Origin of the sequence: Hymenobacter daecheongensis DSM 21074 (assembly GCF_900141805.1) — a bacterium.
GTDB lineage: Bacteria > Bacteroidota > Bacteroidia > Cytophagales > Hymenobacteraceae > Hymenobacter > Hymenobacter daecheongensis.
Window position 1 is genome coordinate 115,343 of sequence record NZ_FQYN01000006.1, and the last position, 56,015, is coordinate 171,357.

A 56,015-nucleotide genomic window follows, 5' to 3' on the forward strand; every position below is an offset into this window, starting at 1 on the left:
AAGCGCCAGGCGGCCGGCCACCGCGCCCGAACCTGCCCGTTGCCCCGTTTCTCACCCGAATTTCATAGCCCAAGAGCCTCCAGTATGAGCGACCAGACGATTATCTTTTCCATGGCCGGCGTGACGAAAGTCTATCCGCCGCAGAAAACCGTGCTTAAAAACATTTACCTCTCGTTTTTCTACGGGGCCAAAATCGGGGTGCTTGGTCTGAACGGCTCGGGCAAGTCCTCGCTGCTGAAGGTCATTGCCGGCGTGGATAAGCAGATTCAGGGCGACGTGGTGTGGTCGCCGGGCTATTCGGTGGGCTACCTGGAGCAGGAACCCCAGCTCGACCCCACCAAAACAGTACTCGAGATAGTACAGGAAGGCGTAGCCGAAACGGTGGCTTTGCTGAAGGAATTTGACGAGATAAACGAAGCCTTCGGGGCCGAAGATGCCGACTTCGACAAGCTGCTGGAGCGCCAGGGCACCGTGCAGGAGCGCCTCGACCAGCTCGATGCCTGGAACCTGGACAGCAAGCTGGAGCGGGCCATGGATGCGCTGCGCACCCCCGATGCCGATGCCATTGTGGGCAACCTCTCCGGCGGTGAAAAGCGCCGCGTGGCGCTCTGCCGCCTGCTTTTGCAGGAGCCCGACGTGCTGCTGCTCGACGAGCCTACCAACCACCTCGACGCGGAAAGCGTGCTGTGGCTGGAGCAGCATTTGCAGCAGTACAAAGGCACCGTGATAGCCGTAACCCACGACCGCTACTTCCTCGACAACGTGGCGGGCTGGATCCTGGAGCTGGACCGCGGCGAGGGCATTCCATGGAAGGGCAACTATTCGTCGTGGCTGGAGCAGAAGTCGAACCGACTGGCGCAGGAGGAGAAAACCGAGAGCAAGCGTCAGAAAACGCTGGCCCGCGAGCTGGAATGGGTGCGTATGTCGCCCAAGGCCCGGCAGGCCAAGAGCAAGGCCCGCGTGGCCGGCTACGACAAGCTGGTGAGCGAGGAAGCCAAGGAGAAGGAGCAGCGCCTGGAACTGTTTATCCCGGATGGCCCCCGCCTAGGCGGCCAGGTTATCGAGGCCCACGGCATCACCAAGGCCTTCGGCGACAAGCTCCTGTTCCAGGATCTGAGCTTCGCGCTGCCGCAGGGCGGTATCGTGGGCATCATCGGGCCCAACGGCGCGGGTAAATCCACGCTGTTTCGCCTCATCACGGAGCAGCTGCAGCCCGACGCGGGCACGTTTGAAGTAGGGCCCACGGTGCAGTACGCCTACGTCGATCAGCAGCACGACACGCTGGACCCCAATAAGTCAGTGTTTGAAACCATTTCGGGCGGCACCGAAACCATGCTGCTGGCCGGCCGCCCGGTAAATGCGCGCTCCTACGTGGGCAACTTCAACTTCCGCGGTGGCGACCAGGAAAAGAAGGTGGGCAGCCTCTCAGGTGGCGAGCGAAACCGGGTGCACCTGGCTACCACGCTCAAGCAGGGAGCCAACCTGCTGCTGCTCGATGAGCCCACCAACGACCTGGACATCAACGCCATCCGGGCGCTAGAAGATGCGCTGGAGAACTTCGCCGGCTGCGCCGTCATCATCAGCCACGACCGCTGGTTCCTGGACCGACTGGCCACTCACATTCTGGCCTTCGAGGGCAACTCGGAAGTGGTATGGTTTGAGGGCAACTTCTCCGACTATGAGGAGGCCAAGAAGAAGCGCCTCGGCGACGTGGAGCCCAAGCGCGTGCGGTATCGGAAGCTGGGGTAGGGAGAGAATCAAGGCTGGCAATGATTGGCGTTGGAATATTTTTCTACCTTTGACTTAACTTTTAAGTGAAGATTACGGTTGAAGTCGTATGGTTTGCCGAGGGGCTGAAAGCTCGTTTATACTCTGTTCGGTTGCCTGGGCAGACTGCTCCGGAGACAGTACGGTTCTTCAACCGCATGTCTGCTCACCCGAGCTATGAGTCTGATACCCGATTCGCCAGTGCTTTGCGAACCTTGCTCGATTGGCTGGATCGAATTATCCGGCTGGAAGGGGCGTTGCTGCGCTTCTTTCGGCCGGGCGAAGGCCAGGGCCATGCGCTGCCTATAGATAAAGGTCCGCTGCGCCTGTACTGCTACCGGCTCGATGATCGAAACTTATTGGTTTGTGGCGGTGGAATCAAAGCAAGTCAGACGGTGCAGGAAAGTCCGGATTGTCTGCCTCACTTCAACTTGATGAATTGCGTAGTAAAGGCGTTGCGCCGACGGCATATCGGCCCGGAACGGCTGCCACAAGATGCTTCTCAGGCTTACTTACTTGAAATTGAAATTCCTGACGATGAACACCCTGGCTGATTTACTCGCCCAAACTGCTCCCCGCGAAGAGGAAAAGCGTTTCGTGGACAAATCCATGCAACTATCCGGTCTTATCTCGGCGGCTATGCAGCGGCAAAGGCTAACGCAGAAAGCATTGGCTGATTTGTTGGGTAAGAAAGAGTCGGAGGTGAGTCGTTGGCTGAGCGGGCTGCACAACTTTACCCTCAAGACATTGACCCGCCTAGAGGCCGTGTTAGGTGAGGATCTGGTGCTGGCCTTCCGCGACCAGGCGGCCGCTCCAGCCGTTATCGCCCCGGCCAAAGCCCAGTGGGCCGAATCGGGCAACGACTGGCAAGCAGCGCAACAAGGCAAAAGCCGGAGCCAGGCCAGCGGGCCCGAGGAACTCTATTCACTTACCCAGGCGGCATAATGGCGAATTCCTCTGAAGCGGCAACCGCTCCAAAATTTGTGGCCGATGCGCTGACAGTATGCAAAGTGCAGGTGCTCCATCTGTCGCTAGATGATACGCTACCGCCCCTGGCCGGCAGCAGTCAGTACGCCTTTAAGTCAGAAGCGGATATTCTGTTTAATGCGCTGGAAGCCGACCAGCTACGGGTAGATGTGCATACAACCATTATGGTACGCGCGAAAACCCGGCCAGCCGGAGCCGGTAAGATGCGCGTACGGGCGCAACTAGCGGTGGTGTTCCGCTACCAGGGGTTGGATAATTTGCGCCAAACGGGCAAGCTGCCGCTGCCGCTGGCCTGGACGGCGGTCAGCTTGGCCTATTCTACCATGCGGGGGCAGTTGCAGGCCCGACTGGCCGGTACATCTTTCGGAGAAGCCTGCTTGCCCGTCGTAAGCCCGCAACAACTGTGGCAGCCCCCCGCGCTTGCGGCGGAGTAGTCCGTCTTTTTTCCAGCACAAGCGCCACCGGAAAGCATTCTGGTGGCGCTTGTGCTTCGTGGCATCAGGGCAATGGATTAGAAAGCAGTTGCCGGCGCGGCCGGCTACACGTCATCGGGCAATACTTCGGCCTCGAAGCCAGCGGCACGCACCAGCGCAATCAGGCCGGCGGGCGGAATGAAGCCGCTGGGGTGTTCTACCCGCAGAATCCGGTCGCAGTCGTCCAGGTCGAACGTAGCGCGGTAGTCGCTGAACGTGTGGTGAATGCGGGCCAGCAGCAGCCGGGCATGGTGCCGGGCGCTGACGTTGGTTTTGAATACTTCTATCATAGCGGGGCAAGCCGGTATCCCGGCGCTCAGGCGAGGCTTGCGGTGGGGCCGGCAAGCGCGCCGGCTTCCGCTTTGCGGCGGTTCAAATGATAAGAGGCCGCAATCAGCAGAAAGCCGATGAAGATGGGCAGCCAGGCGCTGGGTGGGTCGCCCACGGCGATGCCCGAGTACAGGGCTCCGCTCAGATCGAACACGAAGCCGGCGTAGGCCCACTCGCGCAGGCGCGGAAAGCCGGGCACCAGCAGGGCCGCCACGCCCAGCAGCTTGGCTACGCCCAGAAACGGCAGCAGGTAGGCCGGGTAGCCCAGATGCTGAAAATATGCTACCGCCTCGGGCACGCTCAGCACATCGGGCACGGCGGAGGCGGTCATCAGGGCGGCCAGCAGGCCGGTGGAAATCCAGTAGAGCAGGTTGGTCTTTTTCATGGCGGAAGAAGGGCTGCGTTTGGAGGTAGCGGTAGCAGAAGTGACTACTGCGCGGGCTTGTCGTAGTTGAGCAGCCAGTCGATGCCAAACCGGTCGGTGCACATGCCGAAGGTGGCGTTCCAGAAGGTGTCTTCCAGCGGCATGGTCACGGTGCCGCCGGCCGAGAGCTGGGCGAACAGGCGCTGGATTTCGGCCGGGCTGCCGCAGTCCAGCGAGAGCGAAACCATGTTGCCCTTCACTATTTTCTGCATCCCGGCATCGGAGGCCATCAGCGTGAAGCTGTCGGTGGTGAGGGTGGAGTGCAGCACGCCCTGTTGGGCTTCGGCGGGCATCCCTTCCGCGGCCGGTGAGTCAGCAAACGGCTGAATCATCAGCTCGCCGCCCAGGCACTGCTGGTAGAAGGTCATGGCCTCGCGGCAGGTGCCGTCGAAAGCGAGGTAGGGGTAGATGGAGGGTGTTTTCATGGCGTGGGGGATGGGGGTTATGGGGTTGATTTATGCTAATAAAGATAGTAATATTTTCCAAATGGTATATCGTATAGCCAAAATAATTAGTAATAATATGCTTCGTCAAGGGCAGCAGAGCTTGTATCACCTGCCAACCCGCTTCCCGTTTTTAGGGGCTGCCTGTCGCTGTCATGCGGGAGTAGCAAGGAAGGGTATCTGTCGAGAGCCTACTCTTTGCGAGGTGATAAATTGATTCAACAAAAAAGCAGCCCCGCCCACACTACTGCGGACGGGGCTGCTGCTTATTGCGTCAGCGTCAACCAAAACCTACCCTACCGACGGCGCGGTTTCGCTGTCGGCGGCCGCTTTCGCCGCTTTGCGGGCTTTGGCGGCGGCGCTACGGCCGTAGCTGGCATCGTCTACGCGCATGGCTTCGCGCAGGCGGGCATAGAGCAGCGGGTGCGTGTCGGTGAGCAGCTCCGTGGCCGAGCGGAAGTCGTCTTTGAGGTAGCGGTTCAGGTCCTGAATCAGCTGGGCGGTGGCGGCGGTGGTTACCTTGCCGGCCTCGGTAGCGGTTTTGGGCTTGTCGATGCTGTCGTTGTAGGTCTGGGCGGCGGTGGCCAGCTGCTGCACCGCGTCGGGGCTCAGGTTGTAGCTTTTCAGGCTGGCCACGCGCTGGGTGGCGGCCTTGCTGACGGCTGCGGCCTGCTCATTAAACAGCAGCGCGCTCAGGTTGCGGTAGTCGCTGCGGGTGCGGGGCAGCGTGCGGGCTGCCTCCAGGTTCTTTTCCTTTTTGTACAGCAGATACAGCGCATTGGCCGCCTTCACCAGGCCCGCCGTCAGCGCGTCGCGGTGCAGGCCCTTCTGCTCCGTGGCCCCCTCCGATTTGCGCCGGGGCGACAGGCCCGCCACTAGCGCCAGCTTCTGCCGAAACTCCTCGGCCACCTCGGCAAAAGCGGCCACCGCTTCTGTTTCCTGCGGATACAAATCTAATACTTCGGCCACTTTGCGGTGGCGCAATACCTGGGCTGCTTGCTTGCGGTCCATAATAAGGAATGATGAAAAGGTGGGAATTGGATTACACTGGGAAGATGCGCAGCCGATGCGTCATTTCATAGCTCCGGCGGCTTCCCGCCCTGCCCGCCGGCCTTCCCGGCACCGCCGGCCCGATTTCCGCACCCACCGCCGCCATTTTTACTTCCGACGTTAGGATAAAATAGGCCGTCAATAGGACTTCCCGGTCCGCCGCCGGCCTTCCCGCCGCCGCCGATCCGGTTCCCGCGCCTGCCACGGCCATTCCCGGCGTCGCCGATAGGATTTCTTCAGGCACCGTCGCCCTTCCCGCAGTGGCGGAAGGGCATTCCGCCGTTGCCGCGCTCATTCCATGCGTCTGCGCTGCTCCCTTGCCCGCGCGCCCGGTTGCCTGACGCGGTGGTCAGATGGCGGCGGGCAGCAGCGCATCGTGGCAAAGCTGGAGCAGCTGCTCGGGCAGTGCGCGGCGCTGGAAACCCGCATCCGGGAAAGCCGCCGACTGGTTCAGCCGCTGCCGCAAACTGCCCTGCGCGAGGCCCTGGCCCCGCCGGCGGGGGCGGTGGCGGCGGCCGAACACGCACCCGAGGCCGCCGCCGCCCGCCGCGGCCGCCCGCGCAAGCCGGTGTTTCAGGAAGGCCAGCAGATGGATTTCGACGGCCTGCTGTTCGAGTAGGTGGCCAGCCGCGTAGCGAAGTTGTGGCAGGTATGTGGGCGGTGCCCTAGTTGCTGAGTCGCGTAGCGGCGACAGGTGAATATTGAACCGTGCAACCGGCACTCACTTGGCCTTGCCAGTTGGGCAGACGTGCGCAATGCAACTGCTGGCGCTTAGTGCTTACTTGGAAGAACTGAGCGAGATGGGGTAGTACAGTTAAAATTTGAGAGTCTACTTGTCATCTCCTTACGATAGGGAAGAGGCGTTATGCAGTTTATGCAGGAGGCATCCAGAAGTATTGCTGCTGATCGGATGTCGTTGTTCGTATCAGTCTTAAGGATAAAGCAGTGCGGATACTTCCGCAATGCCCTCACAATCAGATTTTGATTGGTAGCGGGCTGTAAATGGTGGTCTATGTCATTGAAGGTAAGATTAAGCGCTAGCGTGCGGTTGCCTTCTGTGGCACGTTTAAGCGTGTCGTTGGGTACTACGGCCTGCGCTCTGGCGATAATGTCCAAGGCGGCAGCCTTTACCAAGTCATCAATTTCCTGTTTAAGAGCAGAGTTGGCCATTTCTATTCCAAAGCCGTGGCTCATAATGCTTCGTTTAAGCGTTGACGAGTCATGCTGTGCCACCGCCAGTAAAAAATTGTCGTCGGCTTCTGGGGCAACATTGTAGCGTATTTGCGAATCAGTGATTTGATACCAGCCCGATTGCCGCATCAAGGTTACTACCGCTTCATGAGTGGTTTTTACTCGTTGCTTTTTATCAATTAGGATAACACCGTACACCAACAGCGGCAACAAACCAACTATGACTAGGCTAGGGAGGCGCCACCGGGGCCAAGCCTCGGATTCATGCAAACCATATGCTTCGATCACCTTGTAAAATGCCAGCGCTAGAGTGGGAGCGAGCAACAAATACAGCAATAGCAAAGTCCCTCCCGGCGCATACCATAGAAACTTCACGTACTCACTAACCTGGCCTGCTTCGAGCATCGTAGTGCGAGTTAGAGTAAGAGAAAGGAAGTATCACTGCAGCAAATCCACCTCCCGCAGTTCCTCCCGTATCTCATGCATTGCCTTTGCGTGCAGTGTGTCCAGCACCCGGCCTTTGGCAACCCAATAGTTGAGCCGGAGCCACCATTTGGCCGCGCCCTGTTTCGGGAATTGGCTGGGCAGCAGCCGCAGCAGCCGGTCGATACGGGCGCGAAGCAGGCGGCTTATCTCCCCGTCTAGCACGCTCGCAGCCATGCGCGCTGACGACCACGCAGGCGCCGGCACCTCTACGGCCGAGGAGCCGAGCAGCGGCAGAATCGGCAGGCGGGGGCCGCCGATACCGTCCGGACGGTTGGCGTGCCACTTGGCTATCTGCTCCGTGCTCAGATGCTGGTGCCAGTTGGCGAATAGCGCATTGTTCTCGCCGCCAGGCGCGGGGTCGGCGGGCAGCGTGAACCACTGCCGCAGAAAACGCTGGCAGTTGCGGCGGCCCAGCTGGTAGTCGTGCTCCCGAAACGCCTGGTGCAAAAATCCGCCGAAGGCCCCCACGGTGGCACCCGCCAGGTGTGGCTGTTTGCCTTGGCGCCCTTCCCGAATGGGTGCCACCACAAAGCGGTTATGCACATCCAGGTCCAGGGCCCGTAGCAAATCTTCGGTTCGGAAACGGGCCTGATTCTGTAAGGCTGTGTATAGGGCCGGTATTACCTCGCGCATCTTCCGTCCCAGCGGTGCGTACAGGCCATCCTCCATATTGCTCGGGAAAGGGTCAATGAGCAACACTGCTCGGTCGGCCTTTTTGCCCTCCGGTTTGTTTTTGCCGTCCGCAATAAGGGTGCGACGCACCAGGTTCAGGGGCTCGTTGTCGGTCATTCCTCCATCCACAAACAAGTACGGTGCCCCGTTGGTATAGGGAGAGTCTTGGCTGGGGGCCCCGTGCCGCCGTACGTGCGCTGGCCGGGTGGGTTCTTTCTGCCACCAGGGTTGGTAGTGGTCGTAGTGCTGGTTAGTGAAACTAAGCTGCCGGTTGAGCAGCGCTATCGGAAAGGCTCCTGTGGCCAAGGCTGCTGTTTTCAGCAACTCCCAATTTGCGGTTTCGTTGGGCGTAAGCGGGGCAGTTGGAACTGACACGGGTAGTACCTTCAGGGAAACATTGGGGGCAATAGGGGTACTTGTCGTAGCAGCAATATCGTTCGGGGTGGGCTGGCTGGCAGAAGCTGGCTGCCGCAGCCGGAATTGGATGTGCTCGGCGTGGTCGGTGAAGCGCTGGGTAGCCCCGCCCGTCTGCGTCACCTCATAGGTGAGACCATTGAGATTGGTCAGGGTAAGGTAAAAATCAAGCTGCTTTCCCAGCCAATCGGGCCAGCGAGGCGAAGCGGGCAGCGTCAGAGCCTCGTCGGCAATAGTCTGTAATACAGTGCAATTCAAGAGGCTTTCTAACTCTTCTAGGTTGCCGTAGCGGTTCAGGTCGCTGGTATCAAGCAGGGCCCGTATGTCAATCTTATGTACCCAGGCATCATAGAAGCGGCTGGTGTTGCCGTCGAGAACGGCAACGGCGGTAAGGGCAGCACACATTCCCCCGGCCGAGGCCCCACCCATTGTTTTGAGCCTTACTTGGTGAATAGGCTTGGCTTCCGGCCAGCCAAATGCCTCCTGCTGCAAGGCCGGATTATACCAGTTGTCAAGGGCCTCAAACAGAAAATTGATGACACCGGCTGTGTAAGCGCCCGCCGAGATGGCCCCGGCCATCACCAGCCCGATTTCAAATATGGGGGGCACTGGCTGCGAAGTTCCGCCGCTGTCGGGCTGCGTGGCCGCATCGGTAGCCGCTGAAGTAGCGGTGGTGGGGAGGGACATGGTTTCCATCAGTAAGGAACTGTTGCAAATAGTGAGGAGCAACTAGCAGGTGCCTGAAGGTGCATCGTATCTGCGTTTCCTGCATCCGTGCGACCACTGAATTTTGCCCTGTCTGCCAGCCACTCAGGTGTCCAATAGCAGCCACCTAGCCTTCACTATGCGGTTGTGGCGCTATGAACTCCACAAAACAGCCCCGCTCACGGGGCTGCTCCTTTCCGGCACCAACAGAAACTTACTCCATCGGCGGCGCGTCCCCATTGCCGGAGTTAGCGGCAACTCTTGTGGCCTGCCCGGCCACTTTGCGGGCCTTAGCTTCGGCGCTGCGGCCATAGCCTTGTGTGGGTAGACAACATCGGATGCGTGGCGATGAGCAGTTCCGTGGCAGGCCGGAAGTCGTCCTGCCGGTAGCGGCTCAGGTCCTGAATCTGCTGGGCGGTGGCGGCGGTAGTGGTTTTGGGCTTGTCGATGCCGTCGTTATAGGTCTGGGCAGCCAACTGTTGCAAGGCATCGGGGCCCAGGTTATAGCTCTTCAGGCAGGCCACGCGCTGAGTGCTGGCCTTGCTGATGGACGCGGCCTGCTCATTAAACGGCAGTTCACCCAAATTCAGGTTGGGTACCTCGTCGCGGAAGGCATTGGCCAACTGCTGGCGCAGGTAGCATCCGCGCGTGGCGCGTGCCGCCAGAAGCGCCTCGTTAACCCAGAAAGCGGCTTGGCTGCTAGGCCAAACAAACTCGATGACGGATGGCAGACTCATGGGGCGGGGTCGTTGAAATGACGTTCCAGAAAGCGCCAGGCATTGCGCCAGAGCAGGTCGCGCACCCGCTCCCGCACGTTGTTAGGGTTAAGGGCATCGGCAGGATCCCACTTTCCATCGGCCAGCCCTGCCAGGCGCTGTACCAGGGCATCTTCCACATCGTCGAAGTCCAGCGCGGAGCGGCTGCACCTGAGTGGCGCAATCAGGCCGTCAAAATCGGAGCCGATGCACAGACAGCGCCAAGTGGCCGGCCCGCCCACGCGCACCATGTACAGAATCTGGTAGGCCAGGAATTTGAGATGTCGTCGGCGGGTGCGCTCAAGCCAGGAAATGCCGGCATCATCATCGGGGGTGGCGCGACCCATTTCCTGGTCCTCAGCCCACGCATCATCGGCCATCAGGTCTTCTTCATCTGCTACGTCGGCATCTTCGGCCGCATGTCGGCGCGGGTTTTCCAGCAGGGGGCGTTCTGGAATCAGCTCGTACTCAGCCCGGCTGAAAATTTCCTTGGCTGTTTTATTAACCCCGGCAATGCGCTTATCAAGCGATAAGCCAATCAGCCCCCTGGAACGGACGATTTCCTGAATGTCTTCGTCGTACAGATTAATGGACCAGCAGTTGAAATCCTCAGGGGTAACGCCCGGATTAAGCCCGCCCTGATGGTAGTGCACCACCACCAGATCAGGATCGGTGCGGTGGGGTAGGGCCTTGCGGATGCGCGGCGCGCGGGCACTGCAGCCGGTGGCAGCCCCGTGGCTAAAGATGATGGGCGCGGTCGTAAATTCCTGCGTCCGCAGGGCATAGTATTGAAGGCGGCTTTCCCGACTCATGTGCTTCACATCAATAAGCACCCCGGCACGCAGGGCTACCCGGATCAGATCGGCTCCTACCGTTGTCAGCCCCGCCCTACGCGGATAAAAGCCCGGGTGGCGGGTGATAGGCATGGGCCCGACTTTCATGCGCATCCCAAAGGCGTGGGTGCAGATATAGTTGTCGGTGAGGTGGGCCAGGGTGAGATACAGGAAGCGGTGGCCCTCCGTCAGCAGGCGCAGCAGGTTGTCGGCGGCCGTCAGGCCCGCTGGGTCACTGAAAAGACAGTGCGCACCTTCAATGGCACGGATGATATTCAGATCTTCGGGCTTGTAATCAGACAGGCGGCGCAACACCCGCACGTACTGCCCCTGCGGGCCGCGCAGGTTGTCGGGCAGCAGGTCCAGGGAATCACGCAGGTGGTCGAAGTAAGTGCGCTGTCCCGGCTCGCCCACGCGCGCCACTTCACGTAGCAGATCCGGGTTCACAAAGGCGGGAATATGTCTGGCCACAGTATGAAATAAATCACTCTGTACCATGCCCACTTCGGGCGAGTGATGTACAGATACGCTCAGGTTCACCTCACCCTGCTGCAGTTGGTAGAGGTTAGCCTGGTGGCGCAGAATATCGCGCATAAACAGTACCTGCACCGAGGCTTTGGGTATCTCATCCTGCTCGTTGGCCCACACGGGCCGGCGGTTGGCCGTATGCGTTCCACTCAAATGGGCTTTGAGCACGGGGTGGGCATGCAGGTCGAAGTAGGCCATAGTCGGCTGGTTGAGGGGTAAGGGGCTATTGTAGGCTAGAGGCCATATCACATGGCAGATTCCTGCTGCCACTAGCTAGGCTGTCTGGGCTTGCGTATAGACCATATAATCAGATGACCGCTCCGGCCCAGACATATTCGGCGTTGGCCAGCTCATACCATTGATTGTTGCCGTTTATTTGCTCACCAGCTACCAGTTGCCTGGGATTCAGTCTGGTGCCACCGGTTACCTGCCGTGCCAGAGCCCGGCGGAAAGGCTCGCCCTGCCGAATGTTGGTGACGGTACGCGTCGTAATGAAACTAATTGCGCCGGGCATGGCCGGCCCCGGCACAGCAGGCAGGGCAGGGTTGGTGTAGTCATCATACACTTTTGCTACGTCCAGCAACAGCTGTTCATAGGAGCGGCGGCTGGCTGCCAGCCCTGTAACTGGGTCGGTTTTGCGGCTTGGATCCAGAAAGCAGTGCCCTACGATGCTGTGAGCAGGGTCGAGACCGAAACGGTAGCAGACGTAAGCCAACACCCACAGGTAGCGGCGGTATGCTTCATCCGCGTTGATATTGGGGCCGTAGCAGTACTCCACGCCAATGGCCGCGTCGTTGGCGTGGTAGCCATATAGCTCATTGTCCTGAGCGCATACATAGCGCACATGCCAGGCTTTCTCCGGAAGGTTTGTGGTCAGCGCGGGGACACATTCAATAATGCGCTGATCATCTACGAATAAGTGGGCGGAGGCTGAAATTTCGTCGCGCGTGTTTTGATAGTATTGCACGTTGTTGGCAGCTGTCGAGCCTGGGTTGCCGGTATCATGCGCTACAATAAACTTCACGCCGGGGCTCAGCGCTGCCCCTGAGCGGCGCTTGCTGCCTTTCGTCAGATACATAGCCTCAATGCGGTACTCCTGATCGGGGAATAGTTTCATGGCAGATGCGCGTTAGCCGACGCCGTTATTAGGGTTAGAAGCCGCATTGGGGTCCAGGTCCACATTGGCTGGCAGGTCCGCGGTAGGGCCATTGTCATCTTCAGCAGGGCGCTGGGAAATAGTTGTCGCCCCGGCACCCGCGGCATTCATATTGGCCGTCGGCTGCTGGGCATGGAGAGGCGCGGCGGGCACTTCGGTGGCAGGCTGGGCATTTTCGGGGATTTTTAGCAGCAGGTAGGTTCCGTTGCTGATTCCCATGAGCAGCAGGAGGTTATCGTCGAATTTAGGCATGTCCAGATTGCGTAGCGTGTAGCGCAAAAACAATATGGTTAGCACCAGCGTCCAGATGAGCAGTTGGAACCTATGGACGCTAATGCCGTTGCGGCCACTGTTATAGCGGTCAGAGCCATCGGACATCAGGTCGTAAAAAAAGCCTCGACTACCTACTGTGGACTGATGCCGTTGCGCCTCGGCCTGCGACTGATCGACGAGGCGGGCCCCGGCGAAGGTACCGGCGCTGATACCCAGCAGTACCAGAGTCGCATCAGTGAGGGTCGGCATCTCATTGGTATACACGTAGAGATGCAGGAACGCGGCCAGTACCACCAGCGTCCACCACGCTATTTGGGTGCGGGCCAGGCTATACGGGCGTTTTTCGTGCGTACTCTGGTCCTTAATAATATCTGTGCGGATAGCCAGCCATATCAGCCCGATAAAGACCAGCGCAGTGACCAGCCAGATGAATGTTATTCGCCGCTGGCGCACTAGCTCCAATGTTGTGCCCTTAGTGCGCTGGGTAAGCTCCTGGTCCGGCAAGCCCAGACTGTATTGGATATTGTACTCGTTGAACCGAGGATGACGGTAAAACCGCTCCCATGCCTTGAGCGTGGCTCCCTCCCGGACCAGCACGAATTGAAAGGTGCTCGTATCGGTGGGAAGGACTCTGGATTTTGCGACTTCTCCGGGTTTGCCGTCAACAACTTTGGCAGCACCCTGGGCGGGCATAGGTGCTGCTGGCTTGGGAATATTAGCGTTGCTGGGGTGTAGCCCCGCCATTGGCAGCCCGTTGATAAACAACACCAGGTCGGCGGCCGATTTGTTAGGGGGCAGCCGGAAGCCAGGCACTCGCAATTCAATGGTGTGCCCTATTTCAGCCCGTTCTAATAACTTGGCTGACCTTGTGCTGACATCGGCGGTATAGGCACGGGCTACCGGCAAAGTGGCCGACGGAGCGGGAGCGGGCGATTGACCAACGGCTGGTATACCGCAAATCAAAGCGGCTAATAGCCCCCAGCGAATGCGGCGCAACGGGTTTAGGAATAGGAGCAACATGGGCAGAGCGTAGTTAGCGTGTAGCGTACTATTATGATGATTCCCAACCAGCCAGCCTGGTTTTTCTCAGGCCGCAAAGGCGTTATGGGGCAACCCCCTCATTGGGGTAGCACGCCGTACTTCGACTGGCCTATATCCCAGCGTAAGTTGCCTATCACAATAGAGCGTCCGCCGCCGCTGGGGGTGGCGGCCCGACCTAAGGCAGTAGAAGCCCATAGCTTGTCCGATAGGCGGAACTCCACTCCCCCGGTCCACTGGTTGGTGGAGGAGTCCAGTTGCGGCGCGGCATCGTAATTTCTGCTGAACTGCCATTCCAGAAACAGGTTCAAATTAGCGGAGCCTGCCAAAGCCCGCAGGCCGCCGGTCAATTGATTCAGGGCCGGTACGTCCGGCTGTTGTTTCCGCCGGTCGTAGCGCACCAGCCCGACGAGCTGTCCGTTTTTTGTTAGTGGCGTGGCACCGGTGAGCCATACTGAGCCGCCCAGAAACCGGTTGTTCTCAAACACGGCGTCTGGATACCGCCAACCGAACGCCCCGGCCAGCGCCAGGGCCTTGGCATTCCAGCTCGGGTTATTTTTCTCCCAGGTTTCCTTATAGGTCTTTTTCGCCTTTTCAGCACACCTAATATCCTTGTCGTTGTCAGTCACATCCTCTGGCTTTGGAAAACAGCCCTTCTTAGCTTGCTGCAGACCATTGGTAAATTCAGGATTGCGCAGCAGGTCGCCGTCGTCGAAAAAGACGGTTTTAAACCCCAGCGCCAGATCAGTAGCGCCGGTGCTGCCGGCGCTCCGCGCCGTACCACCTGAAAACTGCGTGTTGGCCCAGGCATAGGCCAGCCATTTTTTTGGATCTTGGTAGTCTTTCAGATTAATACGGGAGAGTTGCAGCGGTACAGTTGAAGCTTCCAACGCAAAACCCTGCTTCACCCGGCCGGTAGTGTCAATGGCATTCACGAGCTGCACCACGAGGTCTTTGGGCGAAGAAGGGCGGATTACCGCCGCGCTGGTGCCCAAAAAAGCGTGCGCTGGCGACTCCGGCGTGGCATAGCGGGGTTCCGTCGGGGACTGGGCTTGGGTGTTTCGGACAATGAGTAAGACGCCCAACAAAACCAGCCACCTTTCCTTTAGACAAATCTGGCTCATGGTGCTCACACTAAAGTGACATCAGCGGTTTGCTTGCTGATTTGGTCCGGCTGGTTACTGCCCTGCACCATGAAACGGTGCACCTCATTCCCCGCCTGATTAAGCGTAACGACAGTATCATAAGGCACTGAGATATTGCGCAGATTATCAAAGAGCAGCCAATAGCGCAGCGTAGTGTTTGGAGGAAGTAAAGGATCGATATTATAAGTGTGGCGCGACCCACTGGTATTCGCCCCATCGCGACTAGAGCCAAACTCTATCCAGGTATTTTCGCCTGGGAGTCTATACCAGAACTGGTGTGATACTAGATTGGTGGACTGTACATCAATCGTCAGCGAAACGGGCTGATGAGAGTTGAAATTTGCGGTGAATATCTGATGTGGCATATGCGCTTTCCTGAAGTTGAATTCAAAAACCAAGTTTTGACAAAGACTGGAACATAATTGCCTCACCACGGGGGTTGTCGCGCACTCACCAGCTGCGTCGCGCCTCCGGACAGTACCCGTAGCACCTGCCCACGGTTAGGCCGGTGGGTTACATAGCTCGCATGAACCCAGGCCGGACTGCGGGCGGTGCCGTATTCCCAGATGAGCTGGTCGAAGGGCAGATGCCGCCGCACGTAATCGAACAGTTCAGCGTTGTCGAGTCCTGCTGGATCACCGTCAATATCGATGGCCTCACCGCGCACGTGTTGGCTGGTAGGTGAACCGTTCACGGCCTTATTCAGTATTGGCGAGCGGTAAAAGCTGGTCACACGCAACGGCCGGCCAAAAGCCTCGCGTAGTGGATCGAATACCTCATGAGCCACAATTTCCATGCGACGCAGGGTAGCATCACCGGGCATATTGTAGATGCCCAAACGAATGGCAGTAGGGCTTTTATAGCCCTCCGCTTCGGAGACGTAGCGAGAAATCATACACGATGTGGTTGTGACAGGTGATATGCTGCCTGGCGTGGCTCTAGCCAGGGAGAGCTGTCTGTGGAGAAACTCCTTATAAAACTACCCGACCTGATTAGTACCTAAATCAGTGTCAGCACGGATTTTTCGTCTTTTTTCGCGTCTGCCCCCGACGCCATTTTTGGGTTTCTGAGGTGGATTTTCTTCCTCTGAAATACTTGGGTCGCGCTAGTAGCAATGGCGCTGCCACGTAGGCCAATTCGGTAACTATTGTAGCAATTGCTTAACTGCCTGATGGGTATGTTCTTGTAGCCTGTTCACAGAAACCTTACACCCCCACCCAGCCCTGCCGCACGGCCTGCACCACCAGCCCTACCAGGGTTTTGGCCCCGGCTTTTTGCAGCAGCGTGCGGCGGTGGCTTTCCACGGTGCGCACGCTCAGAAACAGCTGGTCGGCTATTTCCTGGTTGCAGCAGTCGTTCACTACCAGGCGCAGCACTTCCAGCTCGCGGCGACTGAAAGGTGTAGGCGGCCCAACCGCGCGGGGCACGCGGGCCGCCGCCGCCGCCGGCATACCGCCCTCGGATTCGCCGCCCAGCAGGGGCTCAATGGTGAGCAGCACGGCTTCCGGGGCTGCGTGCCGGGGCAGCAGCGCCAGCCCACGCACTGCCTCCAACGCCTGCCGTAGCGAAGTCGAAATCCGCTGGCTCGTGAGCAGGAGCAGCTGCTGGTTGGCGCGGGCTAGGTGTAGCAGCTCCAGCAGCCTGGACAGCGGCGGGTCGGGCAGTAGGCCATCTACCACTACCAGCCGGTAGGGCTGGCGGCGCAGCAGTCCGGGAGCCTGGCCGGCATCGGCCGTCAGAATGAAATCCAGGGCGGGCCACGCCTGCTGGAGCGTGAGCAGCAGGCCGTGCCGGAGCAGCGTGGGAGGAGCCACAATCAAAACGGCCCCGGTGAGTGCAGGCATAGTGATTCGCGTAGGGTTTACGGCATAGAAATCACGAAAAGCAATGGTGCAATAGGTAGGGTAGGGCAAGCGGGGCGCACCCTCGGGAAGCCAGCGAAGCGGCAGAAGCCGGGGCAGATGAATTACTCTACAATGATAATAAAAATAAGTATATAATTTATTGACATAATTACAATATATATTCAATCCGTATCAGATGGTAATCACAAGGTAGAAGACTATGAGGGCAACGCTTTTCCCGCTGCCTCCGAGTCGGCTTGTATGAATCTGCACCCGCTGGTGAATACCGAAAGCCTTTTCATTGCTTACGATCAGGACAACGACTGGCTTTACGCTGACTGGAAAGGCATTCACACCCAGGCTTCGGCCCAGGCCGGCTGCGAGCAGATTCTACAGTGCCTCAAACTTCGGCCTTGTCGCAAAATCCTCAACGACAACTCCAACGTCTTCCGTGCCGAGTTTCGCCTTACTGGTTGGGGCCTAAGCTGGCTGCACGAACTAGGTAGCCTCGGCCTGGAGTGCCTGGCATGGGTATACGCCCCCGATTTCAAAGCCCGACAAGATGCGGAAGCCCTGCTGCCGCTCATCACGCAACCCGTGCTGGCCACCTTCGATGATCTGGCTTCGGCCTGTTGGTGGCTCCAGCATTATCAGTCGCCCGGTACAATCATGCAGGAAGGCTGAACAACGCGGGGTAGCTATTCTGCTGGCAATGCTTGAGTGCTTGAGCAGTCAAGCACCCAGATTCGAATATTTGTACTAATCTACGGTTGGGCTTCAATGGGGATGTTGAAGTAAAGGCAATGAATATGATAGGCGTTATTTTGAATATTTCCTGAACGTCGGAACTGCTCATAGTAAGGCCGAATACAGATGTTATTAATTATTTAATGCAATAAAGTTTAATAAAAGTAAATAATTTTATAATATAATAAAGAATATCGTCTTATAATTTAAGAATATCAAGATAGTGATAGGATGCGCTATTGACTGCGTAAGTTGGACTGAGTTCATTGCTGAAGCATTGCATGCCTGGTCTTTTCTTCCTCATCCCAACTTCTCTGTTATGAAAGAAACTTGTACTATTTGGTTTGGCGGCGGAGTGCTGCGCCGGCTGCGGACGGCTTTGCTCACTTTGTGCGGCGGCCTGCTGCTTACGCCCGCGGTGGCCCAGTTTCCCCGCAACGAAACCTTCAAAGGCAACTCGGCTCCCAATTTTTCCTTCGGCGGGGCAGCCCGCCTCACGGGCACCGGCGGCGCCAATGATGCCGTGGGCGCGGGCTACCTGCGCCTCACCGATGCCACCAACAACCAGGCCGGCTACGTAATCGACAACGTGGGCTTTCCTTCGTCGGCGGGCTTCACCATCTCGTTCGAGTTCTTCTCCTACGGCGGCACTACGCCCGGCGCCGATGGCTTCAGCGTGTTCCTGGTTGATGCCAACCAGCCGGCCGGCGGCTTCCGCATCGGGGCCACCGGCGGCTCGCTGGGCTACGCGCAAAAGACCGTTTCGCCGGTGGCCGATGGCGTTTCCAAGGGCTATATCGGCATCGGCATCGATGAGTTCGGCAACTACTCCAACGCGCAGGAAGGCCGCTCCGGCGGCAGCGCGGTGCTCGATGCCAATGGGCGCGTGCCCAACGGCGTAGCCATCCGCGGGGCCGGCAACGGCTCGGCCGCTACCGACTACCCATACCTGACCGGCACCGCCCTCGGCGGCCTTGGTTTTGCGCTCGATGTGAATTCGACCCGCGCGCAGCCCGGCAACGCTGACTACCGCCGCGCCTTCATCGACGTGGTGCCGACCACCGTGGGCAGCGTAACGACCTACCGTATCTCGGTGCGAATCCAGTATGGCACTGCCCTGCGCACCGCCATCGACAACTTCGTGGTCGATACCCCGCCGGCCAACCTGCGCCTCGGCCTCTCGGGCTCCACGGGCGGCAGCACTAACATTCACGAAATCCGCAACCTGAATATCGTGCAGGTGCCGTTTGCCAATACCGACCGTGTCAGCACCAACTACAATCAGTCGGTAACGGTGCCTGTGCTCGCCAACGACGTGGCTCCCGGCAGCAGCATCGAGCCCGCTTCCGTCGATCTGGATCCTTCCACCGCCGGCCGCCAGACCACCATGAGCGTGCCGGGCAAAGGCACTTTCACGGTCGATGATCTGGGCATCGTCACCTTCGTGCCCAGCGGCACGTTTGCCGGCACCGTGGCCGTGCCCTACACCATGCAGTCTATTCTGGGCGCTGATTACACGTCGAGCCCGGCCAACATTCGCATCACGGTGAACGGGGCCGATGTGGCCGCCACCATCAGCGGCCCCGGCTCTGCCATGCCCGGCACCCAGGTGACTTACGCCATGACTACTGTGAACGAAGGCTCCGTAACGGCGCTGAACGTGGTGCCCAAGCTGCACCTGCCCGCCAGCCTGCCCACCGGCACCGTGGTGCCCACCAGCGGCGGCACCTACGACGACCTCACCGGCTGGGTAACATTCGCACCAGTAGCCACGCTGGCCAGCGGTGCGCCGGCCGTGACCAACGGTGTCACGTTCACGGTGCCGGCCGGTGCCGCGCCTTCGCTCACGGGCCTGGCCTTCGCCGAATCGTCGGTGCCCGACCCGCAAGCCAGCAACAACACGGCCTCGCTCACCACCAATGTGGGCACGCCGCTGCCCGTAGAGCTATCGGCGTTCAGTGCCCAGGCCGTGCACAGCGCCACGCACCTGCTCTGGACCACCGCCTCGGAGAAAAACAACGACCGGTTTGAGGTGCAGCGCTCCCTTGATGCCGTTCGGTTCGAGGTCATCGGCACCGTGCGGGGCCAGGGCACCACTACCAGCACCAGCACCTACACTTTCCGCGATGCGCAGGCCGGGCAGCTCTCGGGCCAGCCCATCTACTACCGCCTGCGGCAAGTGGATACCAATGGCAAAGCCACGCTCAGCCCCACCCGTGCCGTGCAGTTTGCGGCCGGCCCGGCCCGGCTGAGCGTAAGTCTCTATCCTAACCCAAACCCCCGCCTGAGCCAGATTACGCTGGAGCTGACGGCGCTGGCGGCCGGCCCGTACGAGGTCGAGATACGGGACGTGCGCGGCCGGGTGCTGCGGCAGCAGCGCCTGGATGGGGCGCGGCCGCATCAGCTGGAGGTGCAGATGCTGCCCCCCGGCCTGTACCTGGTGCGGGTGCAGGGCGCGGAAGGCATAGTCACGCTGCCTTTCGTGCAGCAGTAAGCGTCACTTTCGGGAATAGCAAAAAGGCGGCTGAAGCAATTCAGCCGCCTTTTTGTTGCCCGAAAACTTAACATCGGGCCCTGATTGGGCGTAACGAAACGTACCTCCCACCAACTTCTTCAGCCATGTGCGGCCGCTATACCTTTATCAGCCCGGCTCCGGCCGTCGAAAAGCGCTTCGACGCTACTTTCACCCAGCCCATGCCGCCCAACTACAACGCGGCTCCTTCGCAACAGCTGCCCATCATCACCAATGCGGAGCCCGGCCGGATTCAATTGGTGCGGTGGGGCCTGCTGCCGGGCTGGGTGCGCGACGTGAAAACCGCGCCTAAACCCATTAATGCCCGGGCCGAGACGCTGACCGAAAAGCCCTCGTTCCGGCAGCTGCTACAGCGCCGCCGCTGCCTGGTGCTGGCCGATAGCTTCTACGAATGGCAGCAGACCGCCGGCCCCAAAGGTCCCAAAACGCCCCACCGCATTCTGCTGCGCAATGAGCAGCCCTTTGCCTTCGCTGGCCTCTGGGACGAGTGGGCCGACCGCGAAACCGGCGAAGTGCTGCCCACTTTCACCATCATCACTACCGAGCCCAACGAGTTGATGGTCCAGCTGCACAACCGGATGCCGGTGCTGCTGCCCGACCGTGCCGCCGAGCTGGCCTGGCTCGACGACGGCGTGTCGGTGGCCGCGCACCAGGCGCTTCTGCGCCCCTACGCGGCTGCGCTCATGCAGGAATACGCCGTGAGTACGCAAGTGAATTCGCCTGCCCACAACGACCCAACGGTGCTGGCGCCGGCCGCCTGAGCGGGCCGCTTAGCGGTGCCGCCGGTAGGCCGGGCGGTATTTGCGGCCCTTCTTGGCTTTGAATAGCCCCCAGATGCCGCTGGGCTGCGGTGGGGCAATGGTGGTGCTGGTGGCGGCCGTGCTGGCTGGCTGAGCGGCAACTGGTTCGGCTGCAATCATATTGCTACCCATGATGAGGGCGGCGAGGGCAAGCATTTTCATTGCTTTGGTATTATGAAAAGAAGAAATATTTTTATTTCGACACAATGATACGGCTATGTAATGATCAAATCCAAATGTATCGGCAATACGCAATAAAATAAAAAGCAAAAACCCGTGCGGCAGACAGAGTCTGCCGCACGGGTCGCGGAACTGAAATCGGGCACGGAACCTAGTGGCCCTGATGCTCCTGGGCGCTTTTCGGCTGATCTTTCTTGTGCGCGTCGGCGGCCTTTTTGGCCCGGTCTTCCTTGAGCGCCTCAGCCGAGGTTTTGTCGTCTTCCTCCTCCTGATCGGGCTGCGAAGCCTGGTTTACTACCACTACGGCCACGGCCGCAATGGCCGCAATGCCCAGAATAAGCTGAGTGGGCGTGAGGCGCTGGGCGGCTTTTTTCAGCAGCGTGCCGCCGTGCTTCAGCAGGTCGTCCATGTGGTCGTGGTTGCCTTGCACCAGCACGTGGTAGGCGCTTTCAAAGGTGCGGGCCAGATCTTCGGGCAGAATCTTCTCTAGTTGTTGTTCGAGCTGCTGTTCCATAGCGGAGCTTTGGTGTAAGTGGAAAAAGTCGGTTCAGATAACGTAGCAGAGCCACTGTGAGGCCTGTACGCAAAAAACCGGTGGCGGGCTGCGCCTTTTTTCAATTAGCCCCGAAGAAAAGCAGCCATGCCAAATCAGAAGCGAAGAATCCGCAGGAATGCATGGCGGGCGGCGCTACTCCAGTACGGTGAGCAGGCGGCTGCTGACGCGGCTGCCCTGGCGCACGTGGCAGTAGTAGGCCCCCGCGGCCAGCCCGCTCACGGCCAGCGGCAGGCGCTGCGGGCCGCGCGGCAGCTCGCGGTCCAGCAGGCGCTGCACCTCGCGGCCCATCGTATCAAACAGCAGCACCTGCGCGTGCCCGCCCGCCGACTCGAAGGCCACCGTGGCCTGTTCGCGCACCGGGTTGGGATACACGCTGAAGCCCTGCACGCTGGTATCGGCGGCAGCGGCCGTGCCGGTGGCCACGCCGGGCCGCAGCACCGGCACGTAGGGAAAGGCCGGGCCCGTGTGGGGCAGCAGCGCATTGAGCGTAGCCTGCGGCACCCGGAACCAGTCTTTCAGCAGGCTGGCATAAATGGCGCGGAAATCGAACTGCATGGCTATCTGGTCGTTCACGCCGGCATTGGCCGGCAGCACGGGGTTGGTGCCATGAATAATGGGGTTTACGCTGGTGCCGAACACGAACAGCGGCGCGGCCGCGCCGTGGTCGGTGCCGCGGCCCGAGTTAGCCCGGATGCGCCGCCCGAACTCCGAAAATGTCATGCCCACTACGCGGTCCTGCACGCCCAGCCGCTGCAAATCGTCCTGAAACGCTTCCACAGCCTGCGAAATCTTACCCAGCAGCGTGGCATGGGTGCCAGTGGCGGTGCTGCCCGTGGCGGGCACCTGTAGCACGTGCGTATCGAAGCCGCCCAGATTGCAGACGTAGATGCGCGTCTGCAGGCCGCCAGCTACTAGCTGGGCCACTATTTTGAGCTGATCGGAAAGCGAGTTGACGCCCGCCGCGGGGTAGAGCGGCGACAGATTCCGGGCCCGCCCAGCCGCCGCCTGAATAGCCGTGGTATATACCTGCGTTTGCGAAACCACTTGCCGGATAAACGTCAGCTCATGGCCGGCGGGTGTGTTGGGCGCGGTATCCACGCCGCCCGTGAGCAGCTGATAGAACGAGGCCGTGCTGGCAATGGCCATGCCCATGTTTACAGAGGGCCCCTGCACGCAGTTGCTCACCACCGAGCCGATGCTGATGGCCAGCGGATCGGGGTTTTGGGTGCTGGGGTAGCCGGTTGGGAAGCTGGGATACTCGCCGTCGAGGTAGCGGCCGGCCCAGCCCGAGGTGATGGTCACGTTGGAGTCGGAGGCCGAGGTCCAGATATCGGTGGCGCGGAAGTGGCTGTAGTTAGGGTTGGGGTAGCCCACACTCTGCACCACGCCCAGCTTGGCGTTGTCGTAGAGGCTTTTCAGACCTGTCATGGCCGGATGCAGGCCGGTGGCAGTTGAGAGGGGCAGCACCTGGTTCTGCGCAATGGCAATATCGGGCCGGGCGTTCATCAGGGCCGAATACTGGTCGAGCGGAATGACCGTGTTCAGGCCGTCGTTGCCGCCGTTGAGCTGAATGAGCACCAGCACCCGGTCGGTTTGGGAGGTGGCATTGGTAAGCGCGGCCAGCTCGGGCGAGTAGCCATACGCGCCAATCGGCAGGCCGCCGAGCAGCACCGGCAGCACCGAAGCCGCCGCCGTAGTCTGGAGAAAGTCTCTGCGTTTCATCAGGAGTAGTGAAATAGTGAGATGGTGAAATGGTGAGTTTGATGTGTTAATGGCGTGTTTCGCGCAGCTTGCGCCAGCGGAACGACAACTCACTATTTCACCATCTCACCATCTCACTGTCAGCTGAGGTGGTATTCGGCCAGGCCCATCATGCTGCGCAGCAGGGCCTGCAGCTTCGTGGTCACGGCGGTTTTTTTAGCCACGTTGGTCGGATTTGCCAAGTACTGCGTCCACTCATCGGTCCATTCAAAATCGGGAAGGCCCGGCAGCAGCACGTCGTTCAGATATGCCAGTTGGTTGGCGGTGAGCGGAATCGGGAACAGCAGCCGGGTCAGCTCCGCAATCAGCAGGTTGGCATCGGAGGCCGTGGCGGCGGGCAGGGCCAGCACCAGGGCCAGTGCGTCGATGTTGATTTTGGCCCCGTTGCGGGTGTAGCCGTTGGTGCTGATCATCTGGTCGGTGAACTGGTTGCGGCGGGGCAGCGTCACGGCATTGATCCAGATTTCGTAGTACTGCGGTGTTTGCCAGTAAGCCGCCCAGCCGGCCACGTTCGGCGGGTCGCCCACCACCTGCTGCTGCAGGTTGGTGATGCCGTTCAGATAGTCCCACATGCCGTATTGGGCCACCACCGAGGAAGCCGGCGGAAACGTAATCTGGAGCTGGCGGGCCACGGTCAGCGTGAAGTCGATGGGGCTCTTAATCACGCAGCCCATGTTCACGCTGTCGAAGAAATGCTCGCTCGAAAGCAGCGTGCGCAACACTGGCCCCACATTATAGCCGTTCTGAATCAGCAGCTGGGCCAGCGGCTCAATTACGTTCTGCTCCGTGGTAGCATCTATCACATAATACACAAACCAGCGGTAGAGCTTGCGGCACAGAAAGCGGGCCGTTTCGGGCTGGGCAAAAATCAGGTCAATCAGCGCTTTGTACTCCTGGTCGCCGCCGTTGGCGATGCTAGCGCTGCCGAAAGCGGCCGAAAACTGCTTGGTAGTAGTATCGTGGCGGGAGGCGGTGTAGTAGCTGTTGAGGTTGGCCGCGCTGTCGCGCCAGCCCGTAAGCACGCGGGCGGCGGCCTGCACATCGGCCTCGGTGTAGGTGGTGTAGTTGCCGGCCCCGATGAGCGGCCCTTTGCCCACCGTAAACAGCTCCAGCAGCTCGCGGCCGTAGTTTTCATTGGGGGCCCCGGCCGTGCTCTGGTTGCCGTTCAGGTAGCGCAGCATGGCCGGGTTCACCGTCACATCCTTGGCCAGTTGCTTGATGTTGCCCAGCGCGTGCTGCCGCAGCAGCGCCGCATACTGGTAGCCAAACCGCGCATCGTTAATGTCGCCCAGCTCCACCACGAAGTGATTGTGCCAGAATAAAGTCATCTTCTCCGCCAGCGACATCGTCTGGCCCAGCATCTGGCCCAGCCACCAGGCCCGCAGCGAGGAGCGCCGCACGCCCTCAAAATTCTGGTCGAACGCCTGCGTCACCCAGGTCTGGCCTACGGCCACGCTGGTATCGGTCGCCGACACGTTCAGCGGCGGCGCGGGCGCGGCCGGGGCCGTCAGCAGATCGTTGAGCACCTGCGTGAGCGTGCGGCCCGCCGCGGCTACTATCTCGGTCCGGGTGGGGCCAAACAGGCTGCGCCGCAGCAGGTGCGCGGCCTGCGTATAGCCCCAGGTGCCGGTATAGGGGGCCAGTCCGGCCGTGGAGCGAGCCGTAGTGGGCAGCTGCTTGTTGGCGAACTTACTGATGGGCTCGTCGTCGTCAGCGGCAGTGGGGCGGGCCGGAAGCGGAGCCGCCGCCAGAGCCGGAGCTGTGAGCACGTCGGTATTTTTGCGAAGAAAAGATCTGCGGTCCATAGGCGGGGCGAAAAGCTGGCGACGATGCTAAGGCTTTGTAAAGTATGCAATTAGCCGCGCTTCTGCTAACGCATGGCGTTGAGACTCCGAAAGTATAGCAAAAGTTTAATGCCCTCCGGAATTAGTGCCACGGCCCGCCACGCGCCTGAGCCGCATCGATACAAAAAAAGCTCCACCGGATGGGCAGAGCTTTCTGGAATAGGGAAAAGCGGGCGGGCTTTACTCGTACACCTTCACCACAAACACGTAGTCCTGGAGCTTGCGAATCTGCTTGGGGCGCGAGGTGCCGGTCAGCAGGTTGGTGCGGGGTACGTTGTAGGGCTGCCCGGAGCCGGCCGCCGCCAAAGAGTCCACCAGCCGCATCAGATACGATGACTTGGTGGCGAAGGCCGCGCTCTGCATGTCCATCTGCCGGCCGCTGATGATGCCGATCAGGTTGCCGCGGTCATCCAGCAGCGGGCCGCCCGAGTTGCCGGGGTTCACCGGAATCGAAATCTGGTAGAAAGCCGTGTCGCCCTCGAAGCCCGAGCGGGCACTCAGCGAGCCATCGTTGAATACGAGGTCTTCGCGCGGGTAGCCCAGCGTGTACACTTTCTCGCCCAGGTCGGCCGCGCCGCGCTTGAAGGAGTAGGGCAGCCGGCCGAAGCCCGCAAACTTACGGTCGTTGATGCGCAGAATGGCCAGGTCGCGGGCCACGTCAGTAAATACGGTTTCGGCGCGGTAGCGCTGCCGGTCGTGGCTTTCAATCAGCAGCGAGTCAGCGCCCTGAATAACGTGGTAGCTCGTCACCAGGTAGCCATCGGCGGTGAGGGCAAAGCCGGTGCCGCTGAACTTGCCGGGGTTCAGGTCGATGACCGGCTTGCTGCCATCAACCTGCTGAATGGCCTTGTTCATGGCCCGCTGGTTGCGCTTGATGCGCTCTACCTCGCGCCGCAGCACGGTGTAGCCATACAGCGACGGCCGCTGCGCGGCCCGCCACCACTCCAGGCCCAGCAGCGTGGTGAATACGGCCATCACGGCTACCGAAGCCGCTACCATCATGGTGGCGCGGTGGGCACCCCAGAACTGGCGCAGCTTGCGCTCCACGGGCGAGATGTACACCGTCGGCATAGTTGGGATGCTGGTTTGCAGTGTTTCGCCCGTCTGCCGCACGGCCGCTTCGGCATCCATGTCGGCCTGAATGGCGTGGAGCTTGCGGCGGGTGCTCAGCCGCTCGCCGTAGGCGTGCAGCGTGGTGGTGAGGGCCGCAAAGTCGGCGTACTGCCGCGCGAAGGCGGGGTCGGCGGCCAGGCGGCGCTCCAGGTCGGCGCGTTCCGTCGCCGGCAGCCCACCCTGCTGGTAGGCATCGAATAAGGCGTAGTAGTCGGCTTCCGTTTTCATAGGCAGACAGCGACCGGGCTAGCTCAAAACGATTCTTCCTCCTTGTAGTGAGTGAAGAAAAGCTTTTTCAGGCGCACCAGGCACTTATATTTCTGATTCTTGGCATTGTCAGGGTTGGTATAGCCAAACTCCGCCGTGAGCTGCTGCATCGATTTATCCAGCAGATAAAAACCTTCCAAAAGCGAGCGGCACGGCTCCCCGATGCGGTCCAGCGCCTCGCCCATAAGGGCAAACTGCTGGTCGCGCTCCTCGGCCGCCGCCAGGTCGGCTTCGGCTCCGGTTTCGAGGAAGGGCTCGTGGTCATCGAGGCGGCCGCTGAAGCGGGTTTTCTCGCTGAGCCGCTTCAGCCACAGGCGGCGGCACACGGCGTAGAGGTAGGTTTTGATCTGGCAGCTTAGCTCCAGGGAGCCGTCGCGCACTTTCTCATAAAACACCATCACGCCCTCCTGATACACATCCTTGGCTTCGTCTTCGGTGCCGCTGTTCTGCAGCACGTAGTGCGAAACCATGGGGTAGTGCAGGCGGTAAAGCTGTGCCAGCGCCCGGTCGTCGCCGTGACGGATGGCCGCCACAAACTCTTCATCGGTGTAGGAAGGAACGCCCTTGCCCATTCGCTTTGGTGGTTAATACAATCGGGTTGCCGGGGTAACCCAGGGAAAATATTTTTTCTGCCGCCGGGTTACCTTCCGCGAAAGGCAGTATGAAGGGCGTTTTTCAGACAAACTTTTTCAAACGTACCACCAAAAATGAAGAATCTCCTGAAGGTTTCCGCTCTTGCTTTCGTATTCGCCGCTGCTCTGACCTCGTGCGAGTCGAAGACTGCTACCACGGAAACCACCATCACCGAGCCTACCACGGTTGAAACCACGGCTCCTGCAATGGACACCACCAGCACCACGACCACGGTAACGACCGACACGACGGCTGCTGCTGCTCCGGCTCCGGCTGCTTCGTCGACCACCACGACGACCACCGAAACCAAGTAATTATTTGCCAGCGTAGGCTGGCTGATGAATGCTGAAGACGGCCCGATATCCAGTATGGATGTCGGGCCGTTTGCTTTCGGGCGAGGCCAGTCAAAAACTTATACATAATTTATTAAATATATAATTTAATAAGTGCAATCTTTGCCGCCCCTAGCGCATCAGGGTACTATCCTGAACCATCCCAGTTCTTTCTTACTATCAACTCCCGCCCGTGCATCCATCCAACTCTTCGTTAGCCGGTGCTGCTGAGCAACCCAGCCCGGAGCAGCCAGCAACTGCCAACGACCAAGCTACTACTGCCCCGGCCGGGACTGGGCCCGTGTTCGTTGTGGGGGGCTATATGGTTGGCGATGTAGAAAATGAATGGCTCAGCGGCCACCCAGATATTCGGTATTAAGTATTGATTTATAAGGCTTTATTCTGGCGGTTGGCTTGATAAAGCCAGGAGCGGTGCATTGCTGGCTAGCTGCTTAATCGACTACCACTTTTCTTCCAGCCACAAAAAGCCGGCCGCCAGCACAAACAAGCCAAAAAACCACGCCGTTGGCCAGGGTTCCCGGCGCGGGGCGGGCGCAGACTCTGGGGTGGGCGCTGCCAAACGCTGCCAGGGCTGCGCCGCCAGTTGGCGCACCGTGTTTTCAGGTCCCGCCCAGTCAGCCGCGGCGTACACGTAAAACCAGAACGGGGGCAGGCTTGCCAGCTTTGCCTGATGCCAGCCAGCTGCTTCGGGCCAGTAAAAGCCTGTTTTCCACTCGGACAGGGCGGCATCCTGCGCCAGCGCCAGCCGCGCCGCGCCCCGCGGCCCCACTACCGTCGGCCGCACCGACGGAAACCCGGCCGAAACCAGGCGGAGTGGCAGGGGCTCGTGGGGGCGGGGCCACGCCGCCAATACCTGCCACTGCGCCTGGGCCGGCAGCGGCCGGGCCGCGTGCAGAAGCAGATTCCAGTACGATTGATAGATGTCCGGCGCGTTCTGCAGCACCCACGGGTAGGTCTGGGGCACTACGGATACCGTGATGGAGCCCAACCCCACCCGTCGGGTAGCTACCACGGGCTGGCCTTGGGCTGTGGTAGCCAGGGCGCGGGCCGGTGGCGTGAGGCGAATGGTGGCCGGCAGAGTGGCGGTGGTACGTGGCGGGACATCGGGCCACGCAATCGGCTGCGGGCGGTCGGTGGAGCCGATGGGGTGGGAAATGATGGCGAAGTCGGCGCGGGCGGGCATGGCGCGGGGAAGCGCGGCCGCCTCGGCCAGCAGCACCAGGCCCAGGCCGTCGGTTTGCAGCGCGGCTTTGAGCGTCCGGGCTTCGGGCGGCGTCAACTCTTGGAGCGTGGCGGCATCGGCCATCACGATATCGTAGCGGGCCAGCAGCGCGGGGGTGAGGCGGGTGAGGTCGTGGGTGGGCTGGTTCAGAAACTCGGTTTGGGTCAGGCCCCGGCTGAGGCCGGTGCGCAGGGCCACGCGGTGCTGTTGGCGGCCAAGCTGGTTTTTCAAAAATTTAAACTCGAACGATGGGGCGGCGCTCAGCAGCAGCACCCGCAGCGGCAGCGGCGCGCTGACCTCCACGGGCACCGGCTCGGCAGCTACCACGCGGCCGCGCTGGCGGGCCACTAGCCAGTACACGGCCAGCCCCGCCGCTTTGGGCACGTACCGCAGCCGGAAGCTGCCGCCCCCGGCCGCCACCCGCACCGAGTCGGTGGGCTGGCCGGGGCCGTGCAGACTCAGCCACACCGGCGCGCCTGGTGTCGCATTCTGCGCCCGCGGCCACGCGAAAACGCCCTCCACGCTAACCGGCTGTCCCAGCAATGGCCGCTGGTTCCAGGCGGCCTGCGCGAAACCCCGAAAAACCGGCGGGGAATGCGGCACCAAGCGCACCGGACCCAGTTCGGGCAGCGTCGCCGCTGGCAGCCCGCGGCCCAGCACATGCAGGCGGCGCAGGGCGGGGTATCGTTCGCGCAGGGCTTGCAGGTGCTGAATGGCGGGCGTGTCGGAAGGGGAGGCGGCGGGGCCGTAGCGCCACACCCGCGTGCCGGCCCCGAGCTGCCGGAGCAGCCGCCGCAGGGTATCCGGCTGGTAGCTTTCGGTGAGCAGAATAACCTCGGTAGGAGCCATTTTTACCGGGCGCAACGGCGGATAAGCCGTAAGCCAGAGGGCCAATACTGCGAGCCAGCCAGCCACCAGCCGCGCCGGCCGCCGCCGCTTATCGGCACGGCGCAGCGCGGCCACGCTCAGGCCCAGCGTCAGCAGCAGACAGGCGGCAAGAAGCAGGTAGAAAACGGGCGGGTGCGACATGCGGGGCGTAAAGCTAGCGGCTAAGCTCCTGGAAATAGCGCCGCGCCAGCCGGTCGGGGCCGGGCGGGCGGGCTGGGGCCGCGGGCGGCACCGGCAGCAACCCGGTGAAGGCCGCCTCCACGGCCCCGGCACACGCGAGGCAGGGCGGGCGGCCGGCCCGGATTTCGGCGCTGAGCTGCCGGAGCTGGCGTATGGCCGCCAGGTAGCGCCCCGGCCGTGCCAGCGCGGCCCCTGCCAACTGCTGACCGGCCCGTTCAAGCACTGCTGCTTTAGTGGGAGGCACGGCCGCGCCGCGCCGCAGCGCGCTCAGTACCGTCAGCGCCGCCCGAACGTCGGGCTGAGCGGGCGGGGCGGCCAGCTGCTGCCGGCGGCGCGGGGCGGCGGCACCGGCCAGCTCGCCGGTGAGGCGCACGGTGGCTTCGGGAATGACGGGCGAGTCGAAGCCGGACTTTTTCACGTAGGCGCGGGTTTGTTGCTGCACCTGCTTGAGCAGGCGCAGGGCGCGGTATTCGTAGGGCAGCGCCTCGGCCGGGCGCACAGTGCGCAGGCGCAGCTCGGCTTCCCACATCTGGCCCAGCACGCCACGCAGCTTGGCCTTCACGGCAGGCTCCAGAAAGTCGGCGGTTTCGGAGTCGTCGTGGCGGTGCAGGTAGGGCTCCAGCAGCTGCTCCGGCGCGGGCGGAGCAGCGCCGGAAGGGGCGGGCTCGGTGCTATGGTCGTGCCCGTCCTCATCCGCCGCGGTGTAGTCGGCGTCTTCGGCGTGGCCGGCCTCGGCTACGGGCGGGCGGGGGGAGCTTTGGCCGATGCCCTGCGCAAACTCTTCGCCCAGAAACTTGCCGTAGCGCAGGCGAAGCACTTTCTGGTCGTGGCCCAGAGCGTTGGCGCGGTCGGCGAAGGCCGTTGGCGTGAGTTGGCGGCGCTCGGCCAGCAGCTTTTCGGTATCGATGATTACCTGCCGCTGGCTGCGGAAGTAGGCCGGCATTACGTTCACGCCCATGGCCATGTCGTTGCCAGCGTCGGTTACGGTGGTGTCTTCCCACTGCACCAGGTAGGTGTCGGAGCGGGTGTCGTGGCGGGCGTTGTCCCAGGTGCGCACGTAGAAATACAGCTCGTCGCCGTAGGTGAGGCCCAGGGCCGACAGGCGCAGCCGGTGCGTGGCCGGGTGCTGGATAGGCTGATTTTGGAAGCCGGGCAGCTCGGCCACTACTTCCCTGAACTTGACGGCCTCGCCCTGGCCCTGCGCGATGGTAGTCACCACCTGGGCGCGGGTCAGGCCGTAGTCGTCGCTTAGCGCCAATTGAATGGCCACTTCCGGCTTTTGCCCAAATTCCACCAGCGTATAGGGCCGGGGGCTGCGAATTCGGATGACGGGGGCACGGTCGGGGCGCACCTCTACGGCGTAGTCAGTGGAAGTCTGGCCGGCGAAGCGAATCTGGTACAACGCTGATTTTGTGAGCGTATAAGCAGCCGAAAACACGGCTGGCTGGCCCGCCACGGGCTGAAATTCTACCCGCTGCCCATTCAGCACGAGCAGCGGCCGGCCCGCCGCCCGGCTCACGCGCACCGTCCAGATGGCCCGCGCGCCCTGCGGGCAAGTGAAGGAAGGCGCGGCGGCCGTAAACGCGGCCTGACGGGTGTAGGCCGGCGGCACAACCCGGATGCGCGTCTCTATAATTTTAGCCGGCACCGGCTTTGCTTTAGGGTTGACCGAGGGCGGGAAATGCAGGTTGGTAGTGGCTTGATAATGAGTTAACTCAGTCTTCGTGAAAGAAGGCCAAACCCACAGAGCGGCACTCAGCGCCAGCAGGCCGGCCGTGAGCAGCGCGGCGGGCTGATACCGCACTGGCAATGCCGCGTCACTGGTCCATAAGTCAGCCAACCGCGCAGCTACGTGCCGCTGCTGCAATTGCTCCAACAGATTAAGCTGCGCCGCGGGCCGCAGGAGTAGGCCGGTGCTGTCTTCGAGTTGGGGAAAGCGCCGGTCGAGCAGGCGGGCAATGGCGGCGGCCGGCAGCCGCCAGATGCGCCCGAGCTGCCACGTCAGCCAGCCAGCACCTACGGCAGCGCCACCCAGCGCCAGCCACCGGAGCTGAGGTAGCCGCAGCGCCACAAGTGCCAGGAGCAGCAAGGCCGCCAGCGCGGGCAGCAGCACCCGGCCGCTGCGCTGGCCCGCATACCGCCGCCGGATTCGCTGCAGCGCTTCCAGGCCCACCTTTGGCTCCGATGATAAAATACCAATACTCATAGCGGCGCGGCCAGAAGGGAGGAAATACGAGCCGCCACCAGCCGCTCCAGCGCCCACAGTAGCGCCGCCGCCAACACCAGCCACACGCGCAGGGCAGTAGTATCGGCAGCGGGGCGTAAGGGCTGGGCCACTGTGGTTGGTGGCCGTTGCTGCGGGCGCAGCTGGGCCCGGTCGAGCAGGCGCTGATCCTGGGGCGGGGTCGGGGCGGACAAGATGGGGCGCAGCAGCGTGAGCCACAGTTCCGGTAGCTCGGAGCTTTCGGCCAGCTGGCTCCAGGCCGGATGCAGCCGGCTATGAAAATAGTAGGATGCGCCCCGGCCGCTCAGCCGCCGCGACAGCACGGGTCGGCCCGTGGCAGTGCGCCACAATACGGCGGCCCCGGCCCGCCGCTGGGTGTCGAGGCGGGTCAGGGGAAATGATTCGCGCAGCGGAACCACGGAAAAGCTGGTGGGCAGAAAAACACCGGGCTGCCGGCCATCCTGCCAAAGCCGCAGCCCCCGCGCAACCCGCGCCTGCCAGGCCACGGGCGGGGCTGCATCAGCCAGCCAAAACAGCCAGTCGGCCGGGGTGGTGGCGGCGGGCGCGGTAGAAGAAACCGTGAGCACCAGGCGCGTAGGCAAACCCAGCGCGGCAGCCCGCAGTGCCGCCCGCAGATATTGCGCATCCGGCGCGTGCGCTGCATCATAATACACCCAAACGCGCAACGGCGGCTGCACCGGCACGCGGGCCGAATCCGGCCCCGCTACCCGGATGCTGGCCGGACCGGCCGCAGTAGGATAATAATGTAGCGGCGGCAGACCCCTTTGGGGTGCGGTGAGAATAGCAGTCTGGCGCGGCCGGCGCACACTGAAGCTACGGGCGGAAGTGCCCTCTTCCGAACTCCGGCTCACCAGCAGCCGCAGGCTATCGGGGCCGCTGAGGCTGGCGGCTTGCAGCCAGGTAGTTTTCGTGGGCGGTAGCGGTACGGTTTGCCACGCTACGCGCGCAGGTAGCGCCGGCCGGATGCCCTGAAAATGGCGCAGCGCCGCCGAGGTGTACACCTGTATCAGCTGGTTTGGAAATGAGTCGGTGGCCTGCGCGACGCGGGGCCAGAAGCTGGCGGTGCGGTCGGCGGAAATTGCGGGAAGCGCGGTCGAATCGGGGGAAGGTTGGTTCAGTTGCTGCCACAGGGTATCGGAGAGGCGGGGGAAGCCGGCCGCGAGCCGGCGTAGCGCAAAGCCGCGCCGCCGCAGCGAGTCGATGGTGGGGCGGATGACGGCCAGGGAGCCGGAAGTGAGTACATCGGCGCTGAGCAGGATTTGGCCGGCGGGGGCTCGGCCGGGGCGCTGCCATGCGGGTTCAGCTACGGCTAGGGCCAGCAGCACCACTACGGCCACCCGCAGCAGCAACAGCGCCAGCTGCTCCAGCTTCAGGCTGCGCATCCGGCGGTTGGCCCCGGCCAGCAGCCACCGAATGCTGCCCACGGCCACCACGCGGCCCGGCCGTCGGTTCCATAAGTGAATAGCCACGGGAACCGCCACGCCCAGCAACGCCAACAATCCGGAAGAGGCAAGAAACGTGAGCAAGCAGCGGAGAAATTAGGAATCGAAAATCAGATGAAAGCAAAGACGCGCAACTCAGCCCGAAGCGGCCTGCCGGCGGCGCAAAAATTCGCGCAGCGCCGCATCCAGCGGCTCGGCGGTAGAAAGCTGGTGGTAGTCGAAGCCCTGACGGCGGGCGGCGTGGGCGGTGGTGCGCAGCCACTCGCGCAGCTGCTGCTGGTAGCCGGCTCGCTGGGCCTCGGCATTGAGCTGCACCGTTTGCCCCGATTCCAGATCCTGCAGCGTGACGCTTCCCTGATACGTGAAATTCAGCTCGTTGCCGGCCAGAAGGTGCAGCAGCAGCACCTCGCCCGACACAGCCCGCAGGCGGGCGAGCAGGGTCTGAATCTCGGCTTCTTCTTCGTATAAATCACTCAAGCATACCGTAAGGGCGCGCTGGCGGCGGACCAGCAGCGGAGCCAACAGCGCCGCCTCCGGAAAGCGTCCTGCGCCGGTCGTGTTTTGCAGCGCCTGGTAGATGCGGGGCAGCTGGCGGGCATCGGGGCGGGCAGGCAGGTGCACTAGGCCGCCGGGGTGCAGAATACTGAGTGACACGGCATCGCCCTGCTGCTGGGCCAGGTAGGCCAGCGCGGCCAGCAGCAGGCGGCCGTAGTCGAGCTTGGTCAGGCCATTGTCGTCGCGGTGGTTCATGCTGGCGCTGGCATCGAGCAGCAGGTGCACCGTGAGGCTGGTATCTACTTCCGATTCGCGCAGGTAGTAGCGGTCGGAGCGGGCGGCCAGGCGCCAGTCGAGGCGGCGCAGGTCGTCGCCGGGCTGGTAGGGGCGGTACTGGCTGAACTCCAGGCCCGCGCCCTGCCGTCGGCTCTGGTGGTGACCCGCCAAAAAGCCCTCGGCGGCCTTTCGGGCCGCCAGGGGCAGATTGTGCAGGGAGTGCAGGAGTTCGGGAGTCAGCAGCGACATTTCACGCAGGGTCTCGCAGTGGTTTTCGCATGGTTTCGCAGTGGTGGTTCAAACCCTGCCACACCTTGTGTGAATTTTACAACAATACATCCCGCAGCAATTCGGCCACGGCATCGTCGGCGGTTAGGTTTTCGGCTTCGGCGTTGAAGTTGAGCAGGATGCGGTGGCGCAACACCGGCGGGGCCAGGGCGCGGATGTCTTCCAGGGTAGCGGCAAAGCGACCCTGAAGCAGGGCGCGGGCTTTGGCGCACAGAATTAGGGCTTGGCCGGCGCGGGGGCCCGCGCCCCAGCGGCCGTATTCCTGAATAAACTTCACCTGGGACGTAGCCGGGCGGGTGGCGCGCACCAGCCGGTTCACGTAGTCGAGTAGCTCGGGGCTGAGGCTCACCTGCCGCACCAGCTGCTGCAGCTGACGGATGTCTTCGCCACTGAGCACGGGCTGCACCGCGGGGCGGGCGGTGCCGGTGGTGCCGCTCAGCACGGCCAGCTCCTCCTGCTCGGTGGGGTAGCCGATGCGGATGTAGAGCAGAAACCGGTCGAGCTGGGCCTCGGGCAGCGGGTAGGTGCCGCTTTGCTCGATGGGGTTTTGGGTGGCCAGCAGAAAAAATGGCTTGGGCAGCGCGTGCTCTTGGCCGGCGTAGGTCACGTGGCCTTCCTGCATGGCTTCGAGCAGCGCGGCCTGGGTTTTGGGCGGCGTGCGGTTTATCTCATCGGCCAGCACCAGGCTGGCGAAGATGGGACCGGGGTTGAACTTGAAGGAGCGGTGCCCCGTGCCGTGGTCTTCCTCCAATACCTCGGTGCCCAGAATGTCGGTCGGCATCAGGTCCGGGGTGAACTGGATGCGGCGGAACGGCAAGTCGGTGGCGGCGGCCAGCGTGCGCACGAGCAGGGTTTTGGCCAGCCCCGGCACGCCCTCCAACAGCGCGTGCCCACCGGCCAGCAGCGCCACCAGCACTTCATCGAGCACCGTTTCCTGGCCCACAATAACCTTGGCAATTTCAGCTTTAAGCACCGGCAGCTTGGCCAGTAGATTCTTGAGTTCTTGTTCAGTCATCCAGATAAGATTTCCCGCAGAGGTTCGCGGAGGTAGGCGCAGATTTTCGCGGAGGTTGTGCCGGAAAGAGTTGACAGGTTACGCAGTTAACGCATACAGCAGGATATTCACCCCAAATTTCGTGTTGTCCTCCGCCAGAAAGCGCTTGTTGCGGAAGTCGTAGTCCCACTCGCAGCCGTAGTCTTTGTTGGAGTAGAGCACGCCGAGGCGGCCGTTTATTTCAATGCCTTTCAGGTAGTCGTGCACCAGGTCGTCGCCCCAGCCATTCAGCTCGAAGGTGGTAGGCGGCGGGCCGTCGGGGAAGGGGAAAAACTGCGCGTAAATCGGGTGCGTTTTCGGGAGCTTGCGCAGCGCCTCGGCCCCGAAGCACTGGCGCATCTGCTCCTCGAAGGAGCGGGCAAACAGGCCGTCGATGTCGTGGTTGCAGTCATCCACGAACACGAAGCCGCCGTTGCGCACGTACTGCGTGAAGTTCTGCTTTTCCGCGGCCGAAAACTGCACCAGGCGGTGGCCGGAAAGGTAGCAGAAGGGGTAATTAAAAAGCTCCGGACTGTCTAGGGCTACCACTTTTTCCTTCGGATTCACGGGCACCTTAGTGTACTGAATCAGGGAGTGCAGCAGGTTGGCGGGCATCCGCTCGTCCACGGCATCCCAGTCGCCGGAGCGGTACTGCAGACGAACGAAAGTGAAAGGCGTGGGCATGAGGCGGCGGGGCGAAGAAGCCGGGCCAAGGACGGGAACAAATCCGGAAAGGTGGCTTCGCCGACCGGCAATAATTGTGGCCCCCGCCAGCGTTATTGAAATTGCGTTGCCGAAAGCCAACCTTTGTCCCGGCTTACTTCCACGCTCACTTCCCGCGCTATGAAACGTCTGCTTCTACTGCTGCCCGCCCTGCTGGCGCTGCACACGGCCCAGGGCCAGTTTGGCCTGAAAGCCGGCGCGAATGCCGCCGTGCTGGATGGTAAAATCAACGAAAGCACCCGCTACAAGACCTATTACCACGCCGGTCTGCTCTACCAGTACAAGCTTATCGGCCCCGTCTCGCTGCAGCCCGAGCTGCTGTACTCGCTGCAGGGCACCGAAACCAAGTCTGACTTCGAGAACTACGACACCAAGCTGCACTACCTCACGCTGCCCATTCTGGCCAAAGTATCAGTGGGGCCGGTGTTTGTGGAAGGCGGGCCGCAGTTCGGGGTGCTGCTCACGGCCCGCGACGCGGGCACGATGCTGGTATCAGCTCCCGGCACCACGGCGCAGTATGGCAGCACCAGCCGGCAGGTAGAGGATAACTTCAAGAAAGGCGACTTCAGCCTATGCGCCGGCGCGGGCCTCAAGCTGGGCCCGGTGCTGCTCGGCGGCCGCTTCAATGCCGGCATCAACGACATCAACGATGTGAAAAACGTGTCCGGCGTAAACGACGCAAAGCTGCACAACCGCGTATTTCAGGCCTACGTGGCAGTGCAGCTCGGCGACGATTAGTAGAGCGAGCTATTTTTTGCCGGGGTCTTTGGTGCCGCAGCGGTCGGCGGTTTCCAGGCACGTTAGCACCACGGCTACGTCGGCCAAGCTGCCGGCCGCCACGGTCCCGCCTTTGGTGTAGCCAATGCGCAGCACCTGCCCATCCTGCTGCTGGGGTTGGTAAGCATCCCAGGCTGGCCCGGTAGGCTGCAGCCTGGTGCCATCGGCCAGTACCAGCGTGGTGTGCTCGGTGGGGCACATCAGCGTCTTGCCGGGGCACAGGCGCACCGTGGCCGGCGTGCCACAGGCGGTATTGGGCTCCACATTTTCCTTTTTGGTGCAGCCAGTCAGGCTCAGGCCAGCCAGCAGGCTCAGGCCGAGCAGGATCGGGGAGGCGGAAGTAGAAATGGAGCGCATACCGAGAAGGGTTGAAGTGAGGAAAAGCAGGCTGCTTGCTACAGCCTGGCCAGCCCAAACCGGCCAGCTTATTTAGGAGAGCCGGCCGCCGCCGGGATGGTTGCACGGGAGGGTGTTGGAATATAACGAATCTTGCCAGTGCGAATGAAAAAGCCGCCAGCCTTGATGGCTGGCGGCTTTTTCATTCGCTCAACTTTAGCAGTCCTCCGGTCTGTGTGTGGAAAAAACCTACACAACGCGCAGGAACTCGCTTCGCTCGTGGCGGAACGGATTTTCGCCGTACCACGCACCTTATACCGCGTCGGAAAGGCTGGTAAAGGTGAACTCGCGGATTTTGAGCGGGGGCACTAGGTTGCCGTCTACGCGCTGGGGCTTGCCGAGGGCCTCCAGGTTGTTGAGCATGATAATGGGGCTCTCATTGAAGCGGAAGTTCTTCACCGGGTGCTTGATCTTGCCGTTTTCGATGTAGAACGTGCCGTCGCGCGTCAGGCCGGTGTAGAGCAGCGTCTGCGGATCGACGGCGCGGATGTACCACAGGCGCGTGACCAGAATGCCTTTGGCGGTGCCCTTAATCATGTCCTGCACGCTCTGGGTGCCGCCTTCCATGATCCAGCCGCCGGGCGCGGGCAGGTCCGGAATGCCGGCTTTCTGGGCCCAGAAGCGCGAGGAATACAGGTTTTTGACTACGCCCTTCTCAATCCAGGCCACGCGCTTCTGCGGGCGGCCGTCGCCGGCAAATACGCGGCCGGGGAGGTCGGCGCTGCTGGGGTCGGAGTAGATGCTGACGCGCTCATCGAAGAGCTTTTCGCCCTTCTTGATGCCGCCACCCTTCTTGCTCAGGAAGCTGCGGCCCTCGCCGGCCGCGCGGGCATCCATCGACTCCATCATGTTGCTCAGCAACTCGACCGAGGCCGCGGGCTCCAGAATCACGGTGTATTTGCCGGGCTCAATGGCTTTGGCCGCCACCGAGCCGGCGGCTTTGTCGGCGGCAATCTGGGTGAGGCGGCCGGCATCGAACTTGCTGGCATCGTTGTAGTCGGCCACGGCGTAGCCCGAGCCGGTGCCGTCGGGCGTGCGCACCGTCACGGAGTATTCCAGGCTGGTATAGGGCTGGTAAGCTTCCAGGCCCTTGCTGTTGCGGCGGGCCGTGAACCCGGCCGTATCATTCAGAAAACCGGCCGAAGTGAGTTTGCGCTTCTCGCAGAGGTTCAGGCTGGCGGCCGTTTGCTGGGCGCGGTAGTCGGGCGTGATGTTGGCGGTGCTTTGCACGAAGGCCTTCGAACCATCCAGGTACTGCTGGGGGCCCAGCAGGGGCATGTATTCGGGGCTTTCGGGGGCGAGGCGGGCTATTTCCTCGACCCGCTGCACGCAGCGGCGCAGGGTCGCGTCGTCGAATTCGTTGCAGGTGGCCACGCCGCTGCGCTTGCCAAACCGCGCCTCTACGCTGAGCTGCACGTTATCAACGGCTCCGCTGGTGCTGATGGCGTTGCGGGCCGAGCGCACGTTGCCGCCCGTCTGCCCGCTGAGCGTCGCCTCGCACTCGTCGGCCGTGCTGAAGCTGAGCACCTTTTTGAGGATATTCTGTGCTTCGTCTTTAGAGAGTATTGCCATGTTTTTTTCGAATGTGCGAAATGTGGAAAATGCGGGGTGAATGTGAAAAATACCACGGCACACCGGCCATACTATTTGCATTACCCACATTAAAATTTATCCCACTTTGCGGGCCGTATTGATAATATTAACTCCGTTAAAGCGCGTGGTGCTGCTGCCGTGGCTGACGGCCGACACCTGCGAGGGCTGGCCTTTACCGTCGAAAAAGGAGCCGAACAAGCGGTAGTCCGACTCGTCGCAGATGGCCGCGCAGCTGTTCCAGAACTCCTGGGTGTTGGCCTGGTAGGCCACGTCTTCCAGCTGGCCCACGATTTTGCCCTTCTCGATGGCGTAGAACACTGTGCCGCCAAACTGGAAGTTGTAGCGCTGCTGGTCGATGGAGTAAGAGCCGCGGCCGGCGATGTAGATGCCTTTGTCCACGCCTTTGATCATGTCGTCCACGCTCATTTTCTGCTGGCCGGGCTTGAGACTGATGTTGGCCATGCGCTGAAACTGCACATCCTGCCACGACTGCGCGTAGCAGCACCCATCCGACTCCTCTTGCCCCACAATGGCGGCTTGGTCGCGGATTTTCTGGTAGTCCACCAGCGTACCGTCTTTTATGATGTCCCACTGCTTGGTTTTCACGCCTTCGTCGTCGTAGCCCACCGCGCCGAGCGAGCCGGGCTGGGTTTTGTCGGCGAAGATGTTCACCAGCTTCGAGCCGTAGGGCTGTTTTTTGGCCTTCCACTCCAGCGTGGCGAAGCTGGTGCCAGCGTAGTTGGCCTCGTAGCCCAGCACCCGGTCCAGCTCGGTAGCGTGGCCGATGCTTTCGTGAATGGTGAGGCCCAGGTGGTTGGGGTCGAGCACGATGTCGTACTTGCCCGGCGTCACGGATTTGGCCGTGAGCTTACCCTTGGCCTGCTGGGCGGCCAGGGCCGCGTCTTCCAGCATGTCGTAGCTGTTTTTGTAGCCGATGAGGCCCGTGCCGGCCGGCCCGGCAATCTTGTCGGCGGCCTTGGGCGTCAGGTACTCATAGCCCAGACCCATGGGCGCGCTGAGGGCTTCGCGGGTGCGGAATTTGCCAGAGGCGCGGTCTACGGCCGTTACACCGAACGTGGGCCAGATGCGGTGCACGTCCTGATCGATGTAGGAGCCGTCGGTGCTGGCAAAATACTTCTGCTCGTTGATCTGAAACAGCGACGAGTTCACGAAGCTGGCCCCGTTGTCGAGGGCCTTGGCGTTGGCGGCCAGCAGCAGCTCTACTTTCTGGGCAATGGGCACCTCAAAGGCACTCTGCTGAATCGGGGTTTTCCAGCTCACCTCGCCGTAGCCCTGCTGCGGAGCGAGGTTTACCTGGCCCTTCTGCACTTTCGCGTTGGCTTTGGCAATGGCCACGGCCAGCTGCGCGGCTTTGGCCAGCCCGGCTTCGGTCACGGTGTTGGTGGCCGCGAAGCCCCAGTTGCCGTTGGCCAGCACCCGCACGCCCGCGCCGTAGCTTTCGCCGCTGGCAATGTTCTGCACCTGCTTTTCGCGGGTGAAAATGCTCTGGTTGAGGTAGCGCCCGATGCGCACGTCGGCGTAGGTAGCCCCCGCGGATTTGGCGGCGTTGAGGGCCGCGTCGGCCAGCCGCTTTTTCAGGGCCGGATCCACGGTTTCCAGCAGCCGCTCGGGGTCTACCAGCGTGCCGCCGAAGCTGGGGATGCCCGGCAGAAACAGAGCCCCGGCCGCTAAGCTGGTCAGCCCTACAAAGTCGCGTCGTTTCAAGAGGTAGAAGTTTGGTGGATGGAAGAAGGAAGGGGTGAGCAGTTTAGGCAGAAATCCGGGAAAATTTAATTCTATGGACGGGCAGGGTAGGGGCACGTTGCACGCGCCCCTACAGCAGGGCCAGCAAATCGGCTTTGATGCCGGGCCAGGGCTGGTTCAGATCAATCGTGACCACGCGCACGGGGTGGCCGCCCAGGGTGTAGCGCACATCCACCATCTGCGCGGCGGCGGGGTAGAGCAGGATGCCTTCCAGCTGCTGGCCGGGCAGCGTGGGCTGGTTCTGCAGGTAGGCGTAAAGCTGATATAAGTGCGGTGAAATCAGCTTCTGCTGATCGTAGCGCGGGCGCAGGGCGGCGGCGTAGTACTTCGTGTCGAGGATGATTTTGCGGGCCGGGCTTTCCAGCGAGGTGTCCGTAATCATGGCTGGGAGCAGGGCCAGGTCGGCGGCCGAGCCGGCTTCGGCCCGCCACTGAATCGTTTCGGAAAGTACCCGGAACTGGCGCTGCTCCAAGCGGTAGAAGTTGCGCACGAACTGCTCAAACAGCTGGGCCATCAGCCTCTCGTCGCGGCGAAAGTCGCGGAAGCGGGTGCGGCCCGTGGCGGCGGCTTCGGGCAGGGCGCTGCGCTGAATAAGCTCGCACACATTCAGCAAAAATGCCTCCGCCCCCGACAGCCGCAGCCGGCGCACCGCCCGCAGCGCCGCCCCCGAAAGCGGCATGGGCACAACGCTGGCCGGGAAGCGCCGCCGCAGATTCTGGATGTCGTGGCGCAGCGCGGCCGGCAGGCTGCGCCCGGTGCTTAGCTGCGTGAGCGTGCCCAGCAGCAGACTATTGAACGGCGTATCTGGCCCCAGCTTATCGTATTGGCACACGGCGCGGCCCCGGCGCAGCAGGTCGCGGCTCAGGCTATCGGCCAGCAGCAGGCGGCCGCGCAGCTCGCCCAGTTCCTCGCGCCGCTCCGAATACGCGTTTTCCAGCCCCCGCCGCAGCAGCCGGCTCGTGCCGCTGGCCAGCACCTGCGCCAGCAGCTCCAACGGCCGCTGAAACGCGGCAGCCTCGGTGCTCAGCAGCGCCTCCTGCTCCGGCAGCCGGTTCCAGGCATAGCAAAGCAGGTAGTACAGGTTCTGGATCGGGACCACGGATTCGGATGGATTTTTCGGATTACGCGGATTTTGGGGACGATTCAGCCAAGGCTTGTGCATAGTAAACCGTTAGAACGTCATTCCGAGCGAAGTCGAGGAATCTCGCGTGCTGACACGGGATTAGTAATCTGACATCAGCACGCGAGATTCCTCGGCTGCGCTCGGAATGACGTTCTTTTGGCTACGGGCGCAGCAACCTCTTTGTCTGGGCGGCGGCTTTGGCGGGCTGGTCGAGCCAGTACTCATCCAGCAGCGGCCCGATTTCCTGCTCCAGTATCAGCGTGAGCCATTCTTCGGCCTCGGCCGGCTCGACGGGCGGCTGGCAGAAATAGCTGTGGCCCAGTTGAAAATCGGGGCCTAAGTCCGGGTCGTCGGCAATGGTTTGGTTCAGCTCGGTGAGCCGCGCCACCAGGCGGCTGATAACCGGTTTGGGTACGCCTTTTTCAGCCAGAAATCCTTGCAGGGCGGGGCCAAATTCCGGCTCCATTCGGATGAAGGCAAAGCGGCGGCGCAGAGCATAGTCCAGCGGGGCGAGGGAACGGTCGGCGGTGTTCATGGTGCCGATAACGAACAGGTTCTCGGGCACGAAAAACCGCGGTGCTTCGGGCGGCGCGTAGGGCAGGCGCACGGCGTGGGCGGGGCCGCGCTTGTCGGCTTCGAGCAGTAGTAGCAACTCTCCGAAAATCCGGCTCACGTTGCCCCGGTTTATTTCATCAATGAGCAGGAAATACGGCTTTTCGGGTTCCTGGGCAGCTTTTTGGCAAAAACCAAGCAGCACGCCGGGCGTGAGCTGGAAGGTGCCGTGGGCATCGGGCCGGAAGCCCTGAATGAAGTCTTCGTAGCTGTAGCTGGGATGAAACTGCACCAGCTCCACGCGGGCCGCATCGGTAGCGCCCAACTCCAGCCAGGCCAGGCGGCGGGCCAGAAACGTTTTGCCGGTGCCGGGCGGGCCCTGCAGAATCAGGTTGCGGCGGCGGTGCAGCGCGGCCAGCGCCTGGGTCAGCGTTTTATCGGAAATGAACAGCTCCTGCCGGGCCTCGGCGCGGGTGTAGGGTTGCGGGACCGGGGCATAGTCGGCTTCCGGTTCGTGGGCTACGGCGGCAGCGGTTTTGGTGGGCGCGGCCGAGCGACCGGGGCCAGTGTACAGCTCCTGCATAGCTTCCTGAGCCACCACGTCGCCGTCGAGAGCCGGGGAATTGGCTAGGGTGGGGCGCTTGGTGGTAATGGTGAAGTCGAGGCGCTCGAGCACCTGGTTGGTGGGAGCTCCGGCGGGCAGGGGCCAGGCGGCGTCGGGCTGGGCGGTGGCCAGCCGCCACGCCTGCTGCGCCACGGCCCGCGGCGGGTAGCGCCGGCCCCGGTACACGAGGTCGTAGACGGTGCTGGCCGGAATGGCCAGGGCCGTGCGGTCGAGGTGGCGCAGGGCGCGCAGCACTTGCTCGCGGGTGAGCTGAGTGGGGTCGGCAGGAGGGGAGGCAGGCATTCGGTTAAATGTACGGGCAAAACCTATTCTGTTATTGGAGCACGGGTCTTTTGCTCCGGTCCGGCGGATAATAAGTTGCCGAATTAATTTTTTTACAAAGTACCTTGCTTTGCACAGTACCGGTATATATGTTTGTGACACTATTTCGCTCCAGGCTGGTTTGCCCGGCACCGATAAGGGGATAAATGTGCCACAGATGCCTATCCGGGGCGGCGGCGCGAAAATATCGGCCTACATTTAATCCGCTTTGGGGCAGCCAAACGCCCCTTTGCTGCATCTGTTGCCCTACCGGCCCCGCCCGGCTGCCTGTCTCAGTTCCCCCGTTTCTTCCTCCCACTTTCCCTTTTCCCATGAACAAAGTCCTCACCGTTGCCATCTGCCTGCTGAGCACGGCAGCCGTGGCCCAACAGGCCCCCACAACTCCGGCCGACCCGGCGCTGAAGATTTACCGCGCCTCGGCCACCAAGACCAACGACCTGGTGCACACCAAGCTCGACGTGCGTTTCGACTACGCCAAGCGCCACCTCTACGGCAAAGAGTGGGTGACGCTGAAGCCCCACGCCTACGCCACCGACTCGCTGCGCCTCGATGCCAAGGGCATGGATATCAAGGCGGTAAGCCTGGTGAATGGCGAGCAGCTGCAGCCGCTGAAATATGACTACGCCGATAAGAATAACCTGCGCATCAACCTGGGCCGGGCCATGAAGCCGGGCGAAGCCTACACCATCTACATCGAATACACGGCCAAGCCCGACGAGCTGAAAGTGCAGGGCAGCGCCGCCATTTCTGATGCTAAGGGCCTGTATTTCATCAACCCCGACAGTACCGAGAAGGGCAAGCCCGTGCAGATCTGGACCCAGGGCGAGACGGAAGCCTCGTCGGCCTGGTTCCCGACCATCGACCGGCCCAACCAGAAAACGACCTCCGAAATCAGCATGACGGTGCCCAGCAAGTACGTGACGCTGAGCAACGGCCGCCTCGACGGCTCGAAGCCCGCCGGCCCCGGCCTGCGCACCGACACCTGGAAAATGGAGCAGCCCCACGCGCCGTATCTTTTCATGATGGCCGTCGGCGACTTCAAGATTCATAAGGAAACCTGGCGCGGCAAAGAGGTGAGCTACTACCTGGAGCCCAAATACGCGCCCTTTGCCAAGCAGATTTTCGGCAACACGCCCGACATGCTGGAGTTCTTCTCCAACCGCCTCGGCGTGGAGTATCCGTGGAATAAATACGCCCAGGTGGTGGTGCGCGACTACGTGAGCGGGGCCATGGAAAACACCTCGGCCACGCTGCACGGCGAGTTTGTGCAGATGACCGACAAGCAGCTGCCCGACCGCGAATACGGCAACGAGTCCGTCATTGCCCACGAGCTGTTTCACCAGTGGTTCGGCGACTACGTAACGGCCGAAAGCTGGAGCAACCTGACCGTGAACGAGAGCATGGCCGATTTCTCCGAAGGCCTCTACGCCGAGCACAAGTACGGCGCCGACGCCGGCGACTCGCACAACCACCGCAACCTGCGCAACTACCTGCGCAGCGCCCCCGATGCCCAAAAGCACCTCGTACGCTTCAACTATGGCGACAAGGAGGAAATGTTTGACCTGGTGAGCTACCAGAAAGGCGGCGCTATCGTGGACATGCTGCGCACCTACCTCGGCGACGACGTATTCTTCGCCGGCCTGCAGAAATACCTGAAAGACAATGCCTTCGGCAACGGTGAAGCCCACCAGATGCGCCTGGCGATGGAAGCCGTATCAGGCCAGGATCTGAACTGGTTCTACAACCAGTGGTACTACGGCACTGGTCACCCCGTGGTCAGCATCGATTACAGCTGGGACGCGGCCAAAAAGGTGCAGTCCGTGACGTTGAAGCAGAACCAGACGGGCCAGACCTTCCAGCTGCCCTTCGCCATTGATTATTGGGTGAACGGCAAGCCCCAGCGCCAGCGCGTGATGATGACCGAAGCCAGCCAGACCTTCACGATGCCGCTTTCCGCCAAGCCCGACCTGGTGGATGTGGACGCGGAAAAGACGCTGGTATGGCAGCAGACCGACAATAAGTCCATTGCCGAGTTTGCCTATCAGTACAAAAACGCCCCGCTCTACGTGGCTCGCCGCGAGGCGCTGCTGGCCGCCGATGCCAAGCAAACCACCGACCCGGCCGCCCTCAAGCTGCTGCTCAGCGGCCTGAACGATAAGTTCGACAACCTGCGCATGGTGGCCGCCGAGCGCCTGAAGCTCGACGACAAAGCCGTGGCCAAAGCCGCCGTGCCGGCCCTGCGCAAGCAGGCCGCCGCCGACAAGGACCCGCAGGCCCTGGCTATGCTGCTCACCGCCCTGGCCAAAGCCAAGGATAAGAAAGACGAGAAGCTGTTCGCCAATCAGCTGAGCACCAACAGCTCCTACACCGTGCAGGCCGCCGCGCTCAAGGCCCTGGCCGCCGTGAACCCGACCCAGGCCCTGAGCAAGGCCCAGGCCCTGGAAAGCACCGACCAGCCCGTGCTCAGCCAGGCCATTGCGGGCGTGTACGCTACTAGTGGCGGCCTGCCGCAGTGGAGCTACGTGCGCGACAAGTTCGACGCGGCCGGCGGCCAGGCTAAGTTTTCGTACTTCGAAGGCATGGGCACCATGCTGGCCCGCCTTGACGACCCGAAAGCCTTTGCCGAAGACGTAGACCGCCTCAAAACGCTGGCCATCACCTACAAGCGTTTCGGCGTGGATCAGCCCACCATCGGCATGATTCAGGCTGCCGTGAAGAAGCAGGCCGGCAGCACCAACGCCGCCGCCAACCAGGCCGTAGCCGACAAAGCCGTAGCCGAGATTCAGGCCGCGAAATAGACGGTTTGCAGCCCAAAAAAAGGCCGTTCCGGAATGTTCCGAAACGGCCTTTTTTTGGGCTGAAAGCCAGCTTATTTCTTCTGCGTGGTTTTGTTCTTGCCGTCGGGCTTGTCCTTCACGGTTTCCTCGTTTTTCTTCTCCTTATTCTTGGTGGCGGGGTCCGTGTGTTTGGGCGTGGATGCGGTCTGGGCCATGATGTGGGGGCGTTGGGGGTAGATGGATAGTAGGCTATACGCAGCCCGGCGCCGTAGGGTGGTGGCAAGGAGTAGGGGAGGCCAATAGAACGTCATGCTGAGCTTGTCGAAGCATCTCTACCGGGGGTAATCAATCCCAATACAACGAAGAGGTAGAGATGCTTCGACAAGCTCAGCATGACGTTCTTTTCCCATCGACCACCGTCAAAATAGGCCTTCACTCCCCCACCACCGTGCGCCGGATGCCCAGCTTTTTCATGCGGGCTTCCAGGGTTTTGGGGTTGATATCCAGCAGTACGGCCGCGCCATGGGGGCCGCTGACGCGGCCGGCGGTGCGGTGCAGGGCGGCCAGAATATGGTCGCGCTCCTGCTCGCGCAGGGTTTTGAGCGGGGCGTGCTCGGGCGGGGCGGGGGCAGCCTGCGCGGTGGCCGCCGAGAAGCCCGCAAACTCCAGAAACGGCCCCGACGACACGATAACGGCCTGTTGGAGCACGTGCTCCAGCTCCCGGATATTGCCCGGCCAGCCGTATTGCTGCATGGCCCGCAGGTCCCGCTCGCGCAGGCCGCGCACGGGCCGGGCCAGCTGCTTGGTGAAGCGCTCCAGGAAGTGGCGCATCAGCGGCTCAATGTCCTCGGGCCGCTCGCGCAGGGCGGGCAGCCGGATGGGGAATACGTTGAGGCGGTAATACAAATCGGCGCGGAAGCGGCCGGCGGCCACTTCGTCTTCCAGTACGCGGTTGGTGGCGGCAATCACGCGCACGTCGGTGTGAATGACGCGCCGGCCGCCGATGCGCTCGAACTCCTTTTCCTGCAGCACCCGCAGCAGCTTGGCCTGCAGATCGAGCGGCAGCTCCCCGATTTCATCCAGAAAAATAGTGCCGCCATCGGCCAGCTCAAACTTGCCGATGCGCCGGTCGTGGGCCCCGGTAAACGCGCCTTTCTCGTGCCCGAACAGCTCACTTTCAATCAATTGGGCGGGCAGGGCGGCGCAGTTGAGCTTGATGAGCGCCCGGTCTTTGCGCGGCGAGAGATTGTGCAGGGCCCTGGCTGCCAGCTCCTTGCCGGTGCCGGTTTCGCCCCCGATGAGCACCGTGGTATCGGTGGGGGCCACCTGCGCAATGCGCGTCTGCACCTGCTGCATCACGGCGCTCTGACCCACGAAATCCTCGAAGTTGCCGGTCGTGTTTATCTCGTCGATGAGGTAGGTGCGCTCCTGCTCCAGCTGGGTGCGCAGCGTTTCGATCTGTTCGAAGGCAAACAGATTGCGCATGGCCAGCGCAATCTGGGGGGCCAGGCTCATGAGCAGCTCCAGGTCGGCGGGCTGAAAATCTTCGCCCTTGTGGCGGGCCAGCACCAGCGCAGCGGCCTGGTCGTTGGTGGTGCCCAGGGGCGCGGCCATGATGGAGCGTGTGCCGTGCTGGGCCCGAATGTGGCGGATGAGGCGGTATTTTTCGGCCAGCCGGTCGTAGTCGGGGCCGTTGTAGATGGCGGGCTGAAAGAACAGCTCGAAGGCTTCGGCCTGCATGGCCTCGTAGTGGGGCAGGTGGTCCCAGCGGGTGCTTTCGAGCAGCACGAAGGTGCCGTCGGGCTGCTTGGCAAACTCGGCAAACGACTTCACCAGGCCTTGGCGCTGCTGCACGCGCACCCCGAAAAAGTCGCAGGGCAGCACGCGGTTCAGCTCGGTGGCCACGGTGCGAAACAGCTCCGTGCGCTCCTTGATGCTGAGCAGGGCATTATTGACAGCCAGCTGCATGGTTTTTTCCCGCTCGCGGCGCTCCACTTCCTCAAACGCCAGCGTATTGCTGACCGCCACGGCCACCAGGCTGCCGATCTTTTCGAGCAGAGCCAGATCGGAAGCGCCGAAGTCGGGCGAGCGGCGCGAGGCCAGCGCCAGCAGCCCGATAACCTGCCCGCCGGTGCGCAGCGGCACGGCCGTGAGGCATTCGATGCCCAGCTTGTGCAGAAACTGGAACATGCTGAAAGCGGGGTATTCGTGGCGCAGCCCAGCCAGGGGCAGCGTCCTGACGCGGGCATCGGTCACGAACTGCTCGATGGGCGTGCCGGCAATGGCAGTGCGCTGGGGCTGGTGCGGTTCCGGGGCGGTGGCCAGGTCGCTCACGTAGTCGCGCAGCAGCACGCGCCGGTAGTTTCCCTCGCCATCGACGGTGACGATGAGGATAACATCGAAGGGGAAAATCAGCCGGAGCTTTTCGGTCACGATTCGGAACAGCGGCTCCTTGCTGCGCGTGGTGGCAATGGCTTCGTTCAAGTACAGCAGCAGCGACTCTTCCTGGTTCGGCATGGCAGATTATTCCTTAAATAACAGGACTTAAAAAGAGGTATTCCTGTTATTTAAGCAAAACCGAGCGGGGAGACTTTTGTTGCGCCGAGAATAGTTTGCAAAATAATATTCGTTTAGAGCATGCTAAGGCTGTTTTTGAAAATTTAAATCCGGTTTTATTGCCCTGGCACACGATTAGGTAAAGCGTCGGCACCATCATGTTACCCGACACCATGCTTTCCCGACCAAAAATTTCCGTTCCGCTCGTGGCTGCGGGCCTGCTGCTGAGCGGCGCGGCCCACGCTCAGCAGGGGAGCGTCATCTCCGACTCCCTGTCGCTGGATGGCACCATCCGCTCGGTGCTGGAGGCCAACCCGGCCATCACGACGCTGGAGGAAGAAGTGAATGCCGCCACCAGCCGCGTGACGCAAAGCCGCGGCGGCTTTCTGCCCCAGATTACCGGCACGGCCACCTACACCCGCATCGACCCAGTGGTGAAGATACAGCTGAACCCGGAAGCGCCCGGCTTCCAGCTGGCCCCCAACAACAACTACGACGCGCATATCACGCTGCAATACGGCCTGCTCGATTTTGGCAAGAAGGAAGCCACCTACAACCTGGCCGAAAGCCGCCGCCTGACGGCCCTGGACCAGATAACGGTGACGCGCCGCGACCTGGCTTACTCGGCGGCGCAGGTGTACTACAATATTCTGTTTGTGCGCGAAAGCATCAAGGTGCAGAACGCCCAGATTGCCTCGCTCAAGCAGCATCAGCGCGAAATGGAGAAGCGGGTGGAAGGCGGCGTGAGCACCAAGTTCGACGTGACGACTACGCAGGTGCGCATCACGCAGGCCCAAAACACCAAAATCGACCTCGAAAACCAGCTCCGCAACCAGCAGGTGCAGCTGGCCCGCTACCTGCACCGGCCCGAGTCGGCGGGGGTGCCGGTGCGCGGCACGTTTGCCTACGAGCCGCAGACCGTGGATGTGGCGGCGGCGCTGGCCCAAGCCATCGAAAACCGGCCCGAAGTGAAGCTGGCCCGCGACGCGGAAAACACGGCCAACCTGAACCTGAAGCTGATTGAGCGGGCCAATATGCCCCTGCTGGGCGTAGGCGCGCAGGTGGGCGGCAAAAACGGCTACCTGCCTAACCTCGACCGATTCCGCCCCAACTCGGTGGGCGTGGTGCAGCTTTCGGTGCCGATTTATGACGGCAACAAGAACAAAAACCAGCGCGTGGAGGCTCTGGCCAATATTCGCGGCTCGCAGGCCCGCATTCAGGACACGCAGGAGCAGATCCGGGCCGACGTGCGGCAGGCAGCCAACAACCTGGAATCGGGGGCGGCCCGCTACGACAATGCCGTGGTGCAGATTGCGCAGGCCACCGATGCCCTCACCCGCGCCAAAGCCCGCTACCGCTACGACGTAGGCACCAACCTCGACGTGCTCGATGCCGAAACCTCGCTGGCCCAGGCCCGCCTGGCCCGCCTGCAGGCCATCTACAACTACACCCTCGGCCAATACCAGCTGAAACGCGCCATCGGCGCGCAGATATGGTGAAATAGTGAGATAGTGAACTGGTGAGATGGTGAGTTTGATGTTCAAACTGCGCCACTTGCGCCATGTGCGCCGCCAGAACATCAAACTCACCATTTCACCAATTCACTATCTCACCACATGACCCTCACTACCGTTTTGTGTCCGCTTGATTTTTCGCTGGCTTCAGCGGAGCAGGTGTCGTATGCGGCGGCGCTGGCGGTGGCTTCGGGCGCCGAGCTGCGGCTGCTGCACGTGCAGGAAAGCCAGCCCGCGCTGGCGGCTCCGGTGCTGCCGGCCGGGACGCAGCTGGCAGCCTACCGCGCCGGGGCCGAGCAGGCCGGGGCGCGGGTGACTACGGTGGTGCGGCCGGGCCAGGCGGCCGCCGAGATAGTGGCCGAAGCCCGCGCCTGCCGCGCCAACCTGATTGTGATAGGGGCCCACGGCCAAACCGGCCTGACGCGCTTTCTGATGGGCAGCACCGCCGAGGCCGTGGTGCGTACCGCCCCCTGCGCCACGCTGCTCGTAAAACCCAGTCCGGCCCCGGCCGACGAATACCGTGTATCTGCCTGACGGGCAGCGTTTTTCTTTGTTTTCATTTCGACACTCCCACTTCGACTCCAACCACTTCCCGATATGGCAACCCCCGTTCATCAAGATCCGGCCGTAGCACCCAATCAGACCTATGCCGCTGAGCCGGAGCAGGCCGAGCAGCCCGCTGGCCGTTCGCGCCGGCCCATTATTTTCGTCATTCTGGCCCTGGTGCTGCTGGTGGGCGGCTACTATGGCTGGCAGCGCTACCAGTTTGGCCAGACCCACGAGGAAACCGACGACGCGCAGGTAGAAGGCGACGTGTATCCGGTGCTGCCCCGCGTGGGCGGCCCGGTGCTGGAAGTGAAAGTGCAGGACAACCAGCCGGTGAAAAAAGGCGACGTGCTGGTAATGCTGGACCCCGCCGACCAGCAGCAGCGCGTGAATGCCGCCGAAGCCGCGCTGGCCGCTGCCGAAGCCAATGTGGTGGCGGCCCGCGCCGCTGTGGGCACGGCCCAGGCTACGGTAGGCTCGGCCCAGTCTACCATCGGGGTGAGCGATGCTACCCGCGCCAAGCTGCAGAAAGACCTGAAGCGCAGCCAGTTTCTGCGCAAGGAAGACATCATTCCACAGAGCGACCTGGACGCGGTGCAGGCTAACCTGAAGGCCACCAGTGCCCAGCGCGCCACGGCGGCCAACCAGGTGAATGTGGCCCGCCAGCAGGTGGCCGCCGCCCAGCAGCAGATTGCCGTGGCTCAGGCCGTGGTGAAGCAGCGCCAGGCCGACCTCGACAACGCCCGCCTGCAGCTCAGCTACACCACGCTGGTAGCGCCCGCCAACGGCATTGTGAGCAAGAAAAACGTGCAGCCCGGCCAGGTAATCAGCCCCGGTCAGCAGCTGATGGGTCTGGTAGCCAGCGACAAAACCTGGATTGTAGCCAACTTCAAGGAAACCCAGCTCGCCACCATGAAAGTGGGCCAGCCCGTGACGGTAGAGGTAGATGCCTACCCGAACGTAGAGTTTGAGGGCCGCGTCGAGTCGCTCTCGGCCGCCACCGGTGCCCGCTTCGCCCTGCTCCCCCCCGACAACGCCAGCGGCAACTTCGTGAAAGTAACCCAGCGCGTCCCCGTCAAAATCGCCCTCACCCAACCCGACCCCGAACACCCCCTCCGCGCCGGCATGAGCGTGGTAGCGACTGTTAAAGTGAAGTAGCGGTGATTTAGTGATTTAGTGAGTTTGCTGTTATGACTGTGCCAAATGCGCCACTGGCGCAGCCTTAACAGCAAACTCACTAGATCACCATTTCACCGTCACGCTTTGGCACTTTTGCGGGCTTTGGCAAGGATAGATACGATTTCGAGATATTCCTGCTCTAGCCCCTGTAGGCGGGTTTTCGAGACGATATTCGCGTCGCCTAGCAGCTCTAGCCAGAATAATGTTTCGTCTGCTTCTTCAATGCAGATGCAGAGCTTGGAGTACCATTCGGCCGCAGAACGGCCCCGACAGGCAGCGCGGTAATTCGCGGCAACGGATGTAGCCGAGCGCAGCATCTGTCTCCCCAGAATATTAGCCTCACCAGTGTGGGGAAGCTGTTGAAAAAGGCGAATCACTCGCAACGAAGCATTTTTGGTGCGCACCCGCAGCAACTCATTGAAGGTTGCTCGCTTATCAGTAGCTGCTTCCATAAAAAAGTAGGAGTGAGGTTGATATATGGTCGCCAAATCAACTCACTAAATCACTAAGTCACTAACTCACTACATGGAAACCGGATTTACCAAGTGGATTATCGTCGTCACAGTGGTGCTGTGCTGTTTGCTGGAGCTTATTGATACCAGCATCGTGAACGTGGCCCTGACGCAGATGATGGGCAACCTCTCGGCTACGCAGCAGGAGGTGAGCTGGGTGGTGGCCTCCTACGGCATTGCCAACGTCATTGTGATTCCGATGACGGGCTTTCTGGCCGAGCAGTTCGGGCGGCGCAACTACTACTTCGTGTCGGTGGTCATTTTCACGCTGGCCTCCATTGCCTGCGGCCAAAGCACCAACATATGGGAGCTGGTGGCGTTCCGCTTCATTCAGGGCGTGGGCGGCGGAGCCCTCATGGCTACCTCGCAGGCCATCCTGATTGATACTTTTCCGCCCCGGCAGCTGGCCCTCGGGCAGGCGCTGTTCGGCATGGGCGTTATTATTGGTCCCACCATCGGCCCCACGCTGGGCGGCTATATTGTGGATAGCAACCTGGGCTGGCCCTGGATTTTCTACGTGAACGTGCCCGTGGGCGTGCTGGCTTCCATCTTCACCCTGCTCTTCATCCGCGACCCGGAGCGCATCAAAAACGCCATTCCGCGGCCCCTGCGCGAAATCGACTGGGCCGGTATCGGGCTGCTGATTCTGGGGGTGGGCTCTTTGCAGTTTGTGCTGGAGCAGGGCGAGAGCAAAGACTGGTTCGAAGATTCGACCATTCTGCTCTTCACCTTCCTGGCCGTCGGCGGCCTCATCGGCTTCATCTGGCGCGAGCTGACGGCCGCGCAGCCCATCGTGGATCTGCGGGTGCTGGGCAAGAGCCGCAACCTGGCCGTAGGCGCGTTTCTGTCGTTTATTCTGGGCTTCGGGCTGTTTGCCTCGGTGTTCATCTTCCCCATCTTCACCCAGCGCATTCTGGGCTTCACGGCCGCCCAAACCGGGCTGCTGCTGCTGCCCGGCGCGTTGGCCTCGGGCTTCATGATGCCCGTTATCGGGAAGATGCTGCAGCGCGGCGTGCCCCAGAAGTTCATGATTCCGGCGGGGTTCGCCATTTTCGTTGTGTTCACCTTCTGGATGAGCCGTACCATTTCGCCCACCGCCGGCGAAGGCGACTTTTTCTGGCCCCTGATGGTGCGCGGCGTGGCCCTGGGCCTCATCTTCCTGCCCATCACCACCATGTCGTTGGCGGGCCTGCAGGGCAAAGATGCCGGCCAGGCCGCCGGCCTCACCGGCATGATCCGCCAGCTCGGCGGCTCGTTTGGGGTGGCCATCGTGGGCACCATTCTCGAGCGTAGCATCCACCAGAACCGCGGGGCCATGCTGCCCAATATCTCGCTCTACGACCCCGAAACCGTGCAGCGCATCCAGGCTTTCACCCAAAACTTCATGGCCCGCGGCTTCTCCGCCGAGCAGGCCCGCCAGCAGGCCTACGCCGCCCTCGAAGGCATTCTGATGAAGCAGGTTTCCATCATCACCTACGCCCAGGTGTTTTCCATGCTGGGCCTGTTTTTCCTGGCCTGCCTCCCCCTCGTCCTCCTCATCAAACGCGCCAAGCGCGGCGAGAAAATCGACCTGAACGCGGCGCACTAGCGGTGAGTTAGTGATTTAGCGAGTTAGTGAGTTTGCCGTTCTAGTTGCGCAAAATGCGTATTTCGCCCAGCCAGAACAGTAAACTCGCTAAATCACTAAATCACTAACTCACCATCAAAACCCCCAGCCCAGATTCAGGCCTGAGGAGAGCTTGAGGCGGGTGCCTTTGGGCAGGGCTTCCAGCAGCTTGCCATTCTGGTCGAAGCTTTTGGTGGTTTTGTCGCGGTAGCCCAGGCCGGTGAAGGCATCGATGACGAAGTGCCGGCCCAGAATGTGCTGAAAGCCCAGCAGCAGATTGTAGTTGCGGTTGGTTGTGTTGATGGTCACCTGCGTGTCGAAATCCTTCAGGCGAATATCGTAGTCGGCCTTGGTGTAGGAGAAGTGCGGGGCTAGGTAGAAGCCTTCCGGGGCGGGCTTGGTGGCGCTTAGGTAGTGCCGGTACTGCAGCTGGTAGCGGTAGCCCTGCGTGCGGATCCGCACATCGGTCCAGTACACGCTGGGGTGCCCGGCCAGCGTGAAGGCCGAGCTGATGGCAGCGCTGAGCGCGAAGCTGCCGATGAAATTGAACGGGTAGTTAGTGCCCAGATACGAGTAGCTGCCCGCCACGCTGCCCTGCCGGCTCACCACCCGCTCATACCCCACCCGCGACTCTACGGAAAAGGGCATTTGCCCATGCACCCAGCCCAGCGGTGCTATTTTAATGATGTTTTTAGGTGTGAGATGCGCAGGCGGCAGCTCAGGATTTTGAGCCAGTAGGCCGGAAGATGCTACAAGAGCTGCGGGGAGCAAAAACGCAGCCCGAAGGATATATGACATGAATGAAAATTGAAGAACAGAAGCAAAAATAGTAGAATTATCCTAAAACATCTTAATTCATTAAGGGCAAGCTGCGCAGGGACGAATGCAAAACCTGTTGCTTTGCTATTAACGTTGAAAGTATAACTTTTAACATAAGACGCTCTATCCCAATTTAACAGAGCCGGTTTTGCTACCGGAATCGTTTTCGGTCAATAGAAATGATAAAGCAGGCCAAGATGAAATAATTGTCAATCAATATATATAATAAAGTAGGGTAGTTTTTGTAAAAATTCCAAGCCTGAGTTATCTGTTTGAGCAGGGGTTTGCTTCCCTCCGTCGGTCAAATAGTTCTGTTCATCTAATAAGATCAGTAAAGACGTTTAACAAATTAGTTAAAAAAGTTAAACAAAGTAAATTTGCTTCCGTATTACACCTCACTATAGTAATACTGGCTTCGTTTCCTCCTATGAATCTGCCCTTTCTCAGTCGTCTGCAAGCACTGGCTACGCCTGCTGCCACACCCAGTAAAGGGAACCGGCAGAAGGCGGAGGCTACGGTAGCGGCACTGCGGGCCGAGTTGCCGGAATTGTTAGCCGTTGCGGTTATCGATCTGGAGCGGGGCGAGGCTTTGGCCTCTTTCAGCAGCGTAGCAGGCCTTTCGCCGGCCAAAGCGGCTCCCTACAACGCCGAAGTGGTGCGCCAGAAGCGCCGGGCCCTGGAGGCATTGCAGTTGCAGGGTGAAAAAATCGAGGATATCCTCATCACCCTGCGCGAACAGCTGCACCTGCTGCGCATCAGCCACAACGAGCAGGAAGTGCTCTATCTGGCGGTGAACAGCCACGATACCAATCTGGCCATTGCCAGGGCCGTCCTTCAGGCGCACAGCACCTGATTCATTTGAATTTTTTCTCTCAACATACTTTCTTACACCCTTTGCAAAATGGCTTACTCTACTAACAACTCCGCTGGTCAGGCTATCCAGAACATCATCGACGATTTGCCCCAGCTGCTGGCCATTGCCATCGTTGATGCGCAGTCGGGTATGGCGCTGGCTTCGCACTCCAACGTGCCCTCGCTGAACCCCGAAACAGCTGCCGCTTACAACACCGAAGTGGTGAAGCAGAAGCAAAAGGCCATGGCGGCCCTCAAGCTACAGGGCGAAAGAATCGATGACATCCTCATCACCCTCACCAACCAGATTCACCTGATCAATCTGATCGGCGACGGCAAGAAGTTTATCTATCTGGTGGTGAACTCGCGCGACACGAACCTAGCTATTGCCCGCGACGTGCTCCGTCAGC

Annotated in this window: 52 protein-coding genes (1 of these 52 cut by a window edge); 17 read left to right on the forward strand and 35 right to left on the reverse strand. The window is 61.4% G+C overall.

What is annotated here, in order from left to right; all coding sequences use genetic code 11:
- Positions 1-84 precede the first annotated feature (84 nt).
- The 4 genes from ettA (at position 85) to BUB62_RS12650 (ending at position 3,188) form a co-directional block, all read left to right on the forward strand.
- Positions 85-1,749 carry an energy-dependent translational throttle protein EttA gene (ettA, locus tag BUB62_RS12640; RefSeq protein ID WP_073110591.1) on the forward strand — a complete coding sequence of 555 codons (1,665 nt, stop codon included), beginning with the start codon at positions 85-87 and terminating at the stop codon, positions 1,747-1,749.
- Between the two features lie 65 nt (positions 1,750-1,814).
- The gene (locus tag BUB62_RS19055; RefSeq protein ID WP_143164149.1) at positions 1,815-2,321 is read left to right on the forward strand and encodes a hypothetical protein; all 507 of its coding nucleotides are present in this window, start codon (positions 1,815-1,817) and stop codon (positions 2,319-2,321) included.
- Positions 2,290-2,712: a helix-turn-helix domain-containing protein gene (locus BUB62_RS12645; RefSeq protein WP_234988689.1), complete on the forward strand. Its 423-nt coding sequence runs from the start codon at positions 2,290-2,292 to the stop codon at positions 2,710-2,712. The genes BUB62_RS19055 and BUB62_RS12645 overlap by 32 nt, the downstream gene beginning before the upstream one ends.
- The gene (locus BUB62_RS12650) at positions 2,712-3,188 is read left to right on the forward strand and encodes a hypothetical protein (protein ID WP_073110594.1); all 477 of its coding nucleotides are present in this window, start codon (positions 2,712-2,714) and stop codon (positions 3,186-3,188) included. Before BUB62_RS12645 ends, BUB62_RS12650 begins: the two co-directional genes overlap by 1 nt.
- A gap of 104 nt (positions 3,189-3,292) precedes the next feature.
- Here BUB62_RS12650 and BUB62_RS12655 read toward each other — a convergent pair whose 3' ends face one another.
- From BUB62_RS12655 to BUB62_RS12670, 4 genes are all read right to left on the reverse strand, one after another.
- Positions 3,293-3,517 (reverse strand): hypothetical protein, encoded by a 225-nt coding sequence (locus tag BUB62_RS12655; protein WP_073110595.1) that lies wholly within the window; start codon positions 3,515-3,517, stop codon positions 3,293-3,295.
- 26 nt (positions 3,518-3,543) lie between these two features.
- The gene (locus BUB62_RS12660) at positions 3,544-3,942 is read right to left on the reverse strand and encodes a DoxX family protein (RefSeq protein ID WP_073110597.1); all 399 of its coding nucleotides are present in this window, start codon (positions 3,940-3,942) and stop codon (positions 3,544-3,546) included.
- Positions 3,943-3,986: 44 nt separating this feature from the next.
- Positions 3,987-4,406: a VOC family protein gene (locus BUB62_RS12665; protein WP_073110598.1), complete on the reverse strand. Its 420-nt coding sequence runs from the start codon at positions 4,404-4,406 to the stop codon at positions 3,987-3,989.
- A 309-nt stretch (positions 4,407-4,715) separates the two neighbouring features.
- Positions 4,716-5,435 (reverse strand): hypothetical protein, encoded by a 720-nt coding sequence (locus BUB62_RS12670; protein WP_073110599.1) that lies wholly within the window; start codon positions 5,433-5,435, stop codon positions 4,716-4,718.
- Between the two features lie 337 nt (positions 5,436-5,772).
- On the opposite strand from BUB62_RS12670, the gene BUB62_RS12675 reads away from it, so the two are divergent.
- Positions 5,773-6,093 carry a hypothetical protein gene (locus BUB62_RS12675; protein WP_073110601.1) on the forward strand — a complete coding sequence of 107 codons (321 nt, stop codon included), beginning with the start codon at positions 5,773-5,775 and terminating at the stop codon, positions 6,091-6,093.
- Between the two features lie 152 nt (positions 6,094-6,245).
- Here BUB62_RS12675 and BUB62_RS12680 read toward each other — a convergent pair whose 3' ends face one another.
- The 10 genes from BUB62_RS12680 to BUB62_RS12720 all read right to left on the reverse strand — a co-directional run bounded on the left by BUB62_RS12680 (position 6,246) and on the right by BUB62_RS12720 (position 16,514).
- Entirely contained in the window at positions 6,246-7,070 is an 825-nt protein-coding gene (locus tag BUB62_RS12680; RefSeq protein ID WP_073110603.1) for a hypothetical protein, read from the reverse strand.
- Between the two features lie 33 nt (positions 7,071-7,103).
- Positions 7,104-8,924: a patatin-like phospholipase family protein gene (locus BUB62_RS12685; RefSeq protein WP_159437463.1), complete on the reverse strand. Its 1,821-nt coding sequence runs from the start codon at positions 8,922-8,924 to the stop codon at positions 7,104-7,106.
- A gap of 308 nt (positions 8,925-9,232) precedes the next feature.
- The gene (locus tag BUB62_RS12690; protein ID WP_073110607.1) at positions 9,233-9,679 is read right to left on the reverse strand and encodes a hypothetical protein; all 447 of its coding nucleotides are present in this window, start codon (positions 9,677-9,679) and stop codon (positions 9,233-9,235) included.
- The gene (locus tag BUB62_RS12695) at positions 9,676-11,256 is read right to left on the reverse strand and encodes a membrane dipeptidase (RefSeq protein WP_073110609.1); all 1,581 of its coding nucleotides are present in this window, start codon (positions 11,254-11,256) and stop codon (positions 9,676-9,678) included. Before BUB62_RS12695 ends, BUB62_RS12690 begins: the two co-directional genes overlap by 4 nt.
- A 109-nt stretch (positions 11,257-11,365) precedes the next feature.
- A complete protein-coding gene (locus BUB62_RS12700) occupies positions 11,366-12,175 on the reverse strand; it encodes a peptidoglycan recognition protein family protein (RefSeq protein WP_073110611.1) in 810 nt (269 codons plus the stop codon).
- Positions 12,176-12,187: 12 nt separating this feature from the next.
- Positions 12,188-13,483, reverse strand: a complete 1,296-nt coding sequence (locus tag BUB62_RS12705; protein ID WP_143164150.1) for a hypothetical protein — start codon at positions 13,481-13,483, stop codon at positions 12,188-12,190.
- Positions 13,484-13,605: 122 nt separating this feature from the next.
- Positions 13,606-14,649 (reverse strand): hypothetical protein, encoded by a 1,044-nt coding sequence (locus BUB62_RS12710; protein WP_143164151.1) that lies wholly within the window; start codon positions 14,647-14,649, stop codon positions 13,606-13,608.
- Positions 14,650-14,654: 5 nt separating this feature from the next.
- Entirely contained in the window at positions 14,655-15,035 is a 381-nt protein-coding gene (locus BUB62_RS19060) for a hypothetical protein (RefSeq protein ID WP_143164152.1), read from the reverse strand.
- 62 nt (positions 15,036-15,097) lie between these two features.
- Positions 15,098-15,565 carry a D-Ala-D-Ala carboxypeptidase family metallohydrolase gene (locus tag BUB62_RS12715; protein ID WP_073110616.1) on the reverse strand — a complete coding sequence of 156 codons (468 nt, stop codon included), beginning with the start codon at positions 15,563-15,565 and terminating at the stop codon, positions 15,098-15,100.
- Positions 15,566-15,875: 310 nt separating this feature from the next.
- The gene (locus tag BUB62_RS12720) at positions 15,876-16,514 is read right to left on the reverse strand and encodes a helix-turn-helix transcriptional regulator (protein WP_084539068.1); all 639 of its coding nucleotides are present in this window, start codon (positions 16,512-16,514) and stop codon (positions 15,876-15,878) included.
- A gap of 261 nt (positions 16,515-16,775) precedes the next feature.
- Here BUB62_RS12720 and BUB62_RS12725 point away from each other — a divergent pair, with 261 nt between their 5' ends.
- The 3 genes from BUB62_RS12725 (at position 16,776) to BUB62_RS12735 (ending at position 20,555) form a co-directional block, all read left to right on the forward strand.
- Positions 16,776-17,198 carry a hypothetical protein gene (locus tag BUB62_RS12725; RefSeq protein WP_073110619.1) on the forward strand — a complete coding sequence of 141 codons (423 nt, stop codon included), beginning with the start codon at positions 16,776-16,778 and terminating at the stop codon, positions 17,196-17,198.
- A gap of 382 nt (positions 17,199-17,580) precedes the next feature.
- Complete coding sequence (locus tag BUB62_RS12730; RefSeq protein ID WP_073110621.1) at positions 17,581-19,755, forward strand: T9SS type A sorting domain-containing protein; 2,175 nt, start codon at positions 17,581-17,583, stop codon at positions 19,753-19,755.
- A 125-nt stretch (positions 19,756-19,880) separates the two neighbouring features.
- Positions 19,881-20,555, forward strand: a complete 675-nt coding sequence (locus tag BUB62_RS12735; RefSeq protein ID WP_073110622.1) for an SOS response-associated peptidase — start codon at positions 19,881-19,883, stop codon at positions 20,553-20,555.
- Between the two features lie 9 nt (positions 20,556-20,564).
- Here BUB62_RS12735 and BUB62_RS12740 read toward each other — a convergent pair whose 3' ends face one another.
- The 6 genes from BUB62_RS12740 to BUB62_RS12765 all read right to left on the reverse strand — a co-directional run bounded on the left by BUB62_RS12740 (position 20,565) and on the right by BUB62_RS12765 (position 26,887).
- Entirely contained in the window at positions 20,565-20,750 is a 186-nt protein-coding gene (locus BUB62_RS12740; RefSeq protein ID WP_143164153.1) for a hypothetical protein, read from the reverse strand.
- A gap of 175 nt (positions 20,751-20,925) precedes the next feature.
- Positions 20,926-21,288, reverse strand: a complete 363-nt coding sequence (locus BUB62_RS12745) for a hypothetical protein (protein ID WP_073110625.1) — start codon at positions 21,286-21,288, stop codon at positions 20,926-20,928.
- 174 nt (positions 21,289-21,462) lie between these two features.
- A complete protein-coding gene (locus BUB62_RS12750; protein ID WP_073110627.1) occupies positions 21,463-23,052 on the reverse strand; it encodes a DUF1501 domain-containing protein in 1,590 nt (529 codons plus the stop codon).
- Between the two features lie 119 nt (positions 23,053-23,171).
- A complete protein-coding gene (locus tag BUB62_RS12755; RefSeq protein ID WP_084539049.1) occupies positions 23,172-24,896 on the reverse strand; it encodes a DUF1800 domain-containing protein in 1,725 nt (574 codons plus the stop codon).
- A gap of 219 nt (positions 24,897-25,115) precedes the next feature.
- Positions 25,116-26,276 carry a S1 family peptidase gene (locus tag BUB62_RS12760; protein WP_073110628.1) on the reverse strand — a complete coding sequence of 387 codons (1,161 nt, stop codon included), beginning with the start codon at positions 26,274-26,276 and terminating at the stop codon, positions 25,116-25,118.
- 23 nt (positions 26,277-26,299) lie between these two features.
- Complete coding sequence (locus BUB62_RS12765; protein ID WP_073110630.1) at positions 26,300-26,887, reverse strand: RNA polymerase sigma factor; 588 nt, start codon at positions 26,885-26,887, stop codon at positions 26,300-26,302.
- 135 nt (positions 26,888-27,022) lie between these two features.
- On the opposite strand from BUB62_RS12765, the gene BUB62_RS12770 reads away from it, so the two are divergent.
- Positions 27,023-27,262, forward strand: a complete 240-nt coding sequence (locus BUB62_RS12770; protein ID WP_073110631.1) for a hypothetical protein — start codon at positions 27,023-27,025, stop codon at positions 27,260-27,262.
- A 478-nt stretch (positions 27,263-27,740) separates the two neighbouring features.
- Here BUB62_RS12770 and BUB62_RS12775 read toward each other — a convergent pair whose 3' ends face one another.
- From BUB62_RS12775 to BUB62_RS12800, 6 genes are all read right to left on the reverse strand, one after another.
- On the reverse strand, positions 27,741-29,552 hold the full coding sequence (locus BUB62_RS12775) for a hypothetical protein (RefSeq protein WP_073110632.1): 1,812 nt from the start codon (positions 29,550-29,552) through the stop codon (positions 27,741-27,743).
- A 13-nt stretch (positions 29,553-29,565) separates the two neighbouring features.
- A complete protein-coding gene (locus BUB62_RS12780) occupies positions 29,566-31,797 on the reverse strand; it encodes a DUF4175 family protein (RefSeq protein WP_073110634.1) in 2,232 nt (743 codons plus the stop codon).
- Positions 31,794-33,362: a BatA domain-containing protein gene (locus BUB62_RS12785; RefSeq protein WP_084539050.1), complete on the reverse strand. Its 1,569-nt coding sequence runs from the start codon at positions 33,360-33,362 to the stop codon at positions 31,794-31,796. Before BUB62_RS12785 ends, BUB62_RS12780 begins: the two co-directional genes overlap by 4 nt.
- A 51-nt stretch (positions 33,363-33,413) precedes the next feature.
- On the reverse strand, positions 33,414-34,298 hold the full coding sequence (locus BUB62_RS12790; protein WP_073110637.1) for a DUF58 domain-containing protein: 885 nt from the start codon (positions 34,296-34,298) through the stop codon (positions 33,414-33,416).
- A gap of 76 nt (positions 34,299-34,374) precedes the next feature.
- A complete protein-coding gene (locus tag BUB62_RS12795; protein WP_073110639.1) occupies positions 34,375-35,352 on the reverse strand; it encodes an AAA family ATPase in 978 nt (325 codons plus the stop codon).
- 78 nt (positions 35,353-35,430) lie between these two features.
- A complete protein-coding gene (locus tag BUB62_RS12800; RefSeq protein ID WP_073110641.1) occupies positions 35,431-36,054 on the reverse strand; it encodes a DUF4159 domain-containing protein in 624 nt (207 codons plus the stop codon).
- 159 nt (positions 36,055-36,213) lie between these two features.
- Here BUB62_RS12800 and BUB62_RS12805 point away from each other — a divergent pair, with 159 nt between their 5' ends.
- Positions 36,214-36,831 (forward strand): porin family protein, encoded by a 618-nt coding sequence (locus BUB62_RS12805; protein ID WP_073110642.1) that lies wholly within the window; start codon positions 36,214-36,216, stop codon positions 36,829-36,831.
- A gap of 9 nt (positions 36,832-36,840) precedes the next feature.
- On the opposite strand, the gene BUB62_RS12810 is transcribed toward BUB62_RS12805, so the two are convergent.
- From BUB62_RS12810 to BUB62_RS19340, 5 genes are all read right to left on the reverse strand, one after another.
- On the reverse strand, positions 36,841-37,227 hold the full coding sequence (locus BUB62_RS12810) for a hypothetical protein (protein ID WP_073110644.1): 387 nt from the start codon (positions 37,225-37,227) through the stop codon (positions 36,841-36,843).
- 291 nt (positions 37,228-37,518) lie between these two features.
- The gene (locus BUB62_RS12815) at positions 37,519-38,838 is read right to left on the reverse strand and encodes a TldD/PmbA family protein (protein WP_073110646.1); all 1,320 of its coding nucleotides are present in this window, start codon (positions 38,836-38,838) and stop codon (positions 37,519-37,521) included.
- A gap of 96 nt (positions 38,839-38,934) precedes the next feature.
- Positions 38,935-40,584 (reverse strand): TldD/PmbA family protein, encoded by a 1,650-nt coding sequence (locus BUB62_RS12820; RefSeq protein WP_073110648.1) that lies wholly within the window; start codon positions 40,582-40,584, stop codon positions 38,935-38,937.
- A 109-nt stretch (positions 40,585-40,693) separates the two neighbouring features.
- Positions 40,694-41,722, reverse strand: a complete 1,029-nt coding sequence (locus BUB62_RS12825; protein ID WP_073110650.1) for a 5-methylcytosine restriction system specificity protein McrC — start codon at positions 41,720-41,722, stop codon at positions 40,694-40,696.
- Between the two features lie 184 nt (positions 41,723-41,906).
- Positions 41,907-43,205: an AAA family ATPase gene (locus BUB62_RS19340; protein ID WP_159437464.1), complete on the reverse strand. Its 1,299-nt coding sequence runs from the start codon at positions 43,203-43,205 to the stop codon at positions 41,907-41,909.
- Positions 43,206-43,555: 350 nt separating this feature from the next.
- Here BUB62_RS19340 and BUB62_RS12835 point away from each other — a divergent pair, with 350 nt between their 5' ends.
- On the forward strand, positions 43,556-46,042 hold the full coding sequence (locus BUB62_RS12835) for a M1 family metallopeptidase (RefSeq protein WP_073110651.1): 2,487 nt from the start codon (positions 43,556-43,558) through the stop codon (positions 46,040-46,042).
- Between the two features lie 71 nt (positions 46,043-46,113).
- Here the strand turns inward: BUB62_RS12835 and BUB62_RS19675 are convergent, their stop codons facing one another.
- On the reverse strand, positions 46,114-46,236 hold the full coding sequence (locus BUB62_RS19675) for a hypothetical protein (protein WP_262490510.1): 123 nt from the start codon (positions 46,234-46,236) through the stop codon (positions 46,114-46,116).
- 217 nt (positions 46,237-46,453) lie between these two features.
- Entirely contained in the window at positions 46,454-48,538 is a 2,085-nt protein-coding gene (locus tag BUB62_RS12840) for a sigma-54-dependent Fis family transcriptional regulator (RefSeq protein ID WP_073110652.1), read from the reverse strand.
- A gap of 212 nt (positions 48,539-48,750) precedes the next feature.
- On the opposite strand from BUB62_RS12840, the gene BUB62_RS12845 reads away from it, so the two are divergent.
- The 3 genes from BUB62_RS12845 to BUB62_RS12855 all read left to right on the forward strand — a co-directional run bounded on the left by BUB62_RS12845 (position 48,751) and on the right by BUB62_RS12855 (position 51,795).
- Positions 48,751-50,076 carry a TolC family protein gene (locus BUB62_RS12845; protein ID WP_159437465.1) on the forward strand — a complete coding sequence of 442 codons (1,326 nt, stop codon included), beginning with the start codon at positions 48,751-48,753 and terminating at the stop codon, positions 50,074-50,076.
- A 117-nt stretch (positions 50,077-50,193) separates the two neighbouring features.
- Positions 50,194-50,625 (forward strand): universal stress protein, encoded by a 432-nt coding sequence (locus BUB62_RS12850; protein ID WP_073110655.1) that lies wholly within the window; start codon positions 50,194-50,196, stop codon positions 50,623-50,625.
- Between the two features lie 63 nt (positions 50,626-50,688).
- Positions 50,689-51,795, forward strand: coding sequence for an HlyD family secretion protein (locus tag BUB62_RS12855; protein ID WP_073110657.1), 1,107 nt, complete (start codon positions 50,689-50,691; stop codon positions 51,793-51,795).
- 98 nt (positions 51,796-51,893) lie between these two features.
- Here BUB62_RS12855 and BUB62_RS12860 read toward each other — a convergent pair whose 3' ends face one another.
- Positions 51,894-52,268 carry a four helix bundle protein gene (locus BUB62_RS12860; RefSeq protein ID WP_073110659.1) on the reverse strand — a complete coding sequence of 125 codons (375 nt, stop codon included), beginning with the start codon at positions 52,266-52,268 and terminating at the stop codon, positions 51,894-51,896.
- A 73-nt stretch (positions 52,269-52,341) separates the two neighbouring features.
- Here BUB62_RS12860 and BUB62_RS12865 point away from each other — a divergent pair, with 73 nt between their 5' ends.
- A complete protein-coding gene (locus BUB62_RS12865) occupies positions 52,342-53,916 on the forward strand; it encodes a DHA2 family efflux MFS transporter permease subunit (protein ID WP_073110660.1) in 1,575 nt (524 codons plus the stop codon).
- 114 nt (positions 53,917-54,030) lie between these two features.
- On the opposite strand, the gene BUB62_RS12870 is transcribed toward BUB62_RS12865, so the two are convergent.
- Complete coding sequence (locus BUB62_RS12870) at positions 54,031-54,582, reverse strand: DUF3575 domain-containing protein (RefSeq protein ID WP_143164154.1); 552 nt, start codon at positions 54,580-54,582, stop codon at positions 54,031-54,033.
- 598 nt (positions 54,583-55,180) lie between these two features.
- Here BUB62_RS12870 and BUB62_RS12875 point away from each other — a divergent pair.
- Together BUB62_RS12875 and BUB62_RS12880 are read left to right on the forward strand one after the other, a co-directional pair.
- On the forward strand, positions 55,181-55,606 hold the full coding sequence (locus BUB62_RS12875) for a hypothetical protein (protein WP_234988690.1): 426 nt from the start codon (positions 55,181-55,183) through the stop codon (positions 55,604-55,606).
- A gap of 48 nt (positions 55,607-55,654) precedes the next feature.
- Positions 55,655-56,015, forward strand: partial view of a hypothetical protein gene (locus BUB62_RS12880; RefSeq protein WP_073110664.1) — the 5' portion only. Its footprint extends 20 nt past the window's final position; the window shows 361 of its 381 coding nt (coding positions 1-361); it begins with the start codon at positions 55,655-55,657; its stop codon lies beyond the right edge, outside the window.

Coding starts and splice junctions, on each gene's coding strand:
- ettA (WP_073110591.1), top strand. CDS start 85: ATGAGCGACCAGACGATTATCTTTTCCATGGCCGGCGTGACGAAAGTC.
- BUB62_RS12650 (WP_073110594.1), top strand. CDS start 2,712: ATGGCGAATTCCTCTGAAGCGGCAACCGCTCCAAAATTTGTGGCCGAT.
- BUB62_RS12655 (WP_073110595.1), bottom strand. CDS start 3,517: ATGATAGAAGTATTCAAAACCAACGTCAGCGCCCGGCACCATGCCCGG.
- BUB62_RS12660 (WP_073110597.1), bottom strand. CDS start 3,942: ATGAAAAAGACCAACCTGCTCTACTGGATTTCCACCGGCCTGCTGGCC.
- BUB62_RS12665 (WP_073110598.1), bottom strand. CDS start 4,406: ATGAAAACACCCTCCATCTACCCCTACCTCGCTTTCGACGGCACCTGC.
- BUB62_RS12670 (WP_073110599.1), bottom strand. CDS start 5,435: ATGGACCGCAAGCAAGCAGCCCAGGTATTGCGCCACCGCAAAGTGGCC.
- BUB62_RS12675 (WP_073110601.1), top strand. CDS start 5,773: ATGCGTCTGCGCTGCTCCCTTGCCCGCGCGCCCGGTTGCCTGACGCGG.
- BUB62_RS12680 (WP_073110603.1), bottom strand. CDS start 7,070: ATGCTCGAAGCAGGCCAGGTTAGTGAGTACGTGAAGTTTCTATGGTAT.
- BUB62_RS12685 (WP_159437463.1), bottom strand. CDS start 8,924: ATGTCCCTCCCCACCACCGCTACTTCAGCGGCTACCGATGCGGCCACG.
- BUB62_RS12690 (WP_073110607.1), bottom strand. CDS start 9,679: ATGAGTCTGCCATCCGTCATCGAGTTTGTTTGGCCTAGCAGCCAAGCC.
- BUB62_RS12695 (WP_073110609.1), bottom strand. CDS start 11,256: ATGGCCTACTTCGACCTGCATGCCCACCCCGTGCTCAAAGCCCATTTG.
- BUB62_RS12700 (WP_073110611.1), bottom strand. CDS start 12,175: ATGAAACTATTCCCCGATCAGGAGTACCGCATTGAGGCTATGTATCTG.
- BUB62_RS12710 (WP_143164151.1), bottom strand. CDS start 14,649: ATGAGCCAGATTTGTCTAAAGGAAAGGTGGCTGGTTTTGTTGGGCGTC.
- BUB62_RS19060 (WP_143164152.1), bottom strand. CDS start 15,035: ATGCCACATCAGATATTCACCGCAAATTTCAACTCTCATCAGCCCGTT.
- BUB62_RS12715 (WP_073110616.1), bottom strand. CDS start 15,565: ATGATTTCTCGCTACGTCTCCGAAGCGGAGGGCTATAAAAGCCCTACT.
- BUB62_RS12720 (WP_084539068.1), bottom strand. CDS start 16,514: ATGCCTGCACTCACCGGGGCCGTTTTGATTGTGGCTCCTCCCACGCTG.
- BUB62_RS12725 (WP_073110619.1), top strand. CDS start 16,776: ATGAATCTGCACCCGCTGGTGAATACCGAAAGCCTTTTCATTGCTTAC.
- BUB62_RS12730 (WP_073110621.1), top strand. CDS start 17,581: ATGAAAGAAACTTGTACTATTTGGTTTGGCGGCGGAGTGCTGCGCCGG.
- BUB62_RS12735 (WP_073110622.1), top strand. CDS start 19,881: ATGTGCGGCCGCTATACCTTTATCAGCCCGGCTCCGGCCGTCGAAAAG.
- BUB62_RS12740 (WP_143164153.1), bottom strand. CDS start 20,750: ATGCTTGCCCTCGCCGCCCTCATCATGGGTAGCAATATGATTGCAGCC.
- BUB62_RS12745 (WP_073110625.1), bottom strand. CDS start 21,288: ATGGAACAGCAGCTCGAACAACAACTAGAGAAGATTCTGCCCGAAGAT.
- BUB62_RS12750 (WP_073110627.1), bottom strand. CDS start 23,052: ATGAAACGCAGAGACTTTCTCCAGACTACGGCGGCGGCTTCGGTGCTG.
- BUB62_RS12755 (WP_084539049.1), bottom strand. CDS start 24,896: ATGGACCGCAGATCTTTTCTTCGCAAAAATACCGACGTGCTCACAGCT.
- BUB62_RS12760 (WP_073110628.1), bottom strand. CDS start 26,276: ATGAAAACGGAAGCCGACTACTACGCCTTATTCGATGCCTACCAGCAG.
- BUB62_RS12765 (WP_073110630.1), bottom strand. CDS start 26,887: ATGGGCAAGGGCGTTCCTTCCTACACCGATGAAGAGTTTGTGGCGGCC.
- BUB62_RS12770 (WP_073110631.1), top strand. CDS start 27,023: ATGAAGAATCTCCTGAAGGTTTCCGCTCTTGCTTTCGTATTCGCCGCT.
- BUB62_RS12775 (WP_073110632.1), bottom strand. CDS start 29,552: ATGTCGCACCCGCCCGTTTTCTACCTGCTTCTTGCCGCCTGTCTGCTG.
- BUB62_RS12780 (WP_073110634.1), bottom strand. CDS start 31,797: ATGAGTATTGGTATTTTATCATCGGAGCCAAAGGTGGGCCTGGAAGCG.
- BUB62_RS12790 (WP_073110637.1), bottom strand. CDS start 34,298: ATGTCGCTGCTGACTCCCGAACTCCTGCACTCCCTGCACAATCTGCCC.
- BUB62_RS12795 (WP_073110639.1), bottom strand. CDS start 35,352: ATGACTGAACAAGAACTCAAGAATCTACTGGCCAAGCTGCCGGTGCTT.
- BUB62_RS12800 (WP_073110641.1), bottom strand. CDS start 36,054: ATGCCCACGCCTTTCACTTTCGTTCGTCTGCAGTACCGCTCCGGCGAC.
- BUB62_RS12805 (WP_073110642.1), top strand. CDS start 36,214: ATGAAACGTCTGCTTCTACTGCTGCCCGCCCTGCTGGCGCTGCACACG.
- BUB62_RS12810 (WP_073110644.1), bottom strand. CDS start 37,227: ATGCGCTCCATTTCTACTTCCGCCTCCCCGATCCTGCTCGGCCTGAGC.
- BUB62_RS12815 (WP_073110646.1), bottom strand. CDS start 38,838: ATGGCAATACTCTCTAAAGACGAAGCACAGAATATCCTCAAAAAGGTG.
- BUB62_RS19340 (WP_159437464.1), bottom strand. CDS start 43,205: ATGCCTGCCTCCCCTCCTGCCGACCCCACTCAGCTCACCCGCGAGCAA.
- BUB62_RS12835 (WP_073110651.1), top strand. CDS start 43,556: ATGAACAAAGTCCTCACCGTTGCCATCTGCCTGCTGAGCACGGCAGCC.
- BUB62_RS19675 (WP_262490510.1), bottom strand. CDS start 46,236: ATGGCCCAGACCGCATCCACGCCCAAACACACGGACCCCGCCACCAAG.
- BUB62_RS12840 (WP_073110652.1), bottom strand. CDS start 48,538: ATGCCGAACCAGGAAGAGTCGCTGCTGCTGTACTTGAACGAAGCCATT.
- BUB62_RS12845 (WP_159437465.1), top strand. CDS start 48,751: ATGCTTTCCCGACCAAAAATTTCCGTTCCGCTCGTGGCTGCGGGCCTG.
- BUB62_RS12850 (WP_073110655.1), top strand. CDS start 50,194: ATGACCCTCACTACCGTTTTGTGTCCGCTTGATTTTTCGCTGGCTTCA.
- BUB62_RS12855 (WP_073110657.1), top strand. CDS start 50,689: ATGGCAACCCCCGTTCATCAAGATCCGGCCGTAGCACCCAATCAGACC.
- BUB62_RS12860 (WP_073110659.1), bottom strand. CDS start 52,268: ATGGAAGCAGCTACTGATAAGCGAGCAACCTTCAATGAGTTGCTGCGG.
- BUB62_RS12865 (WP_073110660.1), top strand. CDS start 52,342: ATGGAAACCGGATTTACCAAGTGGATTATCGTCGTCACAGTGGTGCTG.
- BUB62_RS12870 (WP_143164154.1), bottom strand. CDS start 54,582: ATGCCCTTTTCCGTAGAGTCGCGGGTGGGGTATGAGCGGGTGGTGAGC.
- BUB62_RS12875 (WP_234988690.1), top strand. CDS start 55,181: ATGAATCTGCCCTTTCTCAGTCGTCTGCAAGCACTGGCTACGCCTGCT.